The following is a 57,671-nucleotide window of genomic DNA, read 5'->3' on the forward strand; positions in this document are numbered from 1 at the left end:
CAGAAGCCCGTTTTGCTTGTTTGAGTTTTGATTTCCTCAATTCGCTCGGGAGTGATATAAAATCGATATCCGTATGGAGAGCTAATCTTCACTTTGTCATATTCGATCAGATAAATACTATGAATCTGTTCTTGATGGTAAGTCATGATATTATCGATCAGCTCCATATAGTCGGCTTCGTCCATTTTATTGTATAGAACCGGATTGGAGAGAAAGATCAGTTGACTTTGTATGGAGTTCATTAAGGTTTTGATATAATTTTCAACCTGCACGACGGAGCCCTGCAGCACTTCTTCGTTGTTTTGCCTGATCGGCTCAAAAAGCCGCTGGTACCCGAAAATGCCGATCACCAGAAAAAGTACGATTACAGACAAAAAAGTAAGGATAAACAGCTTGGTGCTAACGCTGGAAGTGAAGCTTTTTCCTGTTATCCGACGAATCATGCAAGATCGCTCCCCTATCCTATGAGGATACAGCAAAGCCCCCGATGATCGAGGGCTTGTGACTTTCAAGTATTATAGCATGGCCAATACTTCTTTGTACCATAATTTTCATACTCAATCATTTGCGCTCACTATTACCCTTTGACGGAACCTAGCAATGCACCTTTGACAAAATATTTTTGCAGGAACGGATAGATGATCAGGAGCGGTAATGTCGCTACTACAACTACGGCCATCTTGATCGTTTCCGGAGGCAGCGCGTCGAGAGCCAATGAATTAATCGACAGCTCAGAGCTAACATTTGGTGCTTGAATCATGCTTCTAAGCACAACCTGCATCGGCATAAGCGTTTTGTCGGAAATATAAAAGATACCTTTGAAATATTCGTTCCAATGCGTAACTCCGTAGAACAAACCAATCGTAGCCATTATGGGTGCCGACAGAGGTAGGACAATGCGAAATAGTGTCTGTATGTCTCCGCAACCGTCTACCTTGGCTGCCTCTTCTACTTCCGCCGGGAGGTTTTCAAAGTACGTTTTGACAATCAATAAGTTAAAGGTGGATACCATTCCGGGAATAACGAGCGCCCAGACCGAATCGTACAATCCGAGACTGCGAACCATAATGTAAAGTGGAATAATACCGCCGCTAAAAATCATCGTGAATACGAGCGCCATCAGGATAAAATTACGGCCTGGAACAGACTTCTTGGATAGCGGGTACGCCAGCAGCGTGGTGACTACCAGATTCAAAGTCGTGCCTACTACCGTAATGAATACAGTAATTTTCAACGCCTGAGGAATACGCGCGCTCCCAAATATTTCTTTGTAAGCTTGAAAGGTAAAATGCTCGGGCCAAATAACGAAACCGCCATTCTTCATGACTTCTATATAAGGAGTCAGAGAAACGATAGCGACATAATACAGCGGAAACAAAGTGACGAGGGCAAACAGGGTTAGAACTGTATTTATTGCCACATCAGCTACCTTATCCCCTTTTGACTTTTGGAGTACGAATGACATCGTAATACCCCTCCTTTTTCAAATTGCAATCTACCATATGCCGGAACCCCCGACTTTCTTGGCTATTCTGTTTGCGCCTACAACTAAAACGAGCCCTACCAAGGATTTGAAAACACCCATAGCTGCTGCAACGCCAAACTCCAGACGCTCGAAGCCATATCGATAAACCCATGTATCTACAATATCCCCGACATCATACACCCGGGCATTCAAGAAGATGAAAACCTGATCGAAGCCTGCATCCAGTATGCCGCCGATTCTGATAATCAGCAGAAGCACGAATACATCACGGATACCAGGCAACGAAATATGCCAGAGCTGACGCCAACGTCCTGCACCATCCACGACGGCAGCTTCATAAAGTTCCTGGTTAATGGATGCCAAAGCCGCCAAGTAAATGATGGCTCCGAATCCGGTATTTTTCCAAATTTCTGTAAGTACCAGCATCGGTCTAAAGAAATCATTGTTCGTCAATAAGTCAATTTGTCCCCATCCCATATCGCGTACATAAGTACTGATCAACCCGGAGCCCGGAGCTAGGAAAGAAAAAGCTAATCCATATACGATGACCCAGGACAGAAAATATGGTCCGTAAGTTATGGTTTGTACCGCTCGTTTGAACCAAAGGACCCTTACTTCATTCAACATGAGTGCAAGGATAACATCAGGTACCATGTTGCCTACAATTTTGTAAATACTGATTAACAGCGTGTTTCTCATGATTTGCAAAAATTCAGGATTATCGAAAATGACTCGAAAATTATCAAAGCCGACCCAAGGACTTCCCCAGATGCCCTTCATCAAGTTGTAATTCTGAAAAGCTATCAAGGTTCCCGCCATTGGAGCAAAATGAAACAGAATATAATAGACCAGTCCAGGTATCATCATGAGGTAGAACCATCTGCTGTGGTAAATGCTTCGTAGTTTACCTTGCCTCACCGGGCGTGTTGCTGTAGGTTTCTCTTTCATTGCAGTTGTGGTTTCCGCCATCGCCATATCCTCCTAGCCGTATCTCTGTTGGAAGGCAGAAGGAAACCCATGAACAACCCAGGGTTCCCCTCGATGCCTTGACACGTTTATTTAAAATCGTTAAGTTTCTTATCTTTCAGAACGGAGTTCAATTGTTTGGTATACTCTGTGAAGATTTCTCTTCCTTTGAACTTGGTCATCAGTTCTTCACGGTATTGCGGCCAATTTTTACCGCTCTTGTCTTCAAGAACTGCTTTGGCATGGAATTTGCTCATTTCTTTGCGGAAATCCCCGATGTTGATGCCTGCAGGAGGAACTAAGCTTACTGGAGGCAATGCGTTATGTTTCGGGAAGCTTTCAACCGTTTTCAGAATCGCACGGTCATGCTCGGAAACACGGGAATCAATTAGTTCAAATCCAAGTACATTAGGATCTTCTGGTGTAAATGCAGCATACACATTCAGCCAGTTACCTGCTTTGGCGACATCAGCTTCGAAAGCTGCTACATTTAAAGTAATCTTATTGCCAGATTTCGTGTAGTGTTTACCTTCTTGTCCGAAGTGGGTCAGCAAGAAGCCTTCTTCACCTTCAAGCCAGTTGACGATTTCCAAGGAACGCTTCACTTTGTCCGGACTCTTATCGGCTGTAGCTTCGCTTATTAAGAATGTGTCAGTAGGAACGTTGTATTTCCACATGATCGGTTTGTCGAGCGGGTAAATAGGCTGCCAATTGGCTTTTGGATCAAGAGCTTTCGTACGATTTTGTACGCTAGTAGCAACGCTGTCCAGCGCCACTGTTTTGTCGCCTGCCGTGAAGAACATTCCGACTCTGCTTTGAGAAGCTTTATCAAAATGAGCTGGCGGCTTGTTCAGGAACCAGTCCGGATCTACGATTCCAGCTTTGTTCCATTCCACCACTTGATCGATAACACCTTGTACTTTAAGATCCGTCCGATTGTCTACATAACTATTGTCTACGATCATGAAATCAGCTACAAAACCGTTGTTCAACCATTGCGGGAAGTCAAATGGAAGATTTTGCCCGCTGCCTGCTGCAGTAAAGCCATAAGTATCCTGCTTGCCATTGCCATCCGGATCTGCTTTCGTGAACTGGGTTAAAACGTTGGTCAGATCCGCGTAAGTTTTGGGAGACTTCAACCCCAGCTTATCGAGCCAATCTTGGCGAATATACCAGGAAGCATAGGTGTTACGTGAGAAAGGCACCATACCGCGAGTGAACTCACCCTGTTTGAGTTGATAAGCATCTACTTCTTCTTTCGTTACCCACTTGAAATAATTAGGCATCGTTTCTTTCGTAATGAATGTGCTCAGGTTCGCGGTTATACCGTCGTTAATATACTTCTGGGACTCGGCACCACCAGCGATGAACAGATCAGGAGCACTTCCCCCCGCCAAGGTAGCATTCAACTTGTCATGATATTCTTTGCCTGTCACCATATAATCGATTTTCAAATCAACGTTAAATTTCTCTTCAATCGCTTTTTTAACGAAATCTTTGTCAGCGGAAGGAAGTGTCACATTCCCCATAAGTCCACTCATAACGGACCAGTTAAGCGATAGCTTGGCCGGTTTAGCGTTTCCTGTTGCCTTTGGAGTTTCTGTTGTTGTTGCTTTGTTGTCCGAGCATGCTGTAAGCGCAAACATTGTAGCAAGTCCTAGCACTACTAGTTTTTTCATTTGATTAACACCCTCCTGTTTATATACTGTCCGTAAACATTTACCCCCTGTAAAAGCTTAATGATGACGTTTACTTGACTTCATTATAGGTCCGCCCAACTAGCGAAACTAGCATACTATTTCAAGAAATAGTGGTCATAATACAGAAATGACTCTTTAATTTACACAAAAAAAATGCAGCCCTATGGACCGCATTCTGATAAACGTTCCTGATAAAATTGTAATACGCTTTGTCATTTATTGCCATCATTCAATTTTTTTCGACATAAACTTGCTCCTTAATAGAACGATAACAAATAAAATGGGAATGTACACATAATTAAAATAAAAGCCTACATTGGAGTTAAACTTGGACAATTCACTAATGCCAGATCGATCTTTAAAGAATAGCAATTGCAATGCCAAGAATCCAGCTAGAAAAATAAGCAAGCTTGTTCGGTGTTTGATATTTACTGTAGTTTTCACCCCTCTGCAGGCGGCCCAAAGAAAAATAGAGATTGTGGCTAGTATTTTGAGAAACCAGATTGAGATCACGATGTACTCTAATCGCTGTATCAGTGGTATTTCGATGATCTTGAGCAACGTTACCGTTGGCCAAATGATATGTTTCATCTGTCCTTGACTGAAAAACATAAAAGCAAGGAGTGTGAGAACTAAGTAGATGGAAGTCGTACTTAGAACAGCCCATTGTGCCCACTTGTACGATTTTTTTGGTGTTTGGACCAACGGATAAATGATTAATATGACTTCAATACCGCTAAATTGAAGCGCCATGGTCTTAATGGAAAGTAATATGTCTTCGACTGAATTCACATGAAGGGGGAGCAAGTTCCGAGGATGCAAGTACTTTATAACAAAAAATAAAAGGGGAATTACAACAACGTATGGAAGAACTATACCCCAAAAGCTCATGCCAGTAACCGTACGAAAACCGCCTGATATCGTATAGTAAATAACGACAAGGAAAACGACGCTAACCGGATACAAGCTCATAGAGGTAAAAAGCCACACCTGAACAATTTCAACAAAACCTCTAAAAACAGTAAATGCCCCCATGAAAAAGTAAAGCACAACGCTTCCATTGATCAGATTTCCAACAATACGACCAAAACAGGCTTTATTCAGTGAAATGAGGTCTGAATTTAGCGGATCTGTGGACAACATTCGATAAATGATCCATACAAGGAGATGAATAGTGATCCCAGCCAAAATTACAGAAATCCACGAACTATAGCCCCCGTGATTAATAAGTTCTCTTTGGAAATTCAAGATGCCAACACCAATCATACTACTATTGAGAAGAAAAAAAACGAGATAGGGAGATATTGTATGGGATTCCTTTTCCAATTTACTCGCCAACTCCCGTCTGAATAATGTGAACAATTACGTTTACGTTCGACTTTAAGGATTCATACCCTGCATAGAAGTCCTCCTCGTCCCAATTCAAAGATTTACTTCTTACCAAATCACCGAATCCAATGGGATCTACCTTGTTTTTTTGACAATAAGAAATAAAACTTTGAATTTCTTTTTCAAAATAGCTCCCAACTCTTTGTTCAAGTCCTCTTAATTGATCCTCTTTTGCCAAATCAATTTGATTAGGGACATCTTTGACTTGCAGTTTTACATTAACTTTAATTGAAATTATAGGCGTTGGCTCAATCCGATCAACCGTATACTTCATTCTAGAGCCGATACTATGTAATAAAACAAATTCGTTCCTATCAGATTTGGGGCCATTCAACGGATACATATAGCTACCATTCTTTGAATTACCAACTAACATTTTTAAAATAAATGCGTCTTTCATACTAATTACGGTTTTTAATCTGTCGTATGAAAACAAGGCTATCCCATCTATTTTAATATTTCCACGTTCAAGGATGATATAAGGTAGAAAGGGGTCCCGTCCCTCGCCATAGTGATCAAACAGAAACTCTTGCAGATTCGTTATCGGTAAATTCCCATGGGTGATGTTCTGATTAATCATTCCGGATATATAAAACGGATCCTTGTATTTCTTTGAGGTGGTTAATAATTCGGATGCATCTCTTTCTGCAACGCCGAGTTGAATGCGAGACCCTATTTTGGCATCTCGACATAAACTGTGTATGACGGCATCAATTCCTTTTTGTGAGTAGGTTTTTCCAAATAAGACCATCCTCAATTGACCATATTCAATGGGATCATTTGTTTTGGTATTCAGTCTGGGAATGATGTCGTAATAAGAATTCGAACTCGTATCCAAAAGTTCTAATTGAGCTTCATTTTTCTTTTCGAAAACGGGATAAAGAACAACACTCTTAACGCCATGATCCGTTAAATCGTAACCGATCGATTGGACAATTTTAATTTCATCCACAAGCTTCTGATTCGCACAGGCGGATAACAGGGTCATACTTATTAGGCATAGATAGACTTTTAGAAAATGCATATTTACCCCACAAAATGTCTACTCATTCTTCATCAAAATCTTTTTTCTTATTTGATTTAGGTTTATAGCGTAAAGATGATTTAGGTTTCAGATAACCGGGTCTTAAATTAGTTACCTCATAGGAGGGCCGAATAAAGCTGTCTTTGAGATCTTTCATTCTTAAAGGATAGATTGGCACTGTGTAAGGGGTACCTAATGATTTTAACCGTGTAACATGGATGAGTAATAGGCAAATCCCAATGACAATCCCCAAATTGCCCCAACAGGCAGCTAATAAGATAATAGGGAAACGTAAAAAACGTATCGTATTTGACATCTTATAGATGGGGGTCGTGAACGAGGCTAATGCGGATAAAGCCACAATAATAAGCAAAATATTACTTGTTAATGCCGCTTCAACTGCCGCTTGCCCAATAACGATCCCTCCTACTATACCTAACGTTTGACCAATTTTTGTTGGCAGCCTTGCTCCAGCTTCTCGAAGAAATTCTATCGTTGCCTCCAGAAAGAGTACTTCAAGTACCGGAGGAAAGGGAACATTTTGCCTAGAAAATATCAGCGGCCCTAATAAACCTATTGGAATCATTTCATAATGATAAGTCGTTAAAGCTACATAGATCGATGAAGCGAATACGGAGAAAATAACGCCAGAGATACGGAATAGCCGGAAAAAGGATCCCAACACCCATGGCAGATAATAATCTTCCGGAGATAAGAAGAAATCAAATAACGTCGAGGGTCCCGTTAAAAAATACGGCGAGCCATCACTCACAATTGCAACTTGCCCGTAAATAAGGCCATACACAACACGATCCAAACGTTCTGTTGATACAAAAAGTGGAAATGGTGTCCACGAATTATCCGAAATGACTTGTTCTAGTTGAGAGGAATCAAAAATGACATCAAAATCAAAAGATCGTAAGCGTTGTTCGACTGTATTCAGATTCTCTTCATTCGTTACGCCATCCAGATAAACAATCGCAACTTTGGTGTTTGATACTGTGCCTAAGGTTAATTCCTTAACAATTAAATTGGGGATATTGATTTGTGTTCGCAATAGATGAATATTAATATCCATCTTTTCTACAAACCCTACTTTAGGACCCACAACACTAAATTCATTTTCGGTTGTGTTATGATCTCTTGATCCTTCACTGGACGCGAGCCTGATTAAAGCACACTTGGGATCATTCTTCTCGTGTATTTGTACAATCGCATACCCTTTTAGCAGGCTGTTTTGAATGACTTTGATATCCTCGGTGATAATAATTTGATCGATTGGAATCCATGCCGATATCTCTTCAATGGCTGTGATTTCTACCTCACAAGCACTAAGCTGCAAGGTATGAATCAAATTATGCTGCAGTAAATGATCATCGATCAACGTCTTGTAATAGGAAATACTTAACTTTTGAAGAGGGAGCTCAATAAAACTCTTTACAAAATCACTGGATAGAGCTGCTACTTGCATTAATTGTTCAAAATTATTAAATTCGGTTTTTACTTTATTCTCTTCTGCGGGTTTCTCTTTGTTCATCTTTTTGAGATCTTTCCACAATAACTTCAGTGTTCTGTTCACGAATTAGAATCACCTCAATAAGAAACAACTAACATAATTTACCTTCATTTCACTTATGTTTTGCAAAGATGTTGATTTTTATGCTTTTCTTATCTTTCTAAAAAAATAACCCCCATGCCCGCTGGGTGCGCGAGGATGAGGATCTTAGTCCGCTTATGGGCAGGTATAGGAAGATGGATTCCGATTTCAATGACAGCTTACTTCCCTACCCCTTTATTCATTACTGAAAATGCGATTAACTCGTTATTATCTGGGTCGATAATAACAACGCCTATATAATAATAATTACATAAAATGAAGCCATCAATACAAGCTTTCCGAGATACATCGACACGATTCATAAAAAGAGGATTTTTAAACACAAACGTATATCTAACCACATTTTTTCCAGGAGTTATCGCTTTTTCTAGAAATATAGTTCTAGATCCTTGGGCTTCGCTTAACTCATTTTTGCTAGGATCACCTGGCAGAGAAGCCGATTGAGATGTATCGTATCCTATCATTTTGATTGGCGCGTTATGCACATAGGGTTCGATCATTTGCTTGATTCTTAAATTGGGGATTTGATGGTGAATTTCTACCAGTGAGAAGATGATGATGGATAGGAGAAATACAATACCCACACCATTTCCAAGTGTAATTCTTTTGGCGAATAGGAAGACATGCAGGCATGAAAGCAATATACATCCAACGGTTACCACGTAAAACTGCAAGGCTGTCATGTTATATTGATAGGGCGCGATAACGATATAACTCAAAGTGAGTACGATCATAATGCCGATGATTTTAATGTTTTTTCTCAAGGATTAGCCTCCAATTGTTCAATTCCTTAATCTCCCTTTATACTATATTTGTTCCAGAATATCATTGTTGCACAAAAAAAAGCTAGCCTGTTAAGATTAGCTTTTTGATTACTTATTTAGCCAAATGTCATAGTCTAGGAGCATCTAAAAATCTCCCGCATCCATTAGATGGGGAGATTTTCATGCATCACTTGTATACTCGCTAGCTCGTCTGACTGTAAATCCTGCCACCGATCATCGTCCATGCAACTTGGAATTTGTCATCCAACAAGACCATGTCGGCATCGGCGCCAAGGGCGATCCTGCCCTTCTGCGGTAGACCTAGCAAATCCGCAGGTGTTCGTGACGCCATAGTAACAGCATCCTCTAGGGATATGCCTAGCTCAACAGTATTTCTCAATGCCTCGTTCATCGTTACTGTACTGGAAGCGAGTGTTCCGTCCTGCAATTGTGCGACTCCTCCAAAGACCTTCACGGCGTGCCCGCCAAATTGATAGTCCCCGTCGCCCAGCCCCATCGCATGGAGCGCGTCTGTGATAAGAACCATCCCTTCCGCTCCCTTGATCTTATGCATCAAGCGTACAATTGCGGGATGAAGGTGTACATGGTCCACAATCGCTTGCAAGCTAACATGCGGCTGCTCAAAAGCAGCGACAACCAGACCCGGGTCACGGTGGTGAATCGGGCGCATGCCGTTGAAGCAATGCGTAATATGGCTTGCCCCCAGACGGAAAGCCTCTGTTGCTTCGTCATATGTAGCGTCGGAATGTGCAATCGCCACGATAATTCCACGTTCTCGCAGGTAAGTAACAAGCTCCATCCCACCAGGGAGCTCAGGTGCGATGGTGACCATTTTCAACAGAGAGCCCGCTTGCTCCACGACCCGCTCCATTTCCGTCATATCCGGATGCCTAAGAAAGGCTTCATTCTGCATCCCTTTTCGTTTTATATTCAAATAAGGACCTTCCGTATGAATCCCGACAATGGACGCGCCCCGCTCCTTACCTGCCACTTGCTTGACAGTGTAGATCATTCGCAGTAAATCCTCCATTTTGGAGCTTACCGACGTAGCCAAGAATGACGTACAACCCGTGGCAGCACATGTTTCTGATACGACTTCGATACTCCGAACGGTGCCATCCATCATGTCATAACCTTTCGCCCCGTGAATGTGGACGTCGATCATGCCAGGAATTAGCAGCTTACCCTCCCCATCGAGAATATCAAGCCCCTCCGAGTGAACGAGCTCACCTTCCACAATCGCGGTGATCCGTCCATTTTCCACACATACCGAACCTTGTTCTATGATTCCTGTCTCAGCGACAACACGGACATTCGTAATCCATTTCGAAATTTCCACTTTGAATCCCCCCGTCTTAAAAATTCAGGTTCAGTATACTAGAGTCTAGTAGAAAATAAAAGAGAACAATTTGACTGTGTCGAACGCACATTTTTGTCACATCAAAATGCTGCGAAAAATCAAGGAAATAGTCGAAATAGGAAATATATGGGTCAAACTACGCAGGACTAAAAGCACTTACTAGAATAGTCAAACTATTATTTAATTTTAATATACCATTGGTTAAATTAATAGGTTGGTTTCATACTCTATTATGGGAGGTTTCATTTTGAAAAAAAGCACCTTGAAAATCACTAGACTTTTACTAGCAACTAGTTTAACAGCAGGACTTTTCACAACATCATCTGCATTCGCAGCAGAATCAAACTACTCAGAGGCACTTGAAGCACCGCCGGTAGATTTTAATATTTTAGACGATGAGCGTTTGGCAAAAGGGTTAATGGACAGAGGGCTGTTAAGCAAAAGTGCTACGCCTGAGCAGATAGCCAAAGCCGTCAAATCATACGTATCAGCTAAAAACAATAAAAGTGTTAAATCAAAAGAAGACACAAATCATGATGAAATAGACAAAAAGTCAAAGGATTTTATAGCCAAGCAGAAAACCAAGCTGTTTTCCCAACTGAACAAAGGCCAAGAGAACTTCAAAAAAGGTAATCCAAACGGCTTACCCGTCCCCTCTGCAAAACAAGATACATACAACGGTCCTGTTCGTGAAGATAAAGTACTCGTTCTTTTGACTGAATTCTCTGACTTCAAGCATAACAACGTAAAACAAGAGCCTGGTTACATGTTTGCAAACGATTTCAACCGTGATCATTATCAGAAGCTCATGTTTGGAAATACTGATTTCACCTTATTTGATGGTTCTAAAATCCAAACCTTCAAACAGTATTACGAAGAACAATCTGGTGGCAGTTATACCGTAAATGGATACGTATCCGATTGGTTAACCGTTCCTGGTCAAGCTGCCCAATACGGAGATGACAACCCAGCTGGCGGTCATGATAACTTAAACCCTATAGGGCCTCGTGATCTAGTGAAAGATGCTCTAAATGCGGCAGTAGCAACTGGCCTTAATTTAGCGGATTATGACAAGTTTGACTTGTACGATTTGGATGGGGATGGCGACCAAAACGAACCCGATGGTTTAGTTGACCACTTGATGATCATTCATGCAGGAACAGGTCAAGAAGCTGGTGGCGGACAATTAGGCGATAATGCCATCTGGTCTCACCGTTGGACTTTAAATGGAGTGTATCCTATTGCAGGCACAACTGCAGGGGTTGATTATTGGGGTGGCCGTATGGCTGCTTACGACTATACCATTCAGCCTGAAGATGGTGCAGTAGGTGTTTTTGCTCATGAGTACGGTCATGACTTAGGACTGCCAGATGAGTACGATACCCAGTATACTGGACAGGGGGAGCCCGTTGCTTCTTGGTCCATCATGAGCGGCGGTAGTTGGAATGGTAAAATTGCCGGCACAACACCTAGCTCTTTTTCACCACAAAATAAAGATTTCTTCCAGAAGACAATGGGCGGAAACTGGGCAAATGTGAGTGAGATTGATGCCGCAGACATTACGAAATTAGGTACAGCTGCCATCATTGATCAAAGTGTAACGAAGTCGAAAAACCCAGGTATTGTTAAAGTCAATTTGCCGGATAAATCAGTTCCTGGCATTCAACCAGCATTCGGTGCACGCTATTATTATAGTACAAAAGGCGATAACCTTCATACCACACTCTCAACTCCTGAGTTTGATTTAACTCAAGCACAAACCGCTACATTTGATTTTAAAACCTTATATGATGTCGAGTTTGAGTATGACTACTTAACGGTTACAGCATCAACTTATAATGAGCAAGTTACCCTTGATATCATTGGTGACAATGATACGAACGGCGACGCACGCGCGGAAACTACAAACGGAGCTTGGGTAGACAAGTCCTACGATTTAAGCCATTTTGCCGGCAAAAAAGTTACCCTCCACTTTGACTACGTCACGGATGGTGGACTCGCATTGAATGGTTTTGCAATGGATAATGCGAAATTAACCGTAAATGGTCAAGTCGTATTCTCAGACGATGCTGAAGGCGCTGCTAAATTGAACCTGGACGGCTTTGTCGTATCGAATGGTGTAGAACTTAAGAAGCACTATTACTATCTGGAATGGAGAAACTACGCTGGAGCCGATAAAGCTCTTGCCTACAGCCGTGGTGTCAAATACAATACAGGACTTGTCGTTTGGTATGCAGATGACAGTTATCTAGACAACTGGGTCGGTATCCATCCAGGTCAAGGATTCCTTGGCGTAGTCGATTCTCACTCTGACGCTTTAGTATTCAAAAAAGATGGACAGGATTCCGTCGCGCAAACGACACGTTATCAAGTTGCGGATGCGGCCTTCTCCTTGGACAAGACGCCTTCATGGTACATCAACAACCCGACCAGAGGCGAGTTCAATTATAAATCCTTGCAAGGTGTAGAGGAATTCTCCGATTCCAAGAGCTATATGAACTCATTAATTCCAGACGCTGGACGCCTTGTACCGAATTATGGATTGAAGTTCCGAGTTGTCGGTGAAGCTAAAGATAATTCTGCTGGATTAGTATGGATTCATAAGTAAGCTTTACTATGCATGGTAACTAGAATTGGCTGAGAGGGAGCGTCGATCTGCTTTTTGGTCGAGCCCCTCCAAAATCATGAGGATGAGGAACGACGATGCGTTATTTGGGCGAAAAACACCGAAATTAGGAGAATGCGGAACGTAGTAGCGTTATTTCGCGGTTTTTGCCTTTGGATCATGCTTTTTTGATCAAATAGCATCCCCTCGTTCCTCTCATTCGATTTCAAGCGCAGATTTCCAAAATAGCGCATCGACGTTCCGCCAAATAGAGATCGGGTGACTTAAATTTACAATGTACAGAAAAACAAAAAAAATGAGGCGGCAAGATTAACCTTGCCGCCTCATTTTTTTGTTTTTCTGCGCCCCTTTTACCTTTTGGGAGAGCCCGCTTTATTTCGAATCTCCTTAACTTTACATCGATAATATGGACATGGCCTGTTGGATCGTTTCAGCAACGATATGCTCCGCTTTTTGTCCAGAAGTAAGCATTCTTGTACCTTGTCCTGCCCATAAGGACATATAGTCGGCATTGCTTTGACTAGCGGCAGCATTCCTAATATCCCGTGTAGCGGTATTTTGCGTAGGAAAAGGAAGTGGCTCTACGCTGCTCGCATCCCATTGTTTAATGAAAAGGTTGCGTACCCCTCTCGCTGGTCGACCCGAGAACACCTTGGTAATGACTGTGCTCTCTTCTGTACTTTTTAATAGTGCCTCCTGGTAGGAGACATGAGCACCTGATTCAATCGCAGTCAAAAAGCGCGTACCCATCTGTACACCTTGCGCTCCAAGAACGAGGGCGGCGACAAGCCCGCGACCATCCATTATGCCTCCAGCGGCAACGACTGGAATCTGAACACAATCAACTATTTGCGGTACCAGTGCAAACGTTCCGATGTTTGCACCCATAGGATGATTCGAAATGTCGAATGTTCCCCGATGTCCCCCCGCTTCGCTTCCTTGTGCAACTATGGCATCACAACCGGACTGCTCGGCCAAGATAGCTTCATTAACCGTGGTCACCATGGTGACTATTCGCATGCCAGCCGATTTAGCTTGTCGCATTAGGGGTTCAGGAAGAACACCAAATGCCGTACTAATGACAGGCACTTTTTCTTCCAACACTACCGCAAACTGTTCTTCAAAATGATCTGGAGTTACCACGAGTTCCTCGGTTGCATGCGTTATTCCAAGATGGTCTCTTACCTGGTTAAGCTGTCGCTGAACTTCCTTCGTTCTTTCATTCTTGTCCGACATTTGAATTGAAAATAAATTCACCCCAAATGGCGCATCCGTTAGCTGACGGATCTCCCGAATTGCCTTGCGGATTGCACTAGGCGTCATATAGGCAGCCCCTAGTGTCCCAAGTCCGCCTGCGTTAGAGACAGCTGCCACCAACTCAACAGTTCCAGGGCCTCCCGCCATTCCCGCGAGGAAGATCGGAAAACGAATATTAAATAGTTTACAAAGGTCTGTTTCAAGTTGAATTCTCATCGTATCCCCCAGAGAGGTCTGAATTAAATGCGCTGAAAGCGTTGCGGCCATTCCATCTTCGGATGGAAATTGTACAGCAGCCCCTCTGTATATATAATAGCATTTACCCATAGTGATTTGAAAATCAGAGGCTTTTGATCAAGAAATTGCAGCGGATCGACCGGAACCGAGAAGTTAGTAAAGGCTTCAAAGTCACCTTCGAATCCTTTCGGCCAATGCCGCTTCAAGGGATGATCGGGGACACGCCCGCCAGCTTTCACCTGCTCAAAAGTTTCCTGCAGCCACTCCATGGCAGTGACTTCCTTAATCGGAATCACTAAGTTCTCCCAACCTCTTAGAAGGGAACCGTGTTTCCCCCACTCAATGCGCACGATTGGGCGCCCGTTATTTTCTTGCGCCTCCTGTACGGCGACCTGTGATTCGATGACACTACTATGAAAAAAAGTCAGCACATTCGTAACGGCTTCCGTGTGTGGATCGTATGCAACCCAAATCTCTTCATGATCACATGGCTCATAATCGTCAGGGAAATCATAATCGTCTTCCCAAAACAAATGGTAGCCAATAAGTGGAAGTGTTGGATGATGAACAGCTACCACATCCTTTAGAGGAAAACACTCGAGCGGCGTTGTAAGTAACATCGGGCAAAATTTGCGAATAAAGCGAATTTCGCGCTCTTCCAGCGGCTGCGGTGGAGCCAATTCCAGCGTACGCTTATACTGCTCGCCCGCGCGTCGTAAATTTCCATCAAGATGGAAATATTCCGCCCGCCAGGCCGAATATTCGGATTGCTCAGGGCAAACCTGCTGGAGCAGCTCCAATAAAGGAAGGATGGCTTGATAATAGGCGCTTCCCGCTTTAACTTCACCGCTCAGCATTTTGGCCTTAAGTGTCTCACTAGCAAGTTTGAATTCATGGGCGTAGATTTCAATCATAAACACTCACCACGCATCTTTTGCTTCAATTGCACCAGAGCTGTAACATTTCGCGTGGTTATGGAGGCAACGCCCAAATCGGCAACCTGCATCATTAGATCTTCTTCATTCACAGTCCATACATAAACCGGCAGCCCTAGAGATGAGGTATAGTCCATTAACTCTTGGCTCACGACGCTGTAATGGATGTTGATACCGAAACAGGAGGCTGCAAGTGCATCCTCGCAGGTTTGCACCATAGCATCTCGATATGGAAGTGTTTTAAAAAGGTCGTGGTCTGTATTCAGCAGTTTGCGCATTTCTGGGTGTAATCGCTCTGCTAACATCGCACGATCCATTCCACAGCCGGATAGAAAAGCATGCTCTAACATCCCATATTGCTTCACCAAAGCAGCAACAGGTTCGATACTCTCGTCCACTTTCAGATCCAAATTCACGACTTTACCTGAAGCTTGGATAAGTGGCAGCATGTCTTCCAGTCTGCAAATTTGAATCGTTTCACGTTGTTCACCATGAGTGACCACGAACTGAAGCTCTTTTAATTCTTCAAAAGTCATTTGCGAAATGGACAATATCAAACCATCCACGGTAACCCATTCATCATCATGAGCCAAAACAGGGATGCCGTCCTTCGTCACTCTAACGTCTTCCTCGACCACGTCTGCACCGAGCCTAAGCCCCGTTTGCACCGATTCGAGCGTATGATCTATCGTGTTCATGCTGCCGCAGTGAGCAGTTATGAGCGGAAATCGATAACCCATGCTACCAACACTCCCTTTCATCGATCCACATATATAGCATTCGTAAAGGCGATCAAAGTGCGAACTCCGCGAACGATACCTTTTAGCTCAGCCCGAATCCATAGAAGTTCATCGCCAGAAATTTCAATCTCGTAATTCGGCTGATCCATAGTAACGAATTGCTCGCTTAGAACACCGGTATTACCTATCAAGTTTAGCGTATAATGGGGTTCCTGAAAATCCCAAATCTCTTTCCGCACATGAAAATCTATGTTTACATGGACCTTATAACTGTGGGAGTGATCCTGCGGAGAAACGACGGCGCCGACACCGTAGCATGCATTATCTGTCCGAATTTCTAGCGTTACCAAGGGTCCCATGGTTACCGATACTTTGCCATCAGCGAGGGCACGCACCGCTCGATTCGTCACAGACCCTTCCCCGTCATCGATATCGAGATATGTCACCGATACTGGTTCATCCATATGCTCTTGAGCGTGCCAATCTCGCCCTGAGGTGGCCGCAATCCGGAAGCCTTCATTCAGCTTGTCGGTCCATAATCGATAAGCGCGGTCATTGTCCGTTTTAATCGAAGGAAACGTACCTGACCAAACCTCAATATAGTCAATATCATTCCAATCTTCGATGTTGAATTCCCAGAAGCAACCCGTACAAATTGGACTTCCTATGCGATAAGGATGTGCCATTCCGACAATCCCCCCGCTCCTATGAACATCGGCAATTCCTTTATGGATATCGTCTGGGCCCGCCGGGCGCCAATCAACGAAATTGGTCAGACCAATCGTAACCATATGCCCATAAAAGGTCGTCCATTCCATCCCGGAAATGATCGAAATTCCGGTTTCTAGCTCCACGGCATCTTTATCATGTAAACCCGTCATGGTATTGTGGTCGGTCAACGCAATACACTCGAAACCAAGTGTCTTTGCGCCACTAGCCAGCTCCATGAGTGTTTGTCTTCCGTCGCTGTGGAACGTATGGCTGTGTAATTCGCAAGCAATCCAGGGCATACCGCTATTCCTCCTCTTGATGAATTTGCAAAGTGTAACGGCAGCTTTCTGTAACAATCGCATGCAAACTTAACGTAACGTGCCACATGCCTGCTAGCATTTTACCACTGACAAAGCCGGGGGAAGATTCCAGTTCACTTATAACTAACAGCTGCTCAGGATCATGCCGGTGTCCCGCACCGCGGTGCTGTTCAGGGTCGTCGACGGACACCGTAATTAAGTTTTTCAGCGGTAGGAAGGACTCCCATTTCGCCTGAATCCGCTCACGCTGATTGGGTTCCGTGTACTTGTCGATACTCTCGAAAATCATCGTTTTCGATTGTTCCTGATCTTCTAAATTTTTAGGTTCATAAGCAAAATGGATCCTTAACTTGCCTCCCAGCGTACCTAAGTGAAAGCGATACGAAATATGCGTTTTGGAGGAATTGGGATGTACAACTCCTTGTACATCCAGTATTAGTTGATTCATCGTGACCTCGCACTCTCTTCCGTGATCATACTGCGGATATAAAAGTATCCCATTACTGAACATAGCAGGAACGTAAAGAATGCGATCGCCGCTGCTAACTGTTTTTCTTGGAAAACGCCGAAAACTTGTTCCATGGATACCCCTAGCATTTGTGGCGCATTGGGTCCAATTAGAAATGGAGCCGTAAACGAACCGATCACACCCATGAATACAAAAGTAACAGCAACGAGCAAAGTCTTATACGTAAGCGGCAAAATGAAACGGACGAAGATTTGTAATCTACGTGCTCCTACATCCTTCGCGCTTTCAATAATAGAATTGGGAACAGCGGATAAGGCGGAGCCAAGCAGCATCGTTGTAAAAGGAATGTTAAACCACAAATTAGCGATAATAATCCCCTTCATGTCGAAAATAATTCGCGGCATGTCCCCTCCGTTAACCAGAAGCAACATTCGGGATACCCAACCGTGGTTGCCAAGCAATTGAATTAAACCGTACGTAGCGATGACAGATGGGATGAAGATTGGAATCATGTACATGTTGCGAATCCATTTCACCATCGTCCCGTTATTGAATCTCATATAAGCCGCCAGCGCGTAGCTGATAATTAGCACTAGAATGACCGAAATAATCGTCACTTCCAGCGTAAAAATGATGTTGGAGCGCATCAGCTTATCCGTAAATAAATACGTATAATTGGATAAATCGTAACCGCCCGCCTTGTTGGTCAGGCTTTCTTTGAACGAAATGATGATCGGAATGACGACAGTGACAAAGAGCAATAAAAAAGAGGGGATGACCAGAAGCAATCCCAGTATCCCCATTTTCATTTGTTTACTCATTGGGCAGCAACATCACTTTGCCAGCGTTTGGTCATATCTTTGTCCAGTTCGCCGATATTGAAGGAGCGGAATCCTTCGGATGCACCTTTGAATGAGTCTTGAATTTCTTTAGACATATTCGAAAGCTTGATCCCTGGGAAACCATGCATTTTGTCTACAACCACAGCTTGTGCTTCAGATGAAAGAACGAAGTTCAAGAATTTATATACCGCATCCTTCTTTTCAGATAGCTTAGGAACCATTAAGTAGGTTGGTCCGCCGTTAAATCCTGGCTTAATTTGCGCCATTTTTGTTGTTTTTGGAAGCTGCCCTTTAGCCAATTGCTCAAGAACCATATCTGACCATGCCGGTATCATATCCACTTCACCGCTTGTCAATAAATCTAATGTACCTTGGTTTTTCTTTGGATAAATACCTTTGCCGTATACGGATTTCCCCAGTTCCTTGAGCAGTGCAAAGCCTGGATCCCACCCTTTTTCAACACTTGGATCGGAATTATGAATAGCTTCTTCTGGCAGGAATTTATATAGAGTTGTCGCGACAAAAGAATTACCGGAACCCCCTGTGGATGGATCATTGTAGGCGAATTTGGCCGGATTTTTCTTGATCCAATCATACAATTCGTCCAAATTAGTTGGAGGCGTCTTTACTTTATCACTGTTATAAGCCAATACGACTGCAGATGAACGATAAGGAATAGCGAGATTGGAGATATCTTTTAACGTTTTCTCATCTACATTTGCCAAGTTTTTAATTTTGTCGCCTGGTAAAGTGTCCCACAGGCCATCTTTTTGGCCGCGAGTTACATAAGACAAGCCATCTTCATATAAATCGATATCGCCTGAGCCTTTGTTAGCTTGCTTTGCAGCTGTAATGCGGTCATAGGTTGGTTGTGCGCCTGTTCCTGAAGGAATGTAGACTGGTTTCACTTTAACATCCGCATTTTGTTTCTCGAACATAGGAATCAGCGTATCCCACAGATCTTTTACATTTTGTGAGCCGGTAAAATAGAAGTTAAACTCGACAGGCTGTTTCGTACCAGCTGTCTCTTTGGCCGGACTGGTGCTTTGAGTTGCAGAGCTGCCGCACCCGGATACAAAAGCGGCGGTAGCGGTCATTAACGTCACTAACATAACAGCGGATTTCTTGCGAAACATAGATAATTCCTCCTTGGGATATGGGTCTAACTTACTGGATAGGCTAAAACTTTTGCAAAGCTTACTTTTACTTGTTGCCCTGTATGAAGATCCTTGACGAAATCCCGTGGTTGAAACGCCCGAATTGTGCCGTACGCTGGCAAATCGATGGACACTTCGGCATAATGCCCAAGTACCATAACCTGTTTGATCACGCCAGAAAGGCCTAGTCCCTCTTCACCTTCTATCATCACATCTTCAGGTCGAACTGCCACATTTACTTGCCCGGACAGATTTTTTGTATTTGGAAAACTTAGATGCCCTACGGTCAACCCGCCGGCCGTGATCACCCCTTTCAAAAAGTTCATTTTGCCGATAAATTGTGAGACAAACAACGTATTCGGTTCATCGTAAATTTCTTGCGGAGTAGCAATTTGCTCAATATTTCCTTGGTTCATAACGACAATGCGATCTGAAATCGATAACGCCTCTTCTTGATCATGAGTAACAAATACCATCGTAAGACCAGTCTTGGATTGAATTTCTCGCAGCTCTTCTCTCATCTCGTGACGAAGCTTCGCATCAAGTGCGGAAAAAGGTTCATCCAGCAAAAGAACGGCAGGGTTAAGGAGCAAGGATCTCCCAACCGCTATGCGCTGCTGCTGACCCCCGGAAAGTTCACCCGGATATTTGAGCTCAGCTCCAGGTAAGCGAACCAGCTGAAGCACTTCGTTTACAGCTTTTTCGATGTCAGCCTTTTTCATCTTGCGTATTTTGAGACCAAATGCCAGGTTGTCAAACACCGTCATATGCGGCCATAAATTGTATCCTTGAAACACCATGGAAGTCGGCCGTTTCTCCGGAGGTGCTTTTAGCACGCTTTTGCCCTCAATGAGAATGTCGCCTGAATCTGGGTCGAGAAACCCTCCGATGCTGCGAAGCACCGTTGTTTTACCGCAGCCTGATGGGCCCAGCAGTGTGATTAATTCGCCTTTGCGAACATCGAGGTTGATCCCTGTTACGCCTTCTCCTGTTTTATAGCGCTTCGTCAATTGTTGAACGGAAAGCTGAATGTCCATATGTGCCCCCTAAAAGTTTTGTTGAGCGTTGCTTCTAAGTGATACTTCGAAACAAAACTCGCATCGGAAGCATACGCTTTGTTAAATGGTCTATTGTCATTTGAGTTGGAAACCGCTGGACATAATATCTGCACTTACAAAGCGCTGCGCGGCCAACAGTAGGATAATCGTCGGAGCTGTCAAGATAATGGAAAATACAGCACCCGCGTAGGCTGGATAATCACTGATGATAGAGTACATGACGATCGGCATCGTTTTATAATTAGGGATGCCCACCAGAAAAGTACCTTGGGCTTCATCCAGCGAATTAAGGAACGTAAAGATCGAAGCCACGATAATACCCGGCATTGCCATCGGCAGCGTAATACTGCGGAATACGCGGAACGGGCTCGCCCCCACATCCCTGGCCGACTCTTCCTGAGCTGTATGCACATTACGGAAAGCAGCCGTTGGAATCCAGGTCATGAACATGAGCACATTGATCATATGGATCAAAACAACGCCGATCAACGTGTTCATCAATCCCAGTTTGTAAAAGAGTACAGCGATCGAAACATAAAGTCCCATTTTCGGAAAAGCATGTGTCAATAGAAACGAGAACAGGAAGAACCGACTAAGTGGAAAACGTATGCGAGCAAACGCATAGGCCGCTGGGATACAAAGAACAATGGATAGAGCGGTCACGATGGATGCGATCATAAACGACAAGCCGATCGATTTCGCGATATCCTCCTGCTTTAACACAAATGTCCACCATTTCAGTGACCATTCGTGCGGCAAGATGTCTGGGTAGGTCCATTTGCCGGTAAAAGCCAGTATGGCTAGGTTGAGCAGCGGGCCCAAGAAAAAGATAACGAACACAACAAGTATGATAAATTCCACGATTTTTCGTGGGCCTATCGCTTTTAAATACCAACGCATGCGGACTAACCACTCCTTTTCGAGAGAATTTATTGGGTTGATTGCCGGACAATCAATCTGGGTACAAGCTGCTTGGGATTCTCTATGTTCACTTCCTGACGGATAAGCTTGTCTAACAAGCTAAAGGCCTGAGTCCCCATCTCCTCTGTATTGACCCTGATCGTTGTTAATGAGGGTGAGAACATAGCGGCAAAATCGATATCATCAAAGCCTACAACCGCTACCTGTTCAGGAATGCGTACCGATTGCTCCAACATAAACTTCATGGCACCCAGCGCTATCATATCGTTGGTGGCAAATAGCGATGTAAACCCGCCCGCACCAAACTGCTCCCAGTGGCTGCGCATTAACTCATACCCTTCTCCAAAGGTGGAAGTCGAGGCCTGTAAGATCGATGATGATGGGATCGGAACCCCAATTCCTGCCATGTAATTCTTAAAACCTTTCAGCCTCAAATTGTGGCTGCGATGCGTCTGCGGTCCGGCAATCACGAAAATCTGACGATGCCCTAATTCCGTTAGATATTCGGCGACCATCCGTCCGCCTTCCTCGTCTTGATTAACAATATGCATGACGCCGTCGACATCCGTAGAGCCATTGACCATCACGTAGGGAACTCCGAAGTTAGTGATGTAATCAATGACGTTCTGCTGCAAGCGGCTGATCAGGATCAGTCCGTCCACCCTTTTTTCCATCATAAAATCAGCAGAACGCAGCGACATATCATGATCTGTTGTAACGAAAACGGAATAATTTAAACTTGCGGCTGTCATTAAAATAGCATCAAGAATTTTGCCGTAAAACGGATGAGACGCAATAGGATGATGCTGGCGATAAATAAGTACACCAATGTTGTGCGTTCTCTGTGAAACCATAGCCCTTGCTACTGCATTGGGCCTATATTGCAATTCTTCAATCAGCTGGAGCACCCTATCGCGTACCTCCAAGCTGGTATAGCCCTTGCCAGAAATCACCCGCGACACGGTTGATTTGGATACGCCGGCACGCAGGGCAATTTCCTTAATCGTAAGCTCCATGTGCAACCTCATTTCTTCGTGTGAGACCGTTCCCACATATCAAAAATAACGTATTTTTGTTTTTCCTGTGTCAACCACAAGATAATAAATTGTAAATCTTCAAAACAATCAAATACCTTGATTACTTTCTTATGCTTCTTTTCATAAAAAAAGACCGCCCGTATGCGAGCTAACATGCTCCCTGGGCGATCCTCATTTGAAACTAATAACCACTCCATTATTTACCCTTATTATAAGTAACTAATTTATTGTTTGATATTTACTCAAAATAAGTTATAATAACAACTGTAATTATTTTAAGTATAGAAGGGAAGTTTTAATTATGGCAACAGTACTTTATATCACTGCACACCCGCATGACCACCAAACATCATTCAGTCTAGCGGTAGGAAAAGAATTTATCGAGGCATACCGTGAAGCAAATCCATCAGATGAGGTTATTCATGTTGATCTGTTCAAACAAGATATTCCTCAAATTGATGCGGATGTATTCAGCGGTTGGGGAAAACTTCAATCAGGAACAGCTTTTGACCAGCTATCTGATGCAGAAAAAGCAAAAGTTGCACGTTTAGGCGCAATCGTTGACCAATTCGTGGCTGCTGATAAATATGTTTTTGTTTCTCCAATGTGGAACTTCTCATTCCCTCCAGTATTGAAAGCTTATATTGATGCAATTTCCGTTGCAGGTAAAACTTTCAAATATACGGAAAGTGGTCCTGTTGGTTTGTTGACAAACAAAAAAGGCCTACATATTCAAGCGAGTGGCGGCATTTATTCCGAAGGCCCTGCTGCAGCATTTGAAAGTGGCTTCAGCTACCTGAAAAAAATCTCGCAATTCTACGGTATCCCTTCCTTCGAAGCCATTTTTGTTGAAGGCATGGCTGTTGCGCCGGATCAAGCTCAATCCATTAAAGAAAAAGCAATTGCTCAAGCAAAAGAAGTTGCTGCTAGTTTCTAAGAAAATAGTAAGAACCCGCTAAATCTAGCGGGTTCTTTTTACGTTCAATGATTGATATTCTTGTATCAGTCCATATTTTATATAGAAACATTCCCTTTACTGCGGCTCATTAACCAGAGGGTTAACCAAATAAATACAAAGCCTACTAGTTGTCCCACGGTCAGCTTTTGACCAAATACAACCCAGTTTATGCAGACACCTACTGCAGGGAAAGCAAGCTCGGCAAGCGTTGCAAAGAATGCTTTAGTCGATGACAGCCCCTTATAATAGAGGAGCATGCTGATCAACCCTGGGAAAAAAGCCTGGAACAGCAGGTTGACTGCGATAAGTGTTAGATCACCACTAGAACCGCCTACATGCCAAGCATCGCCACTTACCAAAAGTACAACTGTTAACAGCGGGATCGCCATCAGGAAGCGCAGCGATGTGACAACAGGGAAATCCAAGTTTTTTTGAAGCAGGAACTTACCCATGACGGTCGATCCCCCCCATAAGACAGCCGCCAGAATTGAAAATAAGCAGCTTAACGTACCTAAATCCTTCAATCCCATCTCCGGGGAAGCAAAACCAAACGTCAGCAGATACGTGCCTAGGAGCGCCATTACGATATAGGCAAAAAATTTAGAAGGCAGTGTCTCTTTAAGCAGCAAACGAGCCAATACAATGGCGAATAAGGGCTGCAACTTCTGCAAAAGCAAAACGGAATTTGCACTGCCGTGAGCGAAAGCTGATGTGAAGAGTATGGTGGCTATGGCCGATCCACCCCAAGAAATAAATAGAAGAGCGCCAATAACTGCTAGAGTTAATTTGCCAGCTAAGGACTTGCGGTACTTCAGAAGTACCGGAAGCGCATAGCAGGCCAACAGCAAGTGCTCAATGAACACTATTTGTGCAGAGGTAAAACTTTTCAATAATAAGATTCGAAAGAGAGGGTCCAACCCCCAAAGTGTGGCTCCGAGTGCCACATACCAGATCCCATTGATGCCTGTGGAACTTGATGAATACAAACTTGCGCGCTTACTTCCTAGCTTAAATACATTTTCCAATTCAAAAACCTCCCAATAGGAGAGACTTTGAGAGATTAGCTCAAAGATCCCTAGATGATGTTTTGAATTGAACCTTCTGAAAGAGACAATGCCCCTGTTTATAATCAACAGGGGCATTGACAAACAGACCTATTAAAAATTGAATTTTTAACAAGTTGTCCTTCACCTTCTCTCATCCGGACTATACCGTCGGCCTTGGAATTTCACCAAGTCAGTCCCAATCTATACAGACTGGGAGTCGCGGGCTTTGGATACTTACGTATCCATCACCGCCGGTAGGGAATTTCACCCTGCCCCGAAGGTTCAAATCTTATTTAGTTTGTTTATTTGGTCCAAATAAACGTTAACGTTGAAAGTGATGTTAACACCGATAAATAAAAAAAGCAAGGATTTTCATCTCTGCTTCGCATTTTTCACTCTGATATATACCAACTTCTTCTCGTATTTATTTCACGTTGCGCTCTTAAAAGAATACGTAAGGCCTTATCAATTTCTTCCTCTGCTCGTCTCAGTTTATCTGCCGTGACACTTCGCTTGGAGGCTCCCAGCACATCTATCGCTTCGTTAATTTTGTCAATAATTTCTTCTCTTGAAACTCTCGTCATACCATTTTTCCCCTCCCTTGCACTCGTGCTTTTCATCAACTCTTTATTCACTATTTCTTCTTCCACTATCTCTATATCTATTTCTTTTTTTGGAATTTCCTTCTTCACGACCACTTTCTTCACTGTTTCTTTCTTTACTATTCCTTTCTTCGATATTACTTTTTTCGGCATTACTTTTTCACCCCCCATTTCCCCCATACTATATCTTATGCTTATGAGAGAAATGACGATTGGGTATATAACGACACGCATGATATATAATCCTACTAGTCAATAAAACCATAGACGAACACACTAGTAATAGATACAAAAAAAAAGGGATCTCCGACTGTCTTATATATCTGACAGGGATACCCTTTATAATATCGACTGGCGTCGTTTTAAGAAAAGAAATATAGCAACGCCAATTGCAATTCCAACAAATGAAAAGAGCATAGGCAGCCAAACTGGACCCAAGAGAATACTGAAAGGGTGAAACACATCCGAGTAGATGATTCCTACCGTCCCCAGAAAAGCGCCTAATACAAAAGGAATATACGCATACTCTGCCGTATCTCCCCCGTCTTTATAAGCATCCCAGATACCAAACATGTAAAGACAAGGGTAAAACATTAACCAATGATAATCGGTTTGTTGGATGGCCTCTTGAATGTTTCCTTTAAAACTGTCGATTATAATTTGATTGAGATCGGACATGTAATTCACGATAAATTCTAATATGATCAACGTGATTCCTTTGACATATTTCCCGTTTAAAAATTGACCAAACCCAGGGAGTGCGATGGCCCATAATAATTTCTCAATTTTATTGGATTTGTGCATAGTTTTCATTTGGCAGACGGTGATTTGCCGTACTTGCTATGAACTCAGGTGAAGGCATCTTGCTATGGGATCGTTCCTCTACAAAATTTCCTCCTCTTACTTCGGGCGTAATCCTTTTTAATAAACCTACAAAACCTCTTATTGTAAACAAAGTAAAGTTAATTGATGCAAATGTATGAACAACAGACCAGGATTTCCATCTAAACAAATCGGTTTTTCTTTCTAAAAACCATTGAAGCAAAGTCATTGGTCCACTAAAATATAAACTTCTCGTGAGGAGTTCAACTGGCTTGCTTTGATAAGTCGATCTTACCCAGATAACACTTAAAAGCGGATAGAATAACAAATCGTACAAAATATTCGTGTCAAATACTTTGGCGAAAGGACGAACGGGGTACGATATCTTCCCTTTTTTAATAAAGAAGGAATCTATCGAACTTGATAAAACGCATTTCGAAAAGAATACAGTCAGATACATGAGCAGGTTTTTTCGTTTCAAGATGAATGGGGCAGCTGCTAATGATGAGGCAAATAAAATTCGCAATAATATCTTTTCCATTTAGATCTTTCCCCCTCGCTTTTTTTGCTATTGCTTCATACCTTCTAGTGTGGATAAAAGAACATTCTATTATGCATATAAGGAATAGTCAGCTAACCAAAGAAACTAAAAAGAGCTGCCGCGGGCAGCTCTTTTTATGTTTGACTGACATTTGTATAATAAGGGGATAGATAAAACACATCTCTAGTTAGACAGGATGGTATTAGATGAACGATAAAATTGTAATGCCGGTATGGACAATTGGCTTGTTCATTGTGGTCATGAATACGACGATGTTCAATGTTTCTATCCCTAGTATTATTCAAGATCTTGGCATCACCGCAGATCTCGGATCGTGGGTAATTTCAAGCTACTCCATCGGGTATGCCTTATCGACAGTTATTTACAGCAGGCTTTCAGATGTCCTACCGATTCGCAAGCTGCTGACCGTGGGGCTCTTGGTGCTTGGATCTTCATCGGTTTTCGGATTATTTGCCCGGGATTTCAATGCATTGCTTATGGCTCGAATTCTTCAGTCCGCAGGTGCAGGGGCGATGGCCGGCCTTGGTTTGGTTCTGGCTAGTCGATATATTCCGATCGAAAGACGGGGGTCAGCCATCGCCATGATCTCCGCAGGGAGTGCTATGGCTTTCGGGCTCGGTCCGATCGTTGGCGGCTTGATTAGCGAATACCTTGGTTGGAACGGGTTATTTGCAGTTACATGTCTAGTTCTGGTCATACTTCCGATTCTCGTGCGTTTGCTTCCCAAAGAAAATGCGACAGCCTTTCGGTTCGACATTCTGGGTGCTCTCTTAACGATCGTCAATGCTACTACGCTGCTTTTAGCTGTGACACAACTTTCTGTCCCCTGGCTTATCGCGAGTTGTCTTTCATTGCTTGTACACACTTGGCACTTGAAACGAGCGAACAATACGTTCATTAACCCTGAACTATTAGGCAATCCAGCTTATCGTAAACTTGTTACGATTGGGTTTTGTATATTAGTATTGAACCTTGGTAATTTATTTCTAATGCCGTTGGTGTTAGCCAAGGTCTTCGATCAATCGGCTATGATGATTGGCTTAACCATTGCACCAGGGGCCATTTTATCGGCCTTCTTGACACGTTTCGTCGGACGATGGATTGATCGATACGGTAATCTACGCTTTATGTTTATAGGGCATTGTATTTTATCTTTCGTGATGATCGCTTTTTATTTGACTCTCGGCGCTTCACCACTTGTTATACTTCTTGGATATCTTTGTTTTTCTCCTGCTTTTTCAGCAACGATAGCGTCTTTAAACAACGAGACCTCACGTATTCTTCCAAAATCATTAATTGGATCGGGCATGGGGCTCATGCAGCTTATCCAATTTTTTGGAGGTTCAATTTCGGTTGCGATTTGTGGCATACTACTTGAAATTCAAAAGAATACGTCACTTCCTTATTCCTTCAAACATGTTTATGGCCTTTTATTTTTGATAGGTCTGATTTCACTGGGCATGATGCTTTGGTACAAGCTAACTGCACCTGTGGCAGCTTCCTACGGAGATAAATGATAAATCCTTTTTTAATTGGACAATCTAATTTTTAGAGGTGATATAGCTATGAACGAAACTCAATTAAAACTAACTTCGACTGAAATCGGAGCTTTGTGGGGGCAATATGTAAATGAATCTATGGTAAATCAAGTAAATAAATATATGCTTTCTATTATAGAAGATACGTCCATTAGAGAGATTTTTGCTGATGCAATAAAAATATCAGAAAATCAATTGCAGCAGGTTTCGACCTTTATTCTTAATGATGGATTTCCATTGCCCATAGGGTTTACAGAAGCAGATCTCAATCCCAATATTGGAAGGTTATTTTCCGATATTTTTTGTTTGGATTATTTGTATCTGATGACCATACATGGTTTAAATGGTCACATATATTCGCTTACTACATCAGTTAGAAAAGATTTAAGGGATTTTTTTGATTCCTGTTTGACGGATGGAAAAAATATGTACCAACGTACCGTTGATTTATTACTTGAAAAGGGGCACTTTCAAAGAGACCCATATTTTTTCCCCCGTTCAAACCCAGAGTTTATTGATAGCAAAAAATATCTCGATGGTTTTTGGGGAGATAAGCGTCCTCTTTCAGCCATAGAAATAGGTAATATTTCCCTTAACTTAAAGAAAAGTATAATGGCAAAAACACTTGGAATTGCATTTAGTCAAATTGCCGGAACCAAAGAAATAAGAAAATTTCTAACAGATGCCGTTCAAACGTCAAATGACCACATTCAATTGCTAAGTAAAAAACTAAAAGATGATAATTTACCTGTTCCGATGTCATGGGAAACGGAAATAACGGAATCTACAGATTCACCGTTTTCAGATAAACTTATCATGTATCACACTGGTTTTTTGTTTCTGACTTCTCAATCCTATCATGGATTAGGACTAGCGGGTTCCATGAGGTCTGACCTAATTCTTGATTATGAGCGAATCATTCTCAAAGATCTAACTGTATCAAAAAATTGGTTTGATCTCATGATAAAAAATAAATGGTTAGAACAACCTCCAATTGCACCAAACAGAAAAGAAATTGCTAAAGACCAATAATACCACTTATTATTAAAGCCCTCTTTGTAGATGTTCAAAGAGGGCTTTTCAGTGATTATGAAATTTAGTTTTATATTTTATATATCATTGTTTCATAGCTATCGATCCATAAACTGGATGAATCATTATCAGAGCGGCGGTCGTCTCTTCCGGTTCGATAGATCACATTTTTACTGTCCTTGATAACATCGCCTGCTAACGCGTCATTATCTAATTGAACAAACAAAGCATCCTTTGATAAGTTAACTATGATCAAATACTTACAATCCTCGTACTGCCTCAAGTAAGATAACACCTGCTCTTCAGAGTTGCGAATAAACGTTAATTCTCCACTCCAAAATGCCGGATTGTTCGTCCGAAGATGAATCAGAAATTGATAGTGCTCGAACATATCCATATCGAATTGATCCCAGTTCAGCTTATATTCATCGAATAAGGATGTCCATGTTTCCAACGTACTCTCATTAAATTCCTGCCCCATCATGATGCATGGAACACCTTCAAGCGTCAGCAAGATAGAAGCTGCAGCTTTTGCAAGCTTTTCGCCAAAAAAGTCACATGCTCTCGACCGTTCTTTTTCCTCCAGCCAACTCATTCTTAGCGCATTCCTAGGAAAGCTGTACTTATAAGAGTTATAAATCGCTATAAAATCGCTCTGTGTGATTGTACCGTAAACCATATCGCTTATCAGAATGCGGGGACTGCCGTCGTAGGTCAAGTCACAAGATTCAATATGATGATACTCATCGTAGGACTGTGAGATTAGGATAAGATCAGCTTTCACTTCTTGCAGCGCATGCTTAATTTCAGAGAGAAAATCAAACGGAGTTATGTCCGAATCGTCCAATCGAATACCGTCAAAATCAAACTGAACGATCCAATATTTCATAGCCTCAATGACATATTTCCTCATCTCGCGGTTACTAAATTCTAGCCCGGCGAAATACGCCCGATTGGGAACATCATAATAGATCTCATCTTGTTCATTTCGAGTAAAATATTCCGGATGGCTTCTTGTCATAATGTGATCCACACTTGTGCGGTTCAACACCCAATCCATAATGACTTTGATTCCGTTGTCATGAGCTTTTCGAATAAATGAGAGTAGATCCTCTTTGGTTCCGAAGCTGGGATCAATGGAATAAAAATCTTTTACCGCATAGGGGTCGCCATACTTACCTATCCGTCCCTCATGTCCAACTTCGTTGAAAGGCATCAGCCAAAGTGTATTTATTCCCATTTTTTTAAAATAGTCGATTTTGTCTGTTAGTCCATTAAAACCATTTTCGGTAAACGCCCTGAGATGAAGTGCATAAATCACTGATTTTTTAATCCATTCAGGACTTTGAATAGCCGTAAAGTTTTCATACATATATCCAGGTTGTTCTTTTGAAATCTCAAGGGTTCTAATCAATACTTCTCCCTGCTCAGTAACCGTAATAGCGGAGTTATTTTGCCCATCTTCCGACACACTCGGATTCAATGGGTCCAAAATCCATGCTTCCCCATTCACTACAAACTTATAAAGATGTCTACCCTTAGGTATCGCTAACTCAATCTCCCAACCTTTCGCATCTTCCCTTTTGTTCATATAGTTTCTATCGCCGTTCCAGTTATTAAAGGTCCCTGCTAAGGCGACACTATCAACTTCAATATCTGTGTAATAAACAAACCGTACGCCATTTGTACCTTTTGTTGGATAGTCAGGTGACATTGTATGAGCTCCTTCGTATTCATCTCTTCTCCTATAGTAGCAGTAAAGAAATAGGCTGCCCATATCCGATTCCACTCCATTATGATGCTATTCTGTTGTGATCATTGGGCCCAAGCCAGTAGTTTCATGAGTTCGGGCTATCATAGTGTCTTTAAAGTTTTTAGGAGAACATTGATGGTGTCTTTTAAAAAGTTTGTAGAAGTGGGAAATGTTCGGTAAGCCAACCTGTTCAGCAATCTGAGCAATGCTAAGATCTTCGGTCAAAAGGAGACGTTCGGCATATTTGATTCTGCGGTGAATCACATAGTCTGTGAAGGAAATGCCCATGATCTGTTTGAAATATTTGAGGAAATAGGTATAGCTGAAGTTAACAAGGTGACATGCTTGCTGGGCAGATATTTTATCCGATAAATGGGCTTCCACATAATCGAACACCGACTTTAAGTTGGAGTCGTTTATCGATCGGCTTCGGCTTGGTCCTAACAATCCCATGTTGTCATGACGTAATAATAAAAAAATACATTTCTTTACCAAATAGTTTATTGCGAGCTCATAGCCCCTCTGCTTCTGCTGATGTTCTTGCTGCAATTCAATGACCGTGCTGTAGAATTGTTGACGCAGTTCCGAATCTTTAAACAAAGTGTTTAGTTCGACTAGAGGTAGCATTGACTCCTGAAACAGATACAAGTATGGAAGCATGTTGGAATCAAAGAAGGCTTCCAGCTCAAATTGAAGCGCTACATAATCAACGACCTCGTTTTGCTTTCTCAGATCGAGATGGGGTTGGCAAGAACCCAATATCAGCACATCTCCCGCTTGCAAGTGGTATACCTCCGCAGGTGTGTGAATTTCCATTCTTCCGGACCGAACCGCTATAATCTCTATTTGAGGATGGAAATGCCATCCATCTTGACATATTTTCATGCTGTTAAAGCTAAGCACTTGAATACGAAGAAGAGGATCATCATAATGAATCGGCTCTTTAAATATGTTCATATCGTTCCTCCAGAACAGATAGGGCTATGTGTTTAACGGAATTCCATGAAGACAAACTTTACCTATTAAACTGTCCTTTACTTCAAAGAATAAAGCAGGTCGCCCTAAGCGCCTGCTTTTATGGTACGTCTTTATTCTCCACAAGTCACTACTTAATCGTTGCGACTGCCATGAATCGTTCCGTTTCGGCCGTTGCCGGATTCATCATGGGCCCCTACTTTGAAAGTCCAATAGCCTGCAAGGCCCGTATGGTTTTCGGATTCAGCATGGTTGTTCATATCCTCTTGGATTTCAGATTCTGTTCTTACCATCGTCCAGAATCTGACCTCTCCGATCTGGCCATTGAAATATCGAGGATCCTCCAAAAAATCGGCGCCAATCGTAATCCGGGACGAATTTGTCTTGTAAGTGACGCCCGAACTCATGGAATCGAGTACTCCATTAATGTATAGTTTCATAGTTTGAGTCGTACCGTCGTATAAAGCTGCTAAATGATACCATTTATTTAATTCAAGGTTGGTAACTGAATTAACCTCCATTCCATCCCCTATCTGGAAGTTTATTTTATTGTAGTCAGGATAAGTCGGCGGACCGTCACTCAAACGAAGTGTGAAGGAATCTTGACCGTGCGCCTGATATTTGGACACAATTCCTGTCTTCCATTTGAAATCCTTCGGTTTAACCCATGCTTCGATCGTGAATGACGATGAACTATAGACCATGTCATTCGCGATTTCTACATAATCGCCGGTACCGTTGAAATCCAAAGCTTGATTCGGTTCGGCAACCAATAGAACAGGTGGGGTCATAACAGAGACTCTATTCGATTCTCCTGCCTTAGGCCCTCCTGTTAACATCAATATAAATTCATAGGATGTGTTTGGTGTAAGTCCGGTTACGGTATAGGTTGCTTCGCTGACGCTGAGAGTCCCTGCATCCATAAATGTTGATTCCGCAGCAGTCTTCTTTAACAACTTCACACTTGTCGCCCCAAATGGCTTGCTAAAAGTAAAGGTCGCGTATGTGGCTGACGTAGCAGTTGGTACAACGGTGAAATCATCGATTGGATATGATATCGTATTTGGTTCAATTCGAGAAAGTAAATATTCAATCTCCCCTTTGAGGCCAAACACACCATCTCCATTCATATCCCACTCGTGGTCAGCCACGTCTGAAGCAATCGGTACGATGTCTTCAATATTGAATGCTTCGTTATCATCGACAACGATAGGAGGCAAAGAAAAAGTATTCGTTTCACTGTTCGATACGACTTTTGCTGTAAGCATGTGCACTCCTTTACGAAGTGGAGGCAATTCAAGAATTACATTTGAATTTCCATTCCCGTCTTTATAAGCAAGCTTCGTCGTGCCTTCAAAAATCTCGATCGTTGAGCCTATTGGAGCTCGCATAATTACTTCAGGTGTAGTGTCCACTATAACCGTTCGTATAGGTGAGATTAGTGTAGACTGTGTAGGTACGCTGGCAATAGCATGATTCTCATTGCCCAATAACGCGTAGCCACTGGAAACTAACACCACTGTTGCGAGCATTAATCTAGCAAGTGCCCATTTCATAAATGTTCGTTTCATCTTGATCCAGTTCCTCCCCGATCCAATATAGCTTTTATTTATCTGGAAATAAATCTCACTAAATTATAGCATATTTCTCTTATTCGACGCCTGTATTCTCATATTCCTTGCTGTTCAGGTAGGCACCGTTTGAAACCCGTTTTACCTCCAACCCTTTTCGGTTAAAGTAAACTATCTTTATTGCAATACAAACAAGTGCCAACATAATAAACAATAAGCCACTCCATATTGTCCCTTTCATTCCTGTAGTGGTAATAAACCACCCACCTGCTAAGGAACCGATGGATACACCCAGATTGATGAAGGAAATATACAACCCCGTGGCAAATTCAGGAGCTTCCGGAGCTTCAGAAGTTAACCATATCTGGGTTACGATGAGCCCACTGGTATGAGCGGCTCCCCACAAAACCACAATAACAATGATAGGAACAATGGATTTTTCCCCCATGTAAAGCAGCAAGAAAGAGATGGCTAATACGATCGGATGGAAAACAGTCGTTCTGACCCTATTTTTCCCAATCAGTCTCCCTGCCAATAAGTTACCTGCCACTCCCCCTACACCGAAAATGACAAGCATAATACTAACGATTTTCCCGCTCAACCCCATCACTTGTTCCAAGTATTCGGCAGCATAGCTATAGACCGAAAACATAGCGGCGAAAATGAAAGTTGCAGCTCCAATATTGATCCAAAGGGGGACTTTACGCAATATACCGAGCTGTTCCCCGTAAGAGACTTTCTCAGCTTTGGACGAGTTCGGAAGCATGATGGCGATCCCCACACTAGCAGCGATGTTTACAACGGCACAAAATATAAAAGCGGCCTCGAATGAGAATTGATCTACGAGATAGGTTGTTATCGGAATTCCAAGTACCATCCCCATACTAGTACCAACAAATGCTTTCGCAGAAGCTTGAGTGGATTTTTCCTTTGGATAGAGCGAAACTGCAGCTGCAAAGGCCAAGGAAAAATATACGGGATGGAACAATGCCGGGATAATCCGAAGCGCCAGCAAAACATAAAAATTAGGAGCATAAGCTGATAATAAACTACTTACAGCAAAAATGAGTAAAGACACCACCATTACGATTTTACGGTTATATTTAGAAAGAATAAGCACCATAAAGGGACCACACAGTGCTATAACAAGCGCAAACACACCGACGAGCATTCCGGCCTGAGACGTACTGACATTGTAACGCTCCGTAATAGCTGGTAATATTCCGACAACACCAAACTCAATGGTATACACGCCGAATAAGCCCAGAGCGATAAAGAATATGGGGTTTATCTTCAGTTCATTCATTCGTTCCTGATCCCATCATAAACGGCTTCACAAAGATCAACGGTAAACTGGCCTGACATGCCTTCCAAAGCTGTATTGGTAAACGCTACGACACTTAGTCGTTTCTCAGGATCAACGAACCAGGAATGACCATAGGTACCACCCATGCGCCAGGTGCCCGGTGATTCCGGAGTGTCTGCGGCGATAGGATCATTGAGCAGTATAAATCCTAGGCCAAAGCCTCGCCCTGGCCAATAGGCCATTGGCAGATCACCTATTTGGTTAGTAGCCATCTCTCGAACCAGACTCTCCGGCATCAGGGGTGCTCCGCCCTTTCGTAATGCTTCCAGCAGCAGCAATAAGTCGCCGGCGCTCCCGACCATGCCGGCTCCACCGGAGTGATAGGCCGTATCGTCAAGTGCCCGGCCAGGGGCAAGCCGGAAGCCAGCCGTGCCTTCTATAAAATCAATGCTATCGGGATCACGCAAAGGCCGTGGCTCTGGAACAGCATTGGCATAGGCCGTCGTTAGTCGCTCTGGATCGACTGCTGTAAAAGCAGTGTCGTCCATGCCAAGCGGCGCTGTCACTAGCGTACGAATGGCTTCGTCAAGCGGTAAATCTATAACCTTCGCAATCACGGCGCCGAGAACATCAGTAGCAATTGAATATTTCCACTGAGTGCCAGGCGTGTAGAGGAGCGGAACAGAGGCAATACGACGCAGGTTCTCTTCCAAAGTAATACCAGCCTGATCCATACCATCCGATACACCGGCGCGATGATAGGGACCATTCTCTTCCTGAAAAAAGCGATAAGTCAGTCCTGCCGTGTGCGTCATCAAATGCCAAATCGTCAAATTCGCGAATTCTCCGCTCTCCAAACGTGGGCAAAACTCTGGAAGCCAACGATCAACACGGTCGTCCAGTCGTAAGCGGCCCTGCGAAACTAGTACCATCGCAGCTGTTGAAACGATAGGTTTGGACACAGAAGCAAGCCTAAATAAGGCATTTTCTTGCATCGGCTGGTTCTTCTCACGGTCTGCAAAACCGGCAGCGCGGTTATAAACCAGTACCCCGTCTATCGCTATTTTAATGACAGCGCCGACCAACCGTTTATCGGCAAGGGTACGATCGATTACTTCATCCATGCGTGCTTGAAATCGGTCTGGATTCATTTTGTTTGCATTCAACTTATTCATTGTTATTCATCCTCTCTGAATAGGAAAGATTTGATCACTTCACTATTGTTAGTTTATTATAATAATTAAGTCACTTGCTTTACATAAGGCATTCAAGCTATGTCTACCCTTAAACATATAAAAACGAGTTAGTTTTTAAACAAAACCTTAAATTTAAAGGAGCCGATTTCAATGGACCATGTTGATAAACAAATCCTTTACCATCTTCAAAACCAAGCGAGAATATCAATGACGGAACTAGGCAAGTGTGTTGGGTTATCGCAACCCGCAGTAACGGAGAGAGTAAGACGTATGGAGGAAAAAGGGATCATCCAGGAGTATCGCACCATGATTTCCCCGGAGAAAATCGGGAAACAAGCAGCCGCCTACATCCTATTTCGTACTAGGGATTGTCATGCATTCCTTGATTTTTGCCGCTCATCACCCGAAGTAGTCGAATGCAACCGCATAAGCGGAGAACACAACTACTTATTGAAAGTAATGACCGACTCCACAAGGTCTCTCGAAGAGTTCGGCAACCAATGTGATAAATATGGGACGTATACGATTTTAATCGTGATGTCATCTCCAATTGATCCTAAACTTCTTATCCCATCGCTTGAAGAAGCAAACTTATTTGCGGATCTAGAATAAAGTAGATAACAAAAAGGAATCCGGCATAAAACCGGATTCCTAGTACTTTAATTGTTCATCTTGTACTCAATCATCATCTAATCCTCTAAAATAACATCAAAAGATATTCGAACCAGCTCTGTATTCAACGTTTCCCCCAAATAGATGATATCGTAAGATCCTACTGGAAGATTCAAATCAGTGAAAATGATCTTCCCATCCGGCTGACTAGCCGAATTGGTTTTAATATGCGCAATGGTAGTAATAGGTTGAATCTCACTCGGTAAAGCACCTCTTGGGAAAATACCAAACGCATCTTCTCCTACTGACCCCTTGTAAGTAACTTCAATTAAATCGCGAGTCCGATAAACGGCCTTGTCTATCTGCATTGTCGGGCTACCGAGCGTCAGATCGGGATCGTCTTCAGGGTCCACTATCGGAATTAACGAAGGAAGTGGTACTGAGAAAGTGGCATCCTCAATCCACGTTTTTGCGAGAAAGTCCCTTCCTTTTACGACTACTTTATGATCATATACTTCTACGAAATATCCCTGGGAACCAGCTTTCTCCACATCCTCATCCGTCCATAAATAGGCAGTGGAGGCTGCATTAAACATAGTTGCATACTTTGCGTTGTACATGGTATCTGCCGAGCCCAATTCCCAATGGGTATGACCTGTAAATACAAACGTTTGTGGATGCTTAGCAAGAATTGTCTTAAGCTCCTTGTCCTGTCGAATACCATGCCAACCAAACTTGTTTTGTGACCCTGAAACGGTATTTTTCAAAGGCTGATGGACGAAAATAAAGGACGGTTTGTGAACCTCTTCGTGCTCCGATAACTTAAGATCTAACCACTCAAGCTGCGTCTCAGATAAATACGAAAAGTCTTTTAACCCTATCTCTGTCCCTAGGAAAATAAAATGATAGTCGTTCATCCAAACATCGTAATACTTTTTATCCATACCCGTACTTGCTGTAAAATAAGACATTTGGGTATCAAGGTCCGCCCAACGAACATCATGGTTGCCATAAGTAAAATAGATGGGTGGCAGACCCTCGCTATGATCCTTCAAAATTTGAGTCATCGTTTCAAATTCTGTTTGCTTGCCATTGTTAGTCAGATCACCAATATGCATAATTCCTTGACTATCGGGCGAAGTTGCCCTGATATCCTGTAAAGCCTGAATGAAATTTTGCGAATGTACGCCTTCTATTTCATCTTCCACATGTGTATCTGTAATGACAGCGAATTTGATATTCGGCTTTTCGTCTTGTCCCTCATTTATATACTCCGCCATTTATTTCCCGCCTTTGAGTTTTTTGGAACTTTTCAATCCTATCGAAAATGACCTCGCTTTTGATGGGTTTGCTGATGTAATCATCCATTCTAGCTTCAAGACATTTTTCACGATCGCCTTTTAAAGCGTTTGCTGTCACAGCAATTATGTAAGGGACTTTATCTGGTGGTATTGTTTCTTTGATCTGTTTGGTCGTTTCGAAACCATTCAGGACAGGCATCTGGATGTCCATAAAGATGATATCGTAAGTTTCGTAAGCGAGCGCTTGAATGACCTGATTGCCATTTTCTACAATACTAGTGAAATGCCCCATCTTTTCAATCATTTTTTTTAATACGAGCTGATTAATTGGATTATCTTCAGCTATTAGAACTTTCAAAGGTTTTTGAATAAATAAGATCTCCTGTAATGAAGAGTCTTCTTGATACGATACCTCTTCTTTAAACCAAACTGTAAAAACAAAAGTCGCCCCAGGTTCGCCCGTTTGTTCGATCCAAATATCTCCACCCATCAGCCCAACAATTTTTTTGCTAATGGCTAAGCCTAGTCCAGTTCCTTCCGATTGTCGCGTCATGAAACTATCCAATTGATAGAATGGATCAAACAAATGATTGAGTTTTTCCTTAGGGATACCAATCCCGGTGTCTTTAATTGAAAATTTAAGCCGGAGCTTTTGATTTTCACGCCCATTATTTTCAACCTTGATGGAAACCCCGCCGCTATACGTGAACTTGATCGCATTACTAATGAGATTCATTAATACTTGTTTAACGCGATCGTAATCACCAATTAATTTATATGGCAATTCTGTAATCATAGAAACTTGAATATCGAGCTTTTTTTCATGTGCTTTTGGCATCAGTACAGCGAGCGTATCGTCGATACAGTCTCTAATATCAAATGGCTGATCTTGTAATTCAGTCTTGCCTGCTTCAATTTTGGAAAAGTCCAAAATATCATTAATAATCTTAATCAGTGTGTTCCCGCTTTTATGAATGATTTCTACATATTCTTTTTGCTCGTCATCCAAATCCGTCGTAGTTAATAGCAAGTCGGTCATGCCGATCACCCCATTCATAGGGGTCCTGATTTCATGGCTCATCATGGCTAAAAACTCACTCTTTGCTTTATTTGTATTTTCAGCAGTTTCCTTAGCAATAAGCAGTTGTTTCTGTTCGGTCATATCTTTCGCAATAACATAGTACCCGACGTTTTCCTTATTTATGATGATGGGCGCTATCGTTGTTAACACTTCAACATGATGTCCATCTTTATGTCTGATTTTATTAATCTTTCTTTCCGTTGTAACGTCTTCAATGGAATAGGAAAGTAGCCTACGGAGATTTCGTTCACCAATAAATTTGGAAATTAGCTCTCCTCTCATCTCAATAACCTTATATCCAGTCAGTCGTTCTGCCATTTCGTTGGTGTTAATGATCCTGCCTTTCACATCCAGGGAAATAATAGCATCGTGGTTGTATTTTTTCAGAGACGTATAGCGCTCAACAGATTCTTGCAGCTTCAACTCTACTTTTTTACGCTCCGTGATGTCCTGTGTAGTTCCATTCATTTTGACAGGATTTCCATTTTCGTCGAATGTTACTGAAACGCGAATTTGCATATACTTAATAGTTCCATCGAGCTGCAGATTGCGAAATTCCGAGCTAATCGTTGTACCTTGCATGGCTTGATCAATGAATTCATGAAATCGTTGTTGATCCTCTGGATGAATCATAAATGAAAGATCCGTCGGATTGGATGGTAAATTATTTTTGAACAAGTTAAAAATTTGGTAAAATTCTTCAGAGAATGTGATCTTATCGTCTATAATATCCAATTCCCAACTGCCGAGCATGGCAATATGTTGAGCCTCCGCAAGATTATCCTGGTATTTCTTTCGCTCTGTAATATCCCGCCCGATCCCTAATACCTTCAGTAGACGGCCTTGATCATCTCTAATGAGTTTAATCGCAGTCTCAAACCAAATATACGTACCATTCTTATGGCGTGAACGATAGGTAACTACCTCATTATCCGAAAAAGGTTCAGATCTTATTTTTTCTAAGTCTTCAGGATGATTTAATTGAGAACTATCTTTTCCGATCAATTCTTCTGGATCATAACCCAATAAATCACGCACGGAGGGTGATAAATACTCGATGTTACCATCAGAATTCACCAAAGTAATAATATCTTGAGCATTTTCTGAGATAAGTTCATACAATTCTTCAATCTTTAAAAGTTTTTGTTCAGTGGCTATTTTATCTGAAATATCGATGATATGAACAATAAAGTATAAGGGTGTTCCTTGTTTGTCGTCACGTACCAAAGAGAGCCTTACAGACGCCCAAATAAGGTTACCGTTTTTCTGAATACAACGCTTTTCTAACTCATAGAATAGTGAATTTCCATTCAATACCTCTTGGATTAGTGCATTAACTTTATTCAAATCATCAGGATGGGTTATTTCCTTAAGTGTAAGTCCAATTGCTTCTTGCTCTTTATAACCGAGGGTTGGATAGAAGGATGGATTGACCCTCCTGATCGTTCCATCCATGGACACCAACGCTATAGCATTTGGTGCAAAGGTATATACTTGTTGATAAACAGAGTCGCGATCGAAATCTACCTTAGGCATTTGAAAACCTCCAGTCGTCAATGTACCCCCTATTTCTACTAAATAATGCTATCTAAATATAACATTACTACTATAGTGAACTGAAATTGTCATTATCTTTTACTTAGAAATTCACAATTTGCCTTCACGTATTGTTCTCCAGTCGTGCTTACAACAATATCGTCATCATGAGATTGAATAATGACATTTTCACCTATTTGTTCACCTTGTAAAAAGATCGAGATTGGCTGTCGAAATACCCGCATCCTTTCAAAGTCTGAAGGTTCTATCAGTTTGCGTTGTTTTGGCATGTTTTTCTCCTTTTAAGATATATGTTATTACATTATTGCATAAATAAGGATCCGATTGCAGGTCCTATGAGAAAAGGACCTTCTCAATTGTCTGAAAAGACAAAGGAAAGTCCTGTTGTATTATTTTAACGTTGCCCACGATTGCTTGGTCGTTTGGACGGTTTCACCCGATTTAACCGCATGGGTGATCATCATGCCAAGGTAGTGGTCTTGAGCCGCTTCCGCAAGGCTATAGAAACTAGGTTCACCCTGCACATAGTCACCCATCTTTTGCAGACAAGTAGCAATCGCTATTTCGTCATCAGACAGACGGCCTGGCTGGAAGGGATTTCGATAGACCCATTTATCACCAGCCAAAATACCTTTGTGATAATACCCTTCGAGGTTGCCATTCTCCCCGGCATTTAGCCGTCTTAGCTCCAGTTGAATGGGAGTACGAAAATCCTGCAAATAGGCAATCCTCGTATTATTAATTTCTCCCTTATTCCCTCGTACAAGCACTCGCTCGGAACGAATCCATGAGAAGTACTGATCACCGGTGAAATCAAACACACCTAACTTGTCCCCGAACTCAAGGTGTGCGATCACTTGATTAGAGATCGACGTCTTCTCCTGGCTTGGATCACCCTCTCGATTAGGTCCGCTAATAATCGGAGAAGAGAATCCGAAACCTCGAATGTGTGCATCTTCAAATCTTATGCCCAGGAGTTTGCGCATGATGCTGATCCCATGGTAGCCATGGGCAGCTGAGACTTGCGCTTGGCTTACAGTACCCAACAAGCCGGACTGGACGATGGCAATTCGTGCTGCATGCAGCGGCTGGAAGGCATATTGCTCCGCCACCTGCACCTTGGCGTCCGGTCCGATATCTTGATACAGCTGATTCAATTGCTCCAGATCAGCCGCAGGCGGTGTCTCAGACAGAACGGGAACTCCTTGACGCACGAGCTGTTTGATCAATTCCGGTGTCTGTGAGACAGGAACCGAAAGGACAACAAACGAAGGTGTTGTTTGCTTCAATAAATCCTCGGTTGAGCGGAACGTCGGCACTCCCCATTGTTCCTCGAACGCACGCCCTTTCTCTTCATTGCGTACGACAACACCGCTAACTATAAACTGATCCGGTAGCGCTCGCACGATACGCATAAAAAACTCTGCACGCCAACCGCCACCGACTATACCGAATGTGATAGCCACACTGATTCCTCCCCGATTAAATGAAACATTCCACAACTATTGTATGACATAAATACAGATAAAGGGATGTAATTATTTATGCTGCCTTGTTATTTCACGCCTCTCAGCAAAAAAAGCACGCACTAACCGGGTTCGGTTGGTGCGTGCTGTCTTTCAAGTTTTTCAACTTGATCTTTGGAGATATACAAAAATTAAGGTTTTTGCAAATATTTCAACAGCGGCTGGTTAGATAAATTTGAGATGTAGCAAGTGTTGCAAAGTCCCAATCGAGTGGTTCTCCTATAAAATCCTGTTTTAAAAGCAGTAAATGAAAAGATACTAGGAATTATAAGAAGAGGATAGCATGATGCCATCCTCCTGAATGATCGTATTGCAAATGAGGTTTCTTTTCTTAATGATTTCCTGACTGATCATGAGGTACTGCGACGGTTACAGAAGTAACCTTTTGATTGCCCGCTTTGTCAGTCGCCGTGTAGGTTATGATATAAATGCGTCCCTTTTCTGCACGTAAGCTAAATGAAGTGGCCGCAGTACCGATATTAGACCCAATGTCACCTTCACCACTATCCGGCTCATTGCTGGTAATCGAGGTTAACACCACAGATGCAACGCCTGATGCTGCATCACTCGAATTCAGCGTGGCATTTATTGTCACCATTTTATGATTCGCCGGCCATATCGACGTTTTATCTAATTGAACGGATAATACCGGAACCGTTTTGTCAATCTTGAACTCGATGGTTTTGATCGGTTCTACATTGCCTGCTAGATCCGTGCTGCGATAACCGACCTTATAGTTCCCTTCACCAAAGGCAGGAATGGAACCGGTATAGGTGATCCAACCCCCGTTATTCACTTGGTATTCTGTTGTCGCCACGCCATATACATTGTCACTTACAGAGATGCTTACCGTTACATCCGACGTATACCATCCGTTGCTGCCATTAGGTGCAGCCGGACTTAAAGATGCAACACTTACGGGTGCAATCTTATCGATATTGCTTACGACAATGCTAGTTACATTGGATACGTTACCAACCGCATCCGTTCCTCTTGCATACACGGTTTCATTTGCCGAAAGGACAACAGGTGCCGTGTACGCTGTCCATGTGCCACTTGCGCCCACTTTATATTCCTTCACCGCTGCGTCAGTTGGATAGTTAATCGTTACCGTGACACCTGTGTTCGTCGGTGCTGTAATATCTGCAGCTAAGGTTGCATCTGCTGGTGGTGTTGTATCAATGACCAATTTCACCACTACCGCTGCAGTGGCCTGCTTTCCTCCGTACGTTGCCGTAACGACGGTTTCACCTTGCGAAACACCGGTGATCGTACCGCTCGCAACCGTTGCGAATGAAGTATTCCCGACTTCGAACATAGATGCCGTTGTCACGTCTTGATTTGTACCGTCCGAATACTGTGCAGTCACTTTCACCGCTGCGGATTGTCCTTTATACACTTCATAGCTCGCTGCGTCAAACGCGAGTGTTTGCAGTGTCGGTGCTTCAACGATCTTATAAACGTTCAGTTCGGATGCGGAAGCGTAGCCGCCAGAACCCGCAGTTGCTTCAAGCTTGATGTAAGAAGCATTTACTGGAGCGAAGTTTAATTCTTTCAGCAAATTGTTTTGCAACCACGCACCGCTTGCTACTTTCGTATATTGCACACCGTCTTGGCTGACGTATACGTTGTATGCAGTGATCGTACCGTTACCGCCATCGGGACGGGGCAAATAGTCAAGCTTGCTGATTTTGTATGCTCCACCCAAATTCAAGATAATCGATTGTGGCAGCGGATCGGTACCGAACCATTTGATATGCCACCATGTGTCCGCATCGCCGTCGAGCGCATTGCTCGGGTCATCTCCAGGTTGGAAGCTTGTAGCCGTCGCCGTCATTTGGGCTTGCGGGATTTTCACCAAACCTGTTTGCCCGGTTACAGTGACATCCACAGTCGCTTTGAAGCCTCCATCCGCTGTAGTGACCGTAATTGTTGCCGTGCCTGCTCCTTTCGGAGATACGACGCCGTTTCCATCCACCATCGCAACGGCCGGATTGCTGCTGCTCCACGAAACCGAAGAGTTCGCTGCATTCAGAGGCATTACTGTCGCTTCAAGCGCAACTGGTGCATCTAGTGCGTTCAACGTGATCGCCGAACGATCTAGCGAAACCCCGCTAACAGGAGCCGTTCCGATGATCGGCAAGCCGATTAGCTTCACATCTGCGATGCTCGCCTTCGTACTCGCGTCAGGCAGTCCGGTAATTGTAATTCTCACATAGCGTCCTTGGCTGCCGAATGTATCTTTCAGCACTTGGCCAGCTTCGGTATTGTTCATGCGGTTTAACACTTGAATCCAGTTACTGCTGCCCGCTTCCCTGACTTCCAGTTTGTATTTATACACTTTATCGCTCTGTCCAAACGAAATCTCTAATCCTTGGATCGAATGCATTTTACCCAAATCAGCGGACCAAACATGACCCGGATTGGTATCATTTGCCGACCACATCGTAGCCGTATTGCCGTCGTTAGCATTACTTGCTGGGAACGCCGGATCCACGCTGTCTGCCGCTGCCGGCTTGCCTTGCACAATATCGCCTAACGTAGGAGGCGCAATTGGAGCTTCATACACGTCAATTTCAGACGCTGATACGAAACCGCCTACTGCCGCTACCGCCTCCAGCTTCACATAACGGGCGTTTAAGGGTGCGAATTGGACATATTTCTTCACGTTGTTTCGAACCCAATTACCGGTGCTTATTTGTGTATAGTTCGTTCCGTCGGTGCTTACATACAAATTGTAAGTCGTAATCGTGCCATTTCCAGCATCCGTACGCGGTGCGTAACGGAATTGGCTGATGTTGCGAACCTTGCCGAGATCAAGAATAATCGATTGCGGCAGCTTGTCAGATCCGTCCCATTTCGTATGCCACACGGAATTCGAATCGCCATCAATGGCTTTGGACGCTTCACTGCCCGGTTGGAAGCTCTTTGCTGTAGCTGTCATCTGGTTTTTCGGAATCGCCAGCGGGATCGGCACAGAAGCGTCCCGGTACACGTTCAGTTCAGCTGCAGCCGCAAAACCATTAACACCAGCTGTCGCTTCCAATCTTACATACTGCGCTTCCACGGCAGTGAATGTCGCTGTTTTTTCCAGCTTATCCGCATTCCATGCACCAGTGGCCACCTTCGTAAAATTGGTTCCATCCGTGCTCACATAGACGTTATAAGCTGTAATAATGCCATCCGAACCTAAATATTGTCTCGGCAAATATTTCAATTTATTGACGGAAAACTTCGTACCAAGATTGAGCGTGATCGACTGTGGTAGCGGTGTGCTGCTATCCAGTTTGGTACTCCAGATCGTCTCTATGCTGCCATCCAACGCATTAGCTACAGGACTTGTAGTATCAGTGCTCGTAGCCGTTGCTACGATGTCCGCCTGTACGATTTTCGTCGGATCGTTATCTGGTTCTGGCAGCGAAATGACAACTGCGTCTGTAAGTGGCGTCGTATCTGCCACAAAACCGGCCACTTTCAATTCAAAGCCTTGATTCGACGGCATATCCGGCGTTTTCACATATACGATGCCGCCTTTATCCGCGCTATCAAAGTACCAGCCGCTTGCAGCGCTCGCCCATTCTGTTTTATTCGTATATTCTGTATATGCGGATCCTCCAACCGCAACGCTAGTCGGTTTCGCATGCATATGAATTTGGAATTGGTTCGTACGCGCTGCCAATTTACCATTGTAATCGCCTACGCTCGCCCCTACTTGAATTTCCAAGTCGCCTGTTCCAGTTTCAGGAGCGATCGAAGTAATGAGTGTTTTCGCAAATTTACCATTACGGTGCTCTCTCGAAACCCCGTCATCCTCATACATCGTAAAGGTAGAGGTTTTGTAAGGATAGATGTCATACGTTATCGGATTCGGCTGCACTTGACCGTCATACAGCGATTCCGGATACATTGGAATGATGGCTCCGGCTTTGACGAGAAGCGGTAAACGGCTCAGCGGAGCGTTATATTCGTCCAGCATTTTGGAGCCGTAATGCTCAGTACCCGTCCAGTAATCGATCCATTTGCCTTTCGGCAAGTAAATGCCGTTTCTTACCGCAGTATCTTTGTAGACCGGCGCAACCAACAGTGATTGTCCAGACATGAATTGGTACTGTGTCAGAGTGTTCTTCGTATTCGGGTCATTCGGGAATTCATAGACCATCCCTCTGGCCATCGGTGCTCCCGACTCATAAGATTCGTTCAAATACGTGTAGAAATAAGGCGTTAAGCGCTGTCTGAGCTTTAAAATATCGCGGTTATAGCTTGTGTATGGCTCTCCATAACGCCAAGGCTGTTTATCTACCGATGCCCAACCGGACATACTCATAAGGATCGGTGTGAATGCTTTCCACTGCAAATCACGTACATAGGTCTGGGCACTGCCGCCAAAGATCCCATCCACGTCACCGGTAGCGTAGTTCATGCCTGACAGCCCCGCACCGATCACGGAAGGAATATGAAAGCGGATATATTCCCAGTTCCCGGATTGATCTCCCGACCAAACGGTTGAGTAACGCTGCGTACCTGCCCATCCGCCGACGGACCATACGAAACCGCGATCGTTTGAGTTGTTTTCAACCCCTTGATGCGCTTGTTTTGTTGCATCAAGAGCAAAGTCGTACCCTGGTCCGACCCAAGCTACGTCCAGCTTGTTCAAGCGAGTTCCAGCCACTCCTACCTCTGTTGCGATATTAGCAAGACCATTCTGCGTCCACAGGCCGGTGTAAAAGCCTAAATCATGAAGCTGTTGAACAGTGCTTGGCAACTGCACATACCCGCAGCCGTATCCGTCGTTCGGCAGAAGCCAACCGCCCGGCATGTCGTTGGTGCGGAAGCCTTGAGCAACTTTCAGCACATCCGGCGTCGTAAGCTTATTCGGCTTGTTAGCACCCGTATTGCTTGTGTTATAACAATCCGCATCCCCCATACTCATTCCCCATCTAGGAATCAGTGAAGGCTTGCCGGTCAAATCCGTATAGCCATTCAAAATATCTTTGAACGTATCGCCATAAAAGTAATACGCGTCAAATCGGTTCTCATTATGTGTCAGCTGAGTGGGACTGCCGAAATCGTATGTTCCATCTTGGAATGTGTTCCGCAGTACGCCGTAGCCAGCCGTGCTCAGATAAAACGGAGACGGATTGGACACGGTGCCGCTACCCCAGTCGCCGAAGTTTTTGGCAATCTTAATCGTCTTGTCACGGTGAGAGAAAAATCCGTTCTGCATCCCTCCGCCGTAGTAATACTCATCTGCTCCTCGTACAAGCTTTTGAGTTGTCGATGATGAGCTGTAGTTTAACGGAGACTCCTCTTGCCATACGACAGTCGCATTGTCACTCTTGTACATCGCGAATTTGAGCGGACTTTTGTAGGCGCGTAAAACGAATTTGCCCGTCGCGATTTTGTAGTAGCTGCCCTCATCTGACCAATTTACAGCAACCGGACCAAAATCTTCCTTCACGACGATCGGCTCTTTTGGCGTTGCCGAGCTTTTACCGGCTAGCGTTTGAAAATTACCGCCTACTCCAAGCCATATACGAACCATGTCATCGCGATTAAAAACAACTTTCACCTTATCGGAACCGGACGTGATCGTAAATGTCTTAGCATCTGTTTTCTCAAAATTCGTTATGTCGCCAACCGCTGCTGCATGAGTCGTTGTTCCACCAATGAAAAGAATCGCTAATACGAACACCAGGCAAAAAGCAAACCCAAAAGCGTTTTTAAGCGTCTTCAAATCATACACTCTCCTCTTCATTCTCAACTTTGGCCAATCTACCGAGGGGTTCTTAACCCTTTAATGCCCCAGCCGTAATCCCTCCTGTAATTTGTTTTTGGAAAATGCTATAAAAAATAATCGTCGGACCCATAGAAATGATCAGGGCTGCGAAAAGAGGTCCCCATTCTGTCCTGTACTGCATTTCACCTTGCATGACCGCAATGGCTACCGGTATCGTATATTTCGTTGGATCATTAATAAGCACAAGTGCAAAAACGTATTCATTCCATATATTCAGCACAGTAATAATAGCCACAGACATCAATCCCGGCTTAGCGAGTGGAAGCATGATCCGGAAAAAAATCCCGTAATGGGAAGCACCATCAATAGAAGCCGCTTCTTCTAGTTCACTTGGCAGTGATTTGAAAAAACTGACTAAGACGAAAACGGCAAAGGGCACTGCCGTTACCATGTAAACTAAAATTAGGCCGAACAAATTGTTAGTTAGATGAAGATCATTCAGCAAAAAGAATAAGGGGATGATGCCAAGAAATGTTGGAATCATCATGTAGGAAAGATATGAATAATAAAGCAATCCATTTCCTCTAAACGTAAATCGGGCAATCACATAGGCCGTCGTAGCCGATAAGAGCACGCCAAATACTGTGCTTACTATTGTCACCAAAAGAGAATTCATAAAATTTTGACCAAAGTTATATTTTTCCCACACAAATGAAAAATTGGACCAAAGCAAAGGGAGCTTCGGCAGATCCCACGGTTTGCCTAAGAAAAACTGCTGATTATCTTTTAATGAGCTAAAGACTGTCCAAAGCAGCGGATAAAGAATACATAGCGACCAAACAATAAGACAAAATTTGAAAAACAACCGAAATACAGGATTGACTACACCTTGACCCATAAGAATAACTCCTCTACGTTAATTCAATGGTTTCTCTCTTCATCAGCCTCTGAAGGGTTGCTGTGGTTATTAATGAGAGAACCAAAATGAGGACGCCAATCGCTGACGCATAACTGAATTTACCGAATTTGAATGCATTCAAATACAAATAGGAGCCCATAACCTGTGTGGCGTTATCTACTCCGCCTTCAAAGGTCATAATCGTGACGATGACGAATGATCCATTAAGTGTCGTCATGACGATCCATAGAACGGATGTCTTGATTTGTTCCCACGACAAGGGAAGGGTAATCAGCCAAAACTGATGCCATTGTGACGCCCCATCAATGTCAGCTGATTCAAATAACGACGATGGGATACTAAGAATACCGGCAACCAGCAATATGATCGTAAAGCCTATACCTGCCCATATAGAGGGTGGCAAGAGCGCAAATATCGACCATTTATCGCCTAACCAAGCGAAATCGTACTTTTTATCTGTAAATAAAGAAATAAAGGAATTCAAAAATCCAAGGTTTGGATTATACACATAACGCCATAGGACGCCGACCACAACAACAGAAAGCACATTAGGTATAAAGAAAATGATCCGATAAATACCCGCGCCTTTGATGTTGAAACGGGTTAACGCTACCGCGAAGAACATGGACAGGACCATAAAACCAATGACTTTGCCGAAGACAAGAATGTAATCGTTTCGAATTGTCTTCATGATCACACTGTCATGCATCATCTCATTGAAATTTCCAAGACCGATAAAGTTATAGGTTTCAGAGCCGCCCGACCAATCAAACAAACTAAGATAAATACCTTTAAACATCGGGTAAACGGTAAATACGAGATAAAGAAGCAAGGTTGGAAGGGTAAAGGAAAGAATGAAGATATTACGCTTCATCTTCGCTGTGCCGGTTCTAACACTTTTTTTCTGATCGATCATGCCAGTAACGGCTGTCTTGCTCTCTTTCATACTTTCCTCCAATCTAAATTTCTGAATGATAATAAGGGACTCTTATGATCTCCCTCATTATCATTCAAATCCTTAATATGGCTTATTTCTTTTCTTTGGAGCGAATTTTATCAGTCGCTTCTTCCATGCGATCTGCCCACTGCTGCGGTGTAATTTCACCTTTGGTAAGAGCAACAGTTGCGTTGTTTCTCGCTGTTACTAGTTCCTCTGGAATAACGATTTCAGGCGCAACAACGGTATTCGGTGAATTATAGAATTTGGCTGCCTCTTTCGTTAGAGCCGGTGCATTCGTTCCTTCGAGATCCGCCTTGATGTTCGAAGGGGCTTTGGAAAGCTCTGCCCATGCCTTACTTTGCTTTTCTGTGAAAATAAATTGCATGAACGCTTTGGCCGCTTCAGGGTTTTTCGCTTTCTTCGCTATTCCTACAGTAGAGGTGTATGGATTCGCTACGAATTTACCACCTTTGTCTTGACCAATGGAAGGTAAGAATCCAAATTCAAATCCTGCTGGAATGTCCTTCGCCATTTCACTCTCAACCCAAATGCCAGTCGGTATGAAAGCCGCTTTGTGTTGCAGCCATTGGGATTGGGAATCCGTGTGATTCAGAGCCGGTGACCCTTTGTCGATGAGGCCTTTATCTCTCATTCCCACAATTTTAGCAAGTGATTTCATAACGGGTTCGCTTTTCCAAACACCTTTTTCGAGGGAGTTAATTTTCTTAAAGATGGATGTATCATAGTTGTTCATTGCAATAATCGTTGGGTCTAATAAGCCCCCGTTGATGTAGTACGGATAAACCCCCGTATGGATGTAATCACTCATCTGGCCATCAGCTTTAATTTTTTCTCCTAAAGCCATGAAGCTTTCGAAGTCGGCAGGCGCTTGCCAGCCTTTATTCTTGAATAACGCTTTATCGTAGAACGTCCCCCAAGAACCGAAGACTAACGGAACGGCAAATGCTTTTCCTGGCTTATATTCCTCAGGCTGAGCGATCAGGAGATCGAGAATTTTCTTCCCATCTACGTTCTTCGCATCCTTCAACCAGTCTGTAATATCCATAAGTTGGTCATCGGTTACCATTTGTCTTGTATTGGAGCCGGCTCCATCGATGTAAACAAAATCTGGCGGGTTCCCTTGAATCCAGCGCGGTTTCATTTGATCATTAATTTTCGCTCCAGCGGATTCTTTGATCTTAAGGTCCGGGTTCATCTTCTGGAAATCGCCAATGGCTTGTTTCCACCACGCGTCACCATACCCACCTACAAAATACTGGATCTCAAAGTCTCCAGCAAGCTTTGTTCCCTCTGGCTTTGCGCTAGCAGCCGGTTTGGTGCTTTCGACCGGTTTTACACTTTCAGCGGGCTTCGTACCCGCATTGTTACTTCCGCAACCCGTTAGTGTAAGAAAAACAGTCGACAAAACCATACTCCATGCCATTGCTTTTTTTGAATTAATCATTGAAACGACCTCCCTAGAATTTTGCGGAGCATACCTGTTTCGGAAGCATCCACTTCGAACAATTGTCTATTGGTTCGTGCACCTTTATCATATTGATTTTCCCGGTATACAACCATTGAAATTAGTACTGTAAATAGTTAAAAATGTACTGTCTTTTGTCATTTGGAGAACGATCACCTCTAAGCTTATACAAATTAAGCCCATGCAATGTGATCTCCACTTCTTAAAATATTGATGCAGCAGCATATAAGCAAACAGCAGTTGAGAGGTCTTTTTCAGGCGTCTCAGGACGCTAAACCCGCTAACTTGCCTTCTCTCAGCAGCTGAGAGGTCCTTTTCAGGCGTCTCAGGACACTTTCGCTCAGTTCAGGCCTCCGAGACAGCCTTTTCAGACTTCTCAGGACGCAAAACCCGCTAACTCGCCTTCACTCAGCAGTTGAGAGGTCTTTTTCAGACGTCTCAGGACACTTCCGCTGCATTCGGGCCTCCGAGACAGCCTTTTCAGACTTCTCAGGACGCAAAACCCGCTAACTTGCCTTCTCTCAGCAGCTGAGAGGTCCTTTTCAGGCGTCTCAGGACACTTTCGCTCAGTTCAGGCCTCTGAGACGCCCCTTTCTGCCTTCTCAGGATTCAATATGCTACTTTACTTAGAGCATCTGAAAAGTGCATTTCGAGCTCTCACTTCGCTATAGCACCATTCCCACACTTCTGCGATGAATACATCCGTTTCCGCTACGGCCTAATAAATAAGGGGTATGCTTCGCTTCCCCCAAACCCAAAACAAATAATGAAAGGAGCTGTCCCAAAAGGGTATCAGTGAATGAACGAGTCCCAAAAAACATGCAAAAACGCCTCCAAAACCACTACGCAAATGGGGATGGAGACGTTTTTTGATAGGAAAATTCATGTCAGGGTGGGGGTTCAAAAATCCAAAAATGAATTGCAGGACAAGCCCCTTCGTTCTTACATGGATTAGTGACTTTTGTCGAGTGCGATTTGCTGCAGCCGATCGAGTGCTTGTTTGGGTGTCATCTGGCCGAGCAAAACGGTTTGCCCCATATTTCTGGTCGCGTTAAGAACGGCAGACCACGCTGGATTATTAATCGGGTAAAACCTCGCGCTTTGGATAGAGTTGAGATTTTGTTTCATGAATGTATCAGTAGCCGCCAATTTATCGCCTACCGTACGAATTGTAGGAAGAAATCCTTCCCTAAGGACAAACTCTTCATAACGTGCATCTTCGTAAATAAAATCGAGAAATTTAGACAACGCTTCCTTGTTGGTATGATCAGTTTTGAATGACATCCAAACGTCCTGCACACCTAGTACCAGAGGAGTCTGTCCCTCTTTTACCGGAATCGGTCCTTTCGCCCATTTTAACCCTGGGAATTCCTGCGGTACGACCGCCTCAAAATAATTGCCGGAAATGAGCATCCCCAATTTGCCGTTTCCTAGAATTCGCTGTTTTTCGTCGCGCGTCGTGATTGCTGGCTCTGGGTCCGTTAAACCCTTTTCATAAAGGTTTCTTAGAAACGTTATACCTTCCACATTTTCAGGAGAATTGATAACCCACTCGCCATCCTTCATCCAGCCTCCTCCGGCTCCGTAGAAAAAATAGGAGAGATAAGCCCAAATTTCATTATCCGTCAAATCGACACCGAAACCGTCCACTTGTTTCATATCTTTGATTTTGCGTGCATCTTCCTCTAGATCTCTCCATGTTTTTGGCGGTTCTGTAAGACCAACTTCATTGAAAATATCTTTGTTATAATACAATTCCCGGATCGTCGTTACATAGGGAACCGTATATTGAGTGCCAAGCATTTTACTGCTATCCATAAGATAAGGGTAAAATTTATCCTTCAATTCGGGAGAAAGAAGGTCCTCCATACGATTCAACAGTCCATCCTTAGCGAAATGCGCGTATATGTTCGTGAGCAGCAAATCTGGAGGTTGATTGCGGCTGATCATGGTATTGTAAGCACTATCTAATATGTCCCAGTTAATCACTTGGAGTTCGACCTTTATGTTAGGGTACTTCTTCTCGAACTCTTTCACTAAGTTTTCAAAATAGGGTCTAGTAGACGCGCTATACTCAGGAGCCACAAACATAATAGACGCTTTAGCGTCGGTATCGGTCGAAACTGGATGATGAGCGTCCCCCCACATGCATCCGGTGAGCAGCATTGTCGTAAATTGAAGGAGTACGAGCAAAGAACCCATTTTTCTTTTATGTAATTGGCTCATTAATTGATCCACCCTTCCGTCACACCGCTACTTTTCCACCAAAGGGAATAGAAGCTCTTGATTTTCCTGGGTATACATGTTTTCTTTCGTAATGACAATGGCATCTATATTCACCTTTGGGTTCACTTTGATCCCGTTTAGGGCCTGTACCGCCGTTTCAACGGACAAATAACCCATATTGAACGGCTTTTGCACAACTGTCGCCTGTATGATGCCTTCCTCCAAAAGTTTGATCTGGTAAATGGAACTGTCGAAACCGACAATCTTGACTTTATCTATCCATTGTTTCTCTTTAACAGCCCTGGCTGCCCCTAAAGTAGCCGATTCATTCAAACCGGCAATGCCTTGAATGTCCGGATACATGGACAGCAGATTCTTCACCAGGTCATACGCTGCATCCTCTGTCCCATTAAACTCGTAATTACCTGCATATTCAATTCCTGGAGAATCAGCAACTGCTTCCTTAAATCCGTCCTTACGTTCCTTTTCAGCTATCGATCCTGTGCCGCTGCTTAGCGTCATTACTTTATATAATTTGCCGTTCCGCCTTCCGGCCAATATCATTCCGGCTTTTCTCCCCGCTTCCGTATTGTCGGTTGCAATAAGGCTTGCCTCTACATGGGTATGGATGGGTGAATCGATCAGGATCAGCCTAGTGCCGGACTCCTTTATTTTTTGGGCGGCAGGTGTAAGCCGATCGTAATCTGTTGCTGCGAGGATGATAGCGTCGGGCTTTTTCTCAAGAGCCTCGTCCACGTTGCGAATTTGTCCAGCTGTATCCGATTCCGATAACGGTCCCGTAATGTCGATATTTACATCGAATTCCTTTGCTGCTGCCTTTACACCTGTACTAACCATCTGCCAATAGTCTGAGCGAATATTGTTCGATTTCAACACGACAGCGATCTCAAACTTTCTTTGCTTCGTAATTCGCAGCATCTCCACGCTGTATACCACTAAAAATCCGATCACAATAACGAGAAGTACGGCCAAAAAAACAGGCTTCTTATGTGCCATCTATAACTCCTTTCTGGACACATTTGGGTAGTACGATCGTAACCTTAGTACCTTCCCACTTTTCGCTCTCAAAGGTAAGACCAAACTCATTTCCGAACAATTTAATTCGCTCATTCACATTGCTGACCCCAATCCCCCTGATAATACCCTCTTTCAACTTCAAAATTTGGTCCAGCTTTTCCTGTTCCATGCCTACTCCATCATCCGCAACGACAAATACAATGGTATCCCCGTCTGCTTTCCCAGTTATTTTAACTAAGCCAGACTCCAACTTATTTTTGATACCATGATAGATCGCATTTTCAACAATAGGCTGTAAAATAATTTTGGGAATATGAACTTCAAGTATACTGGGATCAACATCGATCTGAAAGTCAAGCTTATCCTTGTATCTCATCGTTTGAATCAACAGATAGTTGGTAATATGTTCAATTTCAACTCGCACGGGGACCGTTTCATTATTTTTATTAATAATTGAGCGAAACAGCTTGGCTAAAGAAGAAGTCATCAGAACAACTTCATCGTGCTTTTTACGTTCCGCCATCCAAATAATCGAATCCAAGGTATTGTACAAAAAATGGGGATTGATCTGTGCTTCAAGCAGCTTCATTTCGCTCTTTCGTTTGCTTTCCTCATTCTGAATAATTTGATTCATTAAATCTCTGATTCGACCCACCATGATATTGAAGGTATGACTCAATTGTCCAATTTCATTCTTGCTCCGAAATTCCGATCGGATGCTGAAGTCTCCTTTTTCCACTTGTTTCATGTTGCTTTGCAGCATCTTGATGGGTCGCGAAAGGTGGCGGGAGATGAAAAAGGAGAGGTACAAAGCGATCACTAAAGCTAAAATCGTCCATAAAAAATAAGACAAATTGATTTGATATTGGTTGGCGATCAGCTCGCTTGCATAGGCGACGCCGACGATTTTCCATCCGAAATGAGTCTCTTGGATCGTGTAAATCCGTTTTTTGTTTCCTTCTCCCGTTATGAAGCTGCCACTGCTGGATTGTTTGACCTTATCGATCATCTCCGTCTTTAGATTGCTGTTAATAAGCTTCTGCTGAGGGTGATAAACGATGCTTCCATCCTTGTCGACGATGAATACATATCCTCTTTTTCCCAGGTTAATGTGATTACAAATTTCATTGATGACACTCAAATTCAAATCAACCAAGAAAATGCCTTCTCCTGTTATGCCGTCTGCACTCTTCAGCTCCCGACTCAATGAAACGACCCAGCGGTACTCATTCTGGATAATATTTTGGACGTGCGGGGCAGAAATGACGGATTTACCACCTTCTGCCTTCGCATTTTTGAACCAAGGCTGTTCCTCAATATTTGCGTTTATGTTCAAACTTGTAATTCTGCGGTCTGAGACAAATCGGTTGTTATACCCAAAAACCATGATCGAGGCAATATCTTTGCGGGTAATTAATATCGATTGAAATAAATCGGATATTCTTTTCTCATACGGCCTACGTTCCTCATCGTTTATGAAGCTCGTCTCCGTAATGTAATATTTCACGTCTTTGTTCGTTGATGCCAGCATAGAGATATCTTCCATATTGGTTATGTAGGATTGGATGTTGATATTAATCTGTTGGATAATTTCAGATATGTAATGTTTGGAATTCGTTTCTACCGCGTCAGCCGAGAGACGATAGGAGATATAGCTCGTGATTACGATTAAAAATAAGATTAAGCAAGAAAAGACGACAGAAATACTGGATTGGATGCTTCTAAATTTGAAAAGAAACAACCCGACATCCCTTTCTTTTCTCATTGAATTTTCTCCCTCAACAACTTTTCTCGATATTCGGTAGGGGTTGTCCCCGTATTTTTTTTAAACAGCACACTAAAGTATTGGGGATCGCCATAGCCTACTTTTGACGCAACTTCATAGGATTTCATTGGGGTATGCTGCAGCAAATCTTTGGCTTTTTCAATCCTAACTCGAGTTACATATTCCATAATCGTTTGTTCCTTATGCTGCTTAAATACAGTACTGAAGTAGCTTTTACTCAAATGTACATGGCGGCAGAGGTCATCGACCGTAAGGTTCTCGTCAGAATAATGCTTCTCGATATAGGCAATCACGCTCAGAACTTGCATTTTCGTTTGATCGTTTCTTTGCTCTGAAATATATGAAATTGCTTCTTTACAAATCGTGTTGAGCCATGTTTCAATTTCATCCAGAGTTTTGAACCGATTGATATCTTCTAGTAGGATTTCATGTCCTTTAAAATGAGCACTGTCATCTCCAACCAACTCGTGAATCATAGTCATAATAGCAATAATAATCGCTTGAATTTGTAAATAACAGGCTCCCAATGACATCAAGGAATCCTTTAGTTTGCTGATTAATTGCCCAATTAGAATTTGGGCTTCCTCGAACGTCCCCGTCTTTATCAGCGTAGAAAACCTGCGGTTCCATTCGATATCCAGCTGCTGCGCGGGTTTATTTGCACCTTCCATATCCAGGATGCTGATGACCCTATTTTTACCATGCAAAAAACGGTAATCCAGTGCGGAGATTGCCCCTTTGTAAGAAAAAGGGAGCTCGTTTAAGGTGCTGCACAGCTTACCGACACCAACCGTTACTGTAAATTTCAAATATTTCTCTATGCAGAAGCGAATCACTTCAGATAAGTTGATCGCAGTTTCATTGAGTCCTTCTTCCGCCTCCCCGGAAAAAATAACGATAATTCGTTCTTCCCTCGTTCGAAAGACGATTACATCTTTACCCTCCATAACTTCTTGAACAATATTAAAGGCCGCGTATCGGAAAAGCTCAGGATCGTTTTGCCATCTTTCTTTTTTTATTTCGTCTAAGTCGTCAATGTCAATCGCTACGACAAGATAAGGTGGAGATATCAGAGGAAGGCTGAAATATTCAAACCTTTCTTGGATCTTTAAATCTCTTAATGTCCCGTTGATTAACTGTTCAAGAAAGCGTTCTCTTAATAAAGGTAAGCTTTGATGAAGTTGCATTTTAAGGTGAGAGAGATTTTCGCGATTTTCCGCTTCCTTATCCATCTCTAATTTCACCTTATCAAGCAGACTGCGAAGTTCGTTTGCTGTAATTGGTTTTACGATAAAATCGTGTACTTTCAAGCGCAGTGCCTTCTGTGCGTAGTCAAATTCATCATGACCGGTAAGGATGATCACCTTAATATAGGGATAATTCAAGTGAATTTGCCTTGTTAATTCAATCCCGTCCATAAATGGCATACAAATATCAGACAAGACAAGGTCTGGCCTGAGTTC

45 protein-coding genes and 1 riboswitch (2 of these 46 cut by a window edge) are annotated in these 57,671 nt (G+C 43.1%); of the genes, 5 read left to right on the plus strand and 40 right to left on the minus strand.

Annotated elements, in window-relative coordinates; all coding sequences use genetic code 11:
- The 9 genes from GC102_RS12925 to nagA all read right to left on the minus strand — a co-directional run.
- A protein-coding gene (locus GC102_RS12925) for a sensor histidine kinase (RefSeq protein WP_171689908.1) crosses the window boundary here: on the minus strand, positions 1-443 show its 5' end (the start). It extends 1,285 nt beyond the left edge of the window; the window shows 443 of its 1,728 coding nt (coding positions 1-443); it begins with the start codon at positions 441-443; its stop codon lies off the left edge, out of view.
- Between the two features lie 134 nt (positions 444-577).
- Positions 578-1,465 (minus strand): carbohydrate ABC transporter permease, encoded by an 888-nt coding sequence (locus GC102_RS12930; RefSeq protein ID WP_171689909.1) that lies wholly within the window; start codon positions 1,463-1,465, stop codon positions 578-580.
- A 30-nt stretch (positions 1,466-1,495) separates the two neighbouring features.
- The gene (locus tag GC102_RS12935) at positions 1,496-2,455 is read right to left on the minus strand and encodes an ABC transporter permease (RefSeq protein WP_246320893.1); all 960 of its coding nucleotides are present in this window, start codon (positions 2,453-2,455) and stop codon (positions 1,496-1,498) included.
- Between the two features lie 86 nt (positions 2,456-2,541).
- On the minus strand, positions 2,542-4,131 hold the full coding sequence (locus tag GC102_RS12940) for a type 2 periplasmic-binding domain-containing protein (RefSeq protein ID WP_171689910.1): 1,590 nt from the start codon (positions 4,129-4,131) through the stop codon (positions 2,542-2,544).
- 246 nt (positions 4,132-4,377) lie between these two features.
- Positions 4,378-5,514 (minus strand): GerAB/ArcD/ProY family transporter, encoded by a 1,137-nt coding sequence (locus GC102_RS12945; protein WP_312883252.1) that lies wholly within the window; start codon positions 5,512-5,514, stop codon positions 4,378-4,380.
- Positions 5,480-6,565, minus strand: a complete 1,086-nt coding sequence (locus GC102_RS12950) for a Ger(x)C family spore germination protein (protein WP_171689912.1) — start codon at positions 6,563-6,565, stop codon at positions 5,480-5,482. Before GC102_RS12950 ends, GC102_RS12945 begins: the two co-directional genes overlap by 35 nt.
- A 22-nt stretch (positions 6,566-6,587) precedes the next feature.
- Positions 6,588-8,102: a spore germination protein gene (locus GC102_RS12955; protein ID WP_246320900.1), complete on the minus strand. Its 1,515-nt coding sequence runs from the start codon at positions 8,100-8,102 to the stop codon at positions 6,588-6,590.
- 239 nt (positions 8,103-8,341) lie between these two features.
- Positions 8,342-8,947, minus strand: a complete 606-nt coding sequence (locus tag GC102_RS12960; RefSeq protein ID WP_171689913.1) for a hypothetical protein — start codon at positions 8,945-8,947, stop codon at positions 8,342-8,344.
- A 202-nt stretch (positions 8,948-9,149) separates the two neighbouring features.
- Positions 9,150-10,307, minus strand: coding sequence for an N-acetylglucosamine-6-phosphate deacetylase (gene nagA / locus GC102_RS12965; protein WP_376769367.1), 1,158 nt, complete (start codon positions 10,305-10,307; stop codon positions 9,150-9,152).
- Positions 10,308-10,575: 268 nt separating this feature from the next.
- On the opposite strand from nagA, the gene GC102_RS12970 reads away from it, so the two are divergent.
- The gene (locus GC102_RS12970) at positions 10,576-12,936 is read left to right on the plus strand and encodes an immune inhibitor A domain-containing protein (protein ID WP_376769368.1); all 2,361 of its coding nucleotides are present in this window, start codon (positions 10,576-10,578) and stop codon (positions 12,934-12,936) included.
- 411 nt (positions 12,937-13,347) lie between these two features.
- Here the strand turns inward: GC102_RS12970 and GC102_RS12975 are convergent, their stop codons facing one another.
- The 10 genes from GC102_RS12975 to GC102_RS13020 form a co-directional block, all read right to left on the minus strand.
- Positions 13,348-14,427 (minus strand): NAD(P)H-dependent flavin oxidoreductase, encoded by a 1,080-nt coding sequence (locus GC102_RS12975; protein ID WP_171689915.1) that lies wholly within the window; start codon positions 14,425-14,427, stop codon positions 13,348-13,350.
- A gap of 23 nt (positions 14,428-14,450) precedes the next feature.
- The gene (locus GC102_RS12980; RefSeq protein ID WP_171689916.1) at positions 14,451-15,362 is read right to left on the minus strand and encodes a hypothetical protein; all 912 of its coding nucleotides are present in this window, start codon (positions 15,360-15,362) and stop codon (positions 14,451-14,453) included.
- Positions 15,359-16,123, minus strand: a complete 765-nt coding sequence (locus GC102_RS12985; protein WP_171689917.1) for a glycerophosphodiester phosphodiesterase — start codon at positions 16,121-16,123, stop codon at positions 15,359-15,361. The genes GC102_RS12980 and GC102_RS12985 overlap by 4 nt, the downstream gene beginning before the upstream one ends.
- Positions 16,124-16,140: 17 nt before the next feature.
- A complete protein-coding gene (locus tag GC102_RS12990) occupies positions 16,141-17,133 on the minus strand; it encodes a CehA/McbA family metallohydrolase (RefSeq protein ID WP_171689918.1) in 993 nt (330 codons plus the stop codon).
- 4 nt (positions 17,134-17,137) lie between these two features.
- Positions 17,138-17,602: a hypothetical protein gene (locus GC102_RS12995; protein WP_171689919.1), complete on the minus strand. Its 465-nt coding sequence runs from the start codon at positions 17,600-17,602 to the stop codon at positions 17,138-17,140.
- Complete coding sequence (locus GC102_RS13000; RefSeq protein ID WP_171689920.1) at positions 17,599-18,444, minus strand: ABC transporter permease; 846 nt, start codon at positions 18,442-18,444, stop codon at positions 17,599-17,601. The genes GC102_RS12995 and GC102_RS13000 overlap by 4 nt, the downstream gene beginning before the upstream one ends.
- Positions 18,441-19,601 (minus strand): extracellular solute-binding protein, encoded by a 1,161-nt coding sequence (locus tag GC102_RS13005; protein WP_171689921.1) that lies wholly within the window; start codon positions 19,599-19,601, stop codon positions 18,441-18,443. Before GC102_RS13005 ends, GC102_RS13000 begins: the two co-directional genes overlap by 4 nt.
- Positions 19,602-19,627: 26 nt before the next feature.
- Positions 19,628-20,659: an ABC transporter ATP-binding protein gene (locus GC102_RS13010; RefSeq protein ID WP_171689922.1), complete on the minus strand. Its 1,032-nt coding sequence runs from the start codon at positions 20,657-20,659 to the stop codon at positions 19,628-19,630.
- Between the two features lie 96 nt (positions 20,660-20,755).
- A complete protein-coding gene (locus tag GC102_RS13015) occupies positions 20,756-21,580 on the minus strand; it encodes an ABC transporter permease (RefSeq protein ID WP_171689923.1) in 825 nt (274 codons plus the stop codon).
- Positions 21,581-21,609: 29 nt separating this feature from the next.
- A complete protein-coding gene (locus tag GC102_RS13020) occupies positions 21,610-22,629 on the minus strand; it encodes a LacI family DNA-binding transcriptional regulator (protein ID WP_281367660.1) in 1,020 nt (339 codons plus the stop codon).
- Between the two features lie 310 nt (positions 22,630-22,939).
- On the opposite strand from GC102_RS13020, the gene GC102_RS13025 reads away from it, so the two are divergent.
- Complete coding sequence (locus tag GC102_RS13025) at positions 22,940-23,575, plus strand: FMN-dependent NADH-azoreductase (protein WP_171689925.1); 636 nt, start codon at positions 22,940-22,942, stop codon at positions 23,573-23,575.
- Between the two features lie 77 nt (positions 23,576-23,652).
- Here GC102_RS13025 and GC102_RS13030 read toward each other — a convergent pair whose 3' ends face one another.
- From GC102_RS13030 to GC102_RS13045, 4 genes are all read right to left on the minus strand, one after another.
- Entirely contained in the window at positions 23,653-24,621 is a 969-nt protein-coding gene (locus GC102_RS13030; RefSeq protein WP_171689926.1) for a DMT family transporter, read from the minus strand.
- A gap of 160 nt (positions 24,622-24,781) precedes the next feature.
- Positions 24,782-24,928: riboswitch (FMN riboswitch) on the minus strand.
- Between the two features lie 106 nt (positions 24,929-25,034).
- Positions 25,035-25,478, minus strand: coding sequence for a hypothetical protein (locus GC102_RS13035; RefSeq protein WP_171689927.1), 444 nt, complete (start codon positions 25,476-25,478; stop codon positions 25,035-25,037).
- Positions 25,479-25,583: 105 nt separating this feature from the next.
- Positions 25,584-25,952 carry a hypothetical protein gene (locus GC102_RS13040; RefSeq protein ID WP_312883255.1) on the minus strand — a complete coding sequence of 123 codons (369 nt, stop codon included), beginning with the start codon at positions 25,950-25,952 and terminating at the stop codon, positions 25,584-25,586.
- 79 nt (positions 25,953-26,031) lie between these two features.
- Complete coding sequence (locus GC102_RS13045; RefSeq protein ID WP_216628041.1) at positions 26,032-26,607, minus strand: CBO0543 family protein; 576 nt, start codon at positions 26,605-26,607, stop codon at positions 26,032-26,034.
- A 206-nt stretch (positions 26,608-26,813) separates the two neighbouring features.
- Between GC102_RS13045 and GC102_RS13050 the strand changes: the two genes are divergently transcribed.
- Together GC102_RS13050 and GC102_RS13055 are read left to right on the plus strand one after the other, a co-directional pair.
- Positions 26,814-28,145, plus strand: a complete 1,332-nt coding sequence (locus GC102_RS13050) for an MFS transporter (protein ID WP_171689929.1) — start codon at positions 26,814-26,816, stop codon at positions 28,143-28,145.
- Positions 28,146-28,193: 48 nt separating this feature from the next.
- On the plus strand, positions 28,194-29,198 hold the full coding sequence (locus GC102_RS13055) for a DUF3231 family protein (RefSeq protein ID WP_171689930.1): 1,005 nt from the start codon (positions 28,194-28,196) through the stop codon (positions 29,196-29,198).
- Between the two features lie 70 nt (positions 29,199-29,268).
- On the opposite strand, the gene GC102_RS13060 is transcribed toward GC102_RS13055, so the two are convergent.
- The 5 genes from GC102_RS13060 to GC102_RS13080 all read right to left on the minus strand — a co-directional run bounded on the left by GC102_RS13060 (position 29,269) and on the right by GC102_RS13080 (position 35,978).
- Complete coding sequence (locus GC102_RS13060; RefSeq protein WP_171689931.1) at positions 29,269-30,912, minus strand: alpha-amylase family glycosyl hydrolase; 1,644 nt, start codon at positions 30,910-30,912, stop codon at positions 29,269-29,271.
- A gap of 87 nt (positions 30,913-30,999) precedes the next feature.
- Positions 31,000-31,908: an AraC family transcriptional regulator gene (locus tag GC102_RS13065; protein ID WP_171689932.1), complete on the minus strand. Its 909-nt coding sequence runs from the start codon at positions 31,906-31,908 to the stop codon at positions 31,000-31,002.
- A 152-nt stretch (positions 31,909-32,060) separates the two neighbouring features.
- The gene (locus tag GC102_RS13070; RefSeq protein WP_171689933.1) at positions 32,061-33,497 is read right to left on the minus strand and encodes a LamG-like jellyroll fold domain-containing protein; all 1,437 of its coding nucleotides are present in this window, start codon (positions 33,495-33,497) and stop codon (positions 32,061-32,063) included.
- Between the two features lie 79 nt (positions 33,498-33,576).
- Positions 33,577-34,803, minus strand: a complete 1,227-nt coding sequence (locus GC102_RS13075) for an MFS transporter (RefSeq protein WP_216628042.1) — start codon at positions 34,801-34,803, stop codon at positions 33,577-33,579.
- Complete coding sequence (locus GC102_RS13080; protein WP_246320895.1) at positions 34,800-35,978, minus strand: serine hydrolase domain-containing protein; 1,179 nt, start codon at positions 35,976-35,978, stop codon at positions 34,800-34,802. The genes GC102_RS13075 and GC102_RS13080 overlap by 4 nt, the downstream gene beginning before the upstream one ends.
- A gap of 171 nt (positions 35,979-36,149) precedes the next feature.
- Here GC102_RS13080 and GC102_RS13085 point away from each other — a divergent pair, with 171 nt between their 5' ends.
- Entirely contained in the window at positions 36,150-36,611 is a 462-nt protein-coding gene (locus GC102_RS13085) for an Lrp/AsnC family transcriptional regulator (protein ID WP_171689934.1), read from the plus strand.
- 77 nt (positions 36,612-36,688) lie between these two features.
- Here GC102_RS13085 and GC102_RS13090 read toward each other — a convergent pair whose 3' ends face one another.
- The 12 genes from GC102_RS13090 to GC102_RS13145 form a co-directional block, all read right to left on the minus strand.
- On the minus strand, positions 36,689-37,891 hold the full coding sequence (locus tag GC102_RS13090; protein WP_171689935.1) for a metallophosphoesterase family protein: 1,203 nt from the start codon (positions 37,889-37,891) through the stop codon (positions 36,689-36,691).
- Complete coding sequence (locus GC102_RS13095; RefSeq protein ID WP_171689936.1) at positions 37,872-40,529, minus strand: PAS domain S-box protein; 2,658 nt, start codon at positions 40,527-40,529, stop codon at positions 37,872-37,874. Before GC102_RS13095 ends, GC102_RS13090 begins: the two co-directional genes overlap by 20 nt.
- 92 nt (positions 40,530-40,621) lie before the next feature.
- Positions 40,622-40,819 carry a hypothetical protein gene (locus GC102_RS13100; RefSeq protein ID WP_171643193.1) on the minus strand — a complete coding sequence of 66 codons (198 nt, stop codon included), beginning with the start codon at positions 40,817-40,819 and terminating at the stop codon, positions 40,622-40,624.
- Between the two features lie 120 nt (positions 40,820-40,939).
- Positions 40,940-42,016 (minus strand): Gfo/Idh/MocA family protein, encoded by a 1,077-nt coding sequence (locus GC102_RS13105; protein ID WP_312883256.1) that lies wholly within the window; start codon positions 42,014-42,016, stop codon positions 40,940-40,942.
- Between the two features lie 391 nt (positions 42,017-42,407).
- A complete protein-coding gene (locus tag GC102_RS13110; RefSeq protein ID WP_171689937.1) occupies positions 42,408-47,810 on the minus strand; it encodes a discoidin domain-containing protein in 5,403 nt (1,800 codons plus the stop codon).
- Between the two features lie 52 nt (positions 47,811-47,862).
- On the minus strand, positions 47,863-48,711 hold the full coding sequence (locus GC102_RS13115) for a carbohydrate ABC transporter permease (RefSeq protein WP_171643198.1): 849 nt from the start codon (positions 48,709-48,711) through the stop codon (positions 47,863-47,865).
- Positions 48,712-48,724: 13 nt separating this feature from the next.
- A complete protein-coding gene (locus GC102_RS13120; RefSeq protein ID WP_171643309.1) occupies positions 48,725-49,648 on the minus strand; it encodes a carbohydrate ABC transporter permease in 924 nt (307 codons plus the stop codon).
- A 112-nt stretch (positions 49,649-49,760) separates the two neighbouring features.
- Entirely contained in the window at positions 49,761-51,137 is a 1,377-nt protein-coding gene (locus GC102_RS13125; RefSeq protein WP_246320896.1) for an ABC transporter substrate-binding protein, read from the minus strand.
- 972 nt (positions 51,138-52,109) lie between these two features.
- Positions 52,110-53,384, minus strand: a complete 1,275-nt coding sequence (locus tag GC102_RS13130; protein ID WP_171643199.1) for an ABC transporter substrate-binding protein — start codon at positions 53,382-53,384, stop codon at positions 52,110-52,112.
- 27 nt (positions 53,385-53,411) lie between these two features.
- On the minus strand, positions 53,412-54,401 hold the full coding sequence (locus GC102_RS13135) for a substrate-binding domain-containing protein (RefSeq protein ID WP_171643200.1): 990 nt from the start codon (positions 54,399-54,401) through the stop codon (positions 53,412-53,414).
- Entirely contained in the window at positions 54,391-56,187 is a 1,797-nt protein-coding gene (locus tag GC102_RS13140; RefSeq protein ID WP_171643201.1) for a sensor histidine kinase, read from the minus strand. The genes GC102_RS13135 and GC102_RS13140 overlap by 11 nt, the downstream gene beginning before the upstream one ends.
- Positions 56,184-57,671, minus strand: partial view of a response regulator gene (locus GC102_RS13145; protein WP_312883257.1) — the 3' portion only. It continues 144 nt past the right edge of the window; only the last 1,488 of its 1,632 coding nucleotides appear in the window; its start codon lies off the right edge, out of view — the gene reads right to left on this strand; its stop codon occupies positions 56,184-56,186. The genes GC102_RS13140 and GC102_RS13145 overlap by 4 nt, the downstream gene beginning before the upstream one ends.

This window comes from Paenibacillus germinis, from assembly GCF_013141785.1.
GTDB lineage: Bacteria > Bacillota > Bacilli > Paenibacillales > NBRC-103111 > Paenibacillus_E > Paenibacillus_E phytorum.

Coding starts and splice junctions, on each gene's coding strand:
- GC102_RS13075 (WP_216628042.1), bottom strand. CDS start 34,803: ATGAATGAACTGAAGATAAACCCCATATTCTTTATCGCTCTGGGCTTA.
- GC102_RS13050 (WP_171689929.1), top strand. CDS start 26,814: ATGAACGATAAAATTGTAATGCCGGTATGGACAATTGGCTTGTTCATT.
- GC102_RS13060 (WP_171689931.1), bottom strand. CDS start 30,912: ATGTCACCTGACTATCCAACAAAAGGTACAAATGGCGTACGGTTTGTT.
- GC102_RS13065 (WP_171689932.1), bottom strand. CDS start 31,908: ATGAACATATTTAAAGAGCCGATTCATTATGATGATCCTCTTCTTCGT.
- GC102_RS12955 (WP_246320900.1), bottom strand. CDS start 8,102: ATGAACAAAGAGAAACCCGCAGAAGAGAATAAAGTAAAAACCGAATTT.
- GC102_RS12990 (WP_171689918.1), bottom strand. CDS start 17,133: ATGCCCTGGATTGCTTGCGAATTACACAGCCATACGTTCCACAGCGAC.
- GC102_RS12975 (WP_171689915.1), bottom strand. CDS start 14,427: ATGAGAATTCAACTTGAAACAGACCTTTGTAAACTATTTAATATTCGT.
- GC102_RS13020 (WP_281367660.1), bottom strand. CDS start 22,629: ATGAGGTTGCACATGGAGCTTACGATTAAGGAAATTGCCCTGCGTGCC.
- GC102_RS13125 (WP_246320896.1), bottom strand. CDS start 51,137: ATGATTAATTCAAAAAAAGCAATGGCATGGAGTATGGTTTTGTCGACT.
- GC102_RS12930 (WP_171689909.1), bottom strand. CDS start 1,465: ATGTCATTCGTACTCCAAAAGTCAAAAGGGGATAAGGTAGCTGATGTG.
- GC102_RS12950 (WP_171689912.1), bottom strand. CDS start 6,565: ATGCATTTTCTAAAAGTCTATCTATGCCTAATAAGTATGACCCTGTTA.
- GC102_RS13080 (WP_246320895.1), bottom strand. CDS start 35,978: ATGAATAAGTTGAATGCAAACAAAATGAATCCAGACCGATTTCAAGCA.
- GC102_RS13095 (WP_171689936.1), bottom strand. CDS start 40,529: ATGCCTAAGGTAGATTTCGATCGCGACTCTGTTTATCAACAAGTATAT.
- GC102_RS13070 (WP_171689933.1), bottom strand. CDS start 33,497: ATGAAACGAACATTTATGAAATGGGCACTTGCTAGATTAATGCTCGCA.
- GC102_RS12980 (WP_171689916.1), bottom strand. CDS start 15,362: ATGATTGAAATCTACGCCCATGAATTCAAACTTGCTAGTGAGACACTT.
- GC102_RS13115 (WP_171643198.1), bottom strand. CDS start 48,711: ATGGGTCAAGGTGTAGTCAATCCTGTATTTCGGTTGTTTTTCAAATTT.
- GC102_RS13005 (WP_171689921.1), bottom strand. CDS start 19,601: ATGTTTCGCAAGAAATCCGCTGTTATGTTAGTGACGTTAATGACCGCT.
- GC102_RS12935 (WP_246320893.1), bottom strand. CDS start 2,455: ATGGCGGAAACCACAACTGCAATGAAAGAGAAACCTACAGCAACACGC.
- GC102_RS13140 (WP_171643201.1), bottom strand. CDS start 56,187: ATGAGAAAAGAAAGGGATGTCGGGTTGTTTCTTTTCAAATTTAGAAGC.
- GC102_RS13045 (WP_216628041.1), bottom strand. CDS start 26,607: ATGGAAAAGATATTATTGCGAATTTTATTTGCCTCATCATTAGCAGCT.
- GC102_RS12985 (WP_171689917.1), bottom strand. CDS start 16,123: ATGGGTTATCGATTTCCGCTCATAACTGCTCACTGCGGCAGCATGAAC.
- GC102_RS13120 (WP_171643309.1), bottom strand. CDS start 49,648: ATGATCGATCAGAAAAAAAGTGTTAGAACCGGCACAGCGAAGATGAAG.
- GC102_RS13000 (WP_171689920.1), bottom strand. CDS start 18,444: ATGAGTAAACAAATGAAAATGGGGATACTGGGATTGCTTCTGGTCATC.
- GC102_RS13055 (WP_171689930.1), top strand. CDS start 28,194: ATGAACGAAACTCAATTAAAACTAACTTCGACTGAAATCGGAGCTTTG.
- GC102_RS13025 (WP_171689925.1), top strand. CDS start 22,940: ATGGCAACAGTACTTTATATCACTGCACACCCGCATGACCACCAAACA.
- GC102_RS12940 (WP_171689910.1), bottom strand. CDS start 4,131: ATGAAAAAACTAGTAGTGCTAGGACTTGCTACAATGTTTGCGCTTACA.
- GC102_RS12995 (WP_171689919.1), bottom strand. CDS start 17,602: ATGAATCAACTAATACTGGATGTACAAGGAGTTGTACATCCCAATTCC.
- GC102_RS13010 (WP_171689922.1), bottom strand. CDS start 20,659: ATGGACATTCAGCTTTCCGTTCAACAATTGACGAAGCGCTATAAAACA.
- GC102_RS13100 (WP_171643193.1), bottom strand. CDS start 40,819: ATGCCAAAACAACGCAAACTGATAGAACCTTCAGACTTTGAAAGGATG.
- GC102_RS13085 (WP_171689934.1), top strand. CDS start 36,150: ATGGACCATGTTGATAAACAAATCCTTTACCATCTTCAAAACCAAGCG.
- GC102_RS13015 (WP_171689923.1), bottom strand. CDS start 21,580: ATGCGTTGGTATTTAAAAGCGATAGGCCCACGAAAAATCGTGGAATTT.
- GC102_RS13035 (WP_171689927.1), bottom strand. CDS start 25,478: ATGCGTGTCGTTATATACCCAATCGTCATTTCTCTCATAAGCATAAGA.
- GC102_RS13135 (WP_171643200.1), bottom strand. CDS start 54,401: ATGGCACATAAGAAGCCTGTTTTTTTGGCCGTACTTCTCGTTATTGTG.
- GC102_RS13130 (WP_171643199.1), bottom strand. CDS start 53,384: ATGAGCCAATTACATAAAAGAAAAATGGGTTCTTTGCTCGTACTCCTT.
- GC102_RS13090 (WP_171689935.1), bottom strand. CDS start 37,891: ATGGCGGAGTATATAAATGAGGGACAAGACGAAAAGCCGAATATCAAA.